Origin of the sequence: Pigmentiphaga sp. GD03639 (genome assembly GCF_029845405.1) — a bacterium.
GTDB lineage: Bacteria > Pseudomonadota > Gammaproteobacteria > Burkholderiales > Burkholderiaceae_B > Pigmentiphaga > Pigmentiphaga daeguensis.
This window is the reverse complement of sequence record NZ_JAOCLR010000038.1, coordinates 1-46,699: the sequence shown is the minus strand read 5'-3', so window position 1 is coordinate 46,699 and position 46,699 is coordinate 1. Positions and strand designations below refer to the sequence as shown.

The 46,699-nt window shown below is 62.8% G+C and carries 41 protein-coding genes and 1 pseudogene; 10 read left to right on the top strand and 32 right to left on the bottom strand.

Annotated elements, in window-relative coordinates:
• The 12 genes from N5K27_RS25845 to N5K27_RS25790 form a co-directional block, all read right to left on the bottom strand.
• The coding region (locus N5K27_RS25845) for a MerR family transcriptional regulator (protein WP_279820239.1) at positions 1 to 296 on the bottom strand (296 nt) is incomplete at its 3' end.
• 217 nt (positions 297 to 513) lie between these two features.
• Positions 514 to 1,008, bottom strand: coding sequence for a DNA repair protein RadC (gene radC, locus N5K27_RS25840; RefSeq protein ID WP_023657710.1), 495 nt, complete (start codon positions 1,006 to 1,008; stop codon positions 514 to 516).
• 195 nt (positions 1,009 to 1,203) lie between these two features.
• Complete coding sequence (locus tag N5K27_RS25835; protein ID WP_023657711.1) at positions 1,204 to 1,947, bottom strand: thioredoxin domain-containing protein; 744 nt, start codon at positions 1,945 to 1,947, stop codon at positions 1,204 to 1,206.
• A gap of 13 nt (positions 1,948 to 1,960) precedes the next feature.
• Positions 1,961 to 4,849 carry a conjugative transfer ATPase gene (locus N5K27_RS25830; protein WP_134280911.1) on the bottom strand — a complete coding sequence of 963 codons (2,889 nt, stop codon included), beginning with the start codon at positions 4,847 to 4,849 and terminating at the stop codon, positions 1,961 to 1,963.
• Positions 4,849 to 5,283: a TIGR03751 family conjugal transfer lipoprotein gene (locus N5K27_RS25825; RefSeq protein WP_023083166.1), complete on the bottom strand. Its 435-nt coding sequence runs from the start codon at positions 5,281 to 5,283 to the stop codon at positions 4,849 to 4,851. The genes N5K27_RS25830 and N5K27_RS25825 overlap by 1 nt, the downstream gene beginning before the upstream one ends.
• On the bottom strand, positions 5,264 to 6,697 hold the full coding sequence (locus N5K27_RS25820) for a TIGR03752 family integrating conjugative element protein (protein ID WP_011805408.1): 1,434 nt from the start codon (positions 6,695 to 6,697) through the stop codon (positions 5,264 to 5,266). Before N5K27_RS25820 ends, N5K27_RS25825 begins: the two co-directional genes overlap by 20 nt.
• Positions 6,687 to 7,601 (bottom strand): TIGR03749 family integrating conjugative element protein, encoded by a 915-nt coding sequence (locus N5K27_RS25815; protein WP_011805409.1) that lies wholly within the window; start codon positions 7,599 to 7,601, stop codon positions 6,687 to 6,689. The genes N5K27_RS25820 and N5K27_RS25815 overlap by 11 nt, the downstream gene beginning before the upstream one ends.
• A complete protein-coding gene (locus N5K27_RS25810) occupies positions 7,598 to 8,290 on the bottom strand; it encodes a PFL_4703 family integrating conjugative element protein (RefSeq protein ID WP_130523308.1) in 693 nt (230 codons plus the stop codon). Before N5K27_RS25810 ends, N5K27_RS25815 begins: the two co-directional genes overlap by 4 nt.
• Positions 8,287 to 8,697: a TIGR03750 family conjugal transfer protein gene (locus N5K27_RS25805; RefSeq protein ID WP_003140993.1), complete on the bottom strand. Its 411-nt coding sequence runs from the start codon at positions 8,695 to 8,697 to the stop codon at positions 8,287 to 8,289. Before N5K27_RS25805 ends, N5K27_RS25810 begins: the two co-directional genes overlap by 4 nt.
• A gap of 12 nt (positions 8,698 to 8,709) precedes the next feature.
• The gene (locus tag N5K27_RS25800; protein ID WP_003140995.1) at positions 8,710 to 9,078 is read right to left on the bottom strand and encodes a TIGR03745 family integrating conjugative element membrane protein; all 369 of its coding nucleotides are present in this window, start codon (positions 9,076 to 9,078) and stop codon (positions 8,710 to 8,712) included.
• Between the two features lie 22 nt (positions 9,079 to 9,100).
• Positions 9,101 to 9,340, bottom strand: a complete 240-nt coding sequence (locus N5K27_RS25795) for a TIGR03758 family integrating conjugative element protein (RefSeq protein ID WP_003140997.1) — start codon at positions 9,338 to 9,340, stop codon at positions 9,101 to 9,103.
• Positions 9,337 to 9,708: an RAQPRD family integrative conjugative element protein gene (locus N5K27_RS25790; RefSeq protein WP_013982136.1), complete on the bottom strand. Its 372-nt coding sequence runs from the start codon at positions 9,706 to 9,708 to the stop codon at positions 9,337 to 9,339. Before N5K27_RS25790 ends, N5K27_RS25795 begins: the two co-directional genes overlap by 4 nt.
• Before the next feature lie 223 nt (positions 9,709 to 9,931).
• Here N5K27_RS25790 and N5K27_RS25785 point away from each other — a divergent pair, with 223 nt between their 5' ends.
• From N5K27_RS25785 to N5K27_RS25745, 9 genes are all read left to right on the top strand, one after another.
• Positions 9,932 to 10,132 carry a helix-turn-helix domain-containing protein gene (locus tag N5K27_RS25785; RefSeq protein WP_003141001.1) on the top strand — a complete coding sequence of 67 codons (201 nt, stop codon included), beginning with the start codon at positions 9,932 to 9,934 and terminating at the stop codon, positions 10,130 to 10,132.
• Between the two features lie 58 nt (positions 10,133 to 10,190).
• Entirely contained in the window at positions 10,191 to 13,070 is a 2,880-nt protein-coding gene (locus N5K27_RS25780; RefSeq protein ID WP_053461234.1) for an SNF2-related protein, read from the top strand.
• Positions 13,071 to 13,150: 80 nt separating this feature from the next.
• Positions 13,151 to 14,137 carry an ATP-binding protein gene (locus N5K27_RS25775; RefSeq protein WP_032958257.1) on the top strand — a complete coding sequence of 329 codons (987 nt, stop codon included), beginning with the start codon at positions 13,151 to 13,153 and terminating at the stop codon, positions 14,135 to 14,137.
• A gap of 17 nt (positions 14,138 to 14,154) precedes the next feature.
• Positions 14,155 to 16,512, top strand: coding sequence for a S8 family peptidase (locus N5K27_RS25770; RefSeq protein WP_279820225.1), 2,358 nt, complete (start codon positions 14,155 to 14,157; stop codon positions 16,510 to 16,512).
• A 129-nt stretch (positions 16,513 to 16,641) separates the two neighbouring features.
• Positions 16,642 to 17,241: a hypothetical protein gene (locus tag N5K27_RS25765; RefSeq protein ID WP_023124337.1), complete on the top strand. Its 600-nt coding sequence runs from the start codon at positions 16,642 to 16,644 to the stop codon at positions 17,239 to 17,241.
• Entirely contained in the window at positions 17,238 to 18,176 is a 939-nt protein-coding gene (locus N5K27_RS25760) for a DUF4868 domain-containing protein (protein WP_032958255.1), read from the top strand. The genes N5K27_RS25765 and N5K27_RS25760 overlap by 4 nt, the downstream gene beginning before the upstream one ends.
• A 17-nt stretch (positions 18,177 to 18,193) precedes the next feature.
• Positions 18,194 to 19,894: a site-specific DNA-methyltransferase gene (locus N5K27_RS25755; protein ID WP_279820221.1), complete on the top strand. Its 1,701-nt coding sequence runs from the start codon at positions 18,194 to 18,196 to the stop codon at positions 19,892 to 19,894.
• Complete coding sequence (locus tag N5K27_RS25750; RefSeq protein ID WP_053461233.1) at positions 19,894 to 22,629, top strand: DEAD/DEAH box helicase family protein; 2,736 nt, start codon at positions 19,894 to 19,896, stop codon at positions 22,627 to 22,629. The genes N5K27_RS25755 and N5K27_RS25750 overlap by 1 nt, the downstream gene beginning before the upstream one ends.
• A gap of 114 nt (positions 22,630 to 22,743) precedes the next feature.
• Entirely contained in the window at positions 22,744 to 25,371 is a 2,628-nt protein-coding gene (locus N5K27_RS25745; protein ID WP_279820219.1) for an AAA family ATPase, read from the top strand.
• Between the two features lie 45 nt (positions 25,372 to 25,416).
• Here N5K27_RS25745 and N5K27_RS25740 read toward each other — a convergent pair whose 3' ends face one another.
• The 7 genes from N5K27_RS25740 to N5K27_RS25710 form a co-directional block, all read right to left on the bottom strand.
• On the bottom strand, positions 25,417 to 26,166 hold the full coding sequence (locus tag N5K27_RS25740) for a TIGR03747 family integrating conjugative element membrane protein (RefSeq protein ID WP_003141008.1): 750 nt from the start codon (positions 26,164 to 26,166) through the stop codon (positions 25,417 to 25,419).
• Positions 26,163 to 28,319: a type IV conjugative transfer system coupling protein TraD gene (gene traD, locus N5K27_RS25735; protein ID WP_279820216.1), complete on the bottom strand. Its 2,157-nt coding sequence runs from the start codon at positions 28,317 to 28,319 to the stop codon at positions 26,163 to 26,165. The genes N5K27_RS25740 and traD overlap by 4 nt, the downstream gene beginning before the upstream one ends.
• An 8-nt stretch (positions 28,320 to 28,327) precedes the next feature.
• On the bottom strand, positions 28,328 to 28,861 hold the full coding sequence (locus N5K27_RS25730) for an integrating conjugative element protein (protein WP_279820185.1): 534 nt from the start codon (positions 28,859 to 28,861) through the stop codon (positions 28,328 to 28,330).
• Entirely contained in the window at positions 28,858 to 29,478 is a 621-nt protein-coding gene (locus N5K27_RS25725; protein ID WP_011805428.1) for a lytic transglycosylase, read from the bottom strand. Before N5K27_RS25725 ends, N5K27_RS25730 begins: the two co-directional genes overlap by 4 nt.
• Complete coding sequence (locus N5K27_RS25720) at positions 29,463 to 30,182, bottom strand: TIGR03759 family integrating conjugative element protein (protein ID WP_014819590.1); 720 nt, start codon at positions 30,180 to 30,182, stop codon at positions 29,463 to 29,465. The genes N5K27_RS25725 and N5K27_RS25720 overlap by 16 nt, the downstream gene beginning before the upstream one ends.
• Before the next feature lie 86 nt (positions 30,183 to 30,268).
• On the bottom strand, positions 30,269 to 30,916 hold the full coding sequence (locus tag N5K27_RS25715; RefSeq protein ID WP_279820182.1) for a hypothetical protein: 648 nt from the start codon (positions 30,914 to 30,916) through the stop codon (positions 30,269 to 30,271).
• The gene (locus N5K27_RS25710; RefSeq protein ID WP_279820179.1) at positions 30,913 to 31,467 is read right to left on the bottom strand and encodes a PilL N-terminal domain-containing protein; all 555 of its coding nucleotides are present in this window, start codon (positions 31,465 to 31,467) and stop codon (positions 30,913 to 30,915) included. Before N5K27_RS25710 ends, N5K27_RS25715 begins: the two co-directional genes overlap by 4 nt.
• Positions 31,468 to 31,578: 111 nt before the next feature.
• On the opposite strand from N5K27_RS25710, the pseudogene N5K27_RS25705 reads away from it, so the two are divergent.
• Positions 31,579 to 31,761, top strand: a pseudogene (locus N5K27_RS25705) (hypothetical protein); the annotation flags it as partial.
• Here N5K27_RS25705 and N5K27_RS25700 read toward each other — a convergent pair.
• The 13 genes from N5K27_RS25700 to N5K27_RS25640 all read right to left on the bottom strand — a co-directional run.
• Positions 31,715 to 31,993, bottom strand: a complete 279-nt coding sequence (locus N5K27_RS25700; RefSeq protein ID WP_033980423.1) for a hypothetical protein — start codon at positions 31,991 to 31,993, stop codon at positions 31,715 to 31,717. The pseudogene N5K27_RS25705 and the gene N5K27_RS25700 sit on opposite strands and share 47 nt — an antisense overlap.
• A gap of 21 nt (positions 31,994 to 32,014) precedes the next feature.
• On the bottom strand, positions 32,015 to 32,641 hold the full coding sequence (locus N5K27_RS25695) for an RDD family protein (RefSeq protein ID WP_279820174.1): 627 nt from the start codon (positions 32,639 to 32,641) through the stop codon (positions 32,015 to 32,017).
• An 18-nt stretch (positions 32,642 to 32,659) separates the two neighbouring features.
• Positions 32,660 to 33,313, bottom strand: coding sequence for a hypothetical protein (locus N5K27_RS25690; protein ID WP_279820172.1), 654 nt, complete (start codon positions 33,311 to 33,313; stop codon positions 32,660 to 32,662).
• Positions 33,313 to 34,362, bottom strand: coding sequence for a hypothetical protein (locus N5K27_RS25685; RefSeq protein WP_279820169.1), 1,050 nt, complete (start codon positions 34,360 to 34,362; stop codon positions 33,313 to 33,315). Before N5K27_RS25685 ends, N5K27_RS25690 begins: the two co-directional genes overlap by 1 nt.
• Before the next feature lie 17 nt (positions 34,363 to 34,379).
• Positions 34,380 to 34,868, bottom strand: a complete 489-nt coding sequence (locus N5K27_RS25680) for a hypothetical protein (RefSeq protein WP_019751259.1) — start codon at positions 34,866 to 34,868, stop codon at positions 34,380 to 34,382.
• Between the two features lie 9 nt (positions 34,869 to 34,877).
• A complete protein-coding gene (locus N5K27_RS25675) occupies positions 34,878 to 35,522 on the bottom strand; it encodes a hypothetical protein (RefSeq protein ID WP_175224022.1) in 645 nt (214 codons plus the stop codon).
• Positions 35,523 to 35,553: 31 nt separating this feature from the next.
• Positions 35,554 to 37,584 (bottom strand): hypothetical protein, encoded by a 2,031-nt coding sequence (locus N5K27_RS25670; protein ID WP_279820163.1) that lies wholly within the window; start codon positions 37,582 to 37,584, stop codon positions 35,554 to 35,556.
• Positions 37,585 to 39,239: 1,655 nt separating this feature from the next.
• Positions 39,240 to 40,220, bottom strand: a complete 981-nt coding sequence (locus tag N5K27_RS25665) for an IS5-like element ISPa16 family transposase (protein ID WP_279820160.1) — start codon at positions 40,218 to 40,220, stop codon at positions 39,240 to 39,242.
• Positions 40,221 to 40,285: 65 nt separating this feature from the next.
• Positions 40,286 to 41,722 (bottom strand): ATP-binding protein, encoded by a 1,437-nt coding sequence (locus N5K27_RS25660; RefSeq protein WP_279820158.1) that lies wholly within the window; start codon positions 41,720 to 41,722, stop codon positions 40,286 to 40,288.
• Between the two features lie 3 nt (positions 41,723 to 41,725).
• Entirely contained in the window at positions 41,726 to 44,218 is a 2,493-nt protein-coding gene (locus tag N5K27_RS25655) for an Hsp70 family protein (RefSeq protein WP_279820155.1), read from the bottom strand.
• Positions 44,215 to 44,586, bottom strand: coding sequence for a hypothetical protein (locus N5K27_RS25650; protein WP_138411749.1), 372 nt, complete (start codon positions 44,584 to 44,586; stop codon positions 44,215 to 44,217). Before N5K27_RS25650 ends, N5K27_RS25655 begins: the two co-directional genes overlap by 4 nt.
• Positions 44,587 to 44,601: 15 nt before the next feature.
• Complete coding sequence (locus N5K27_RS25645; RefSeq protein WP_343928355.1) at positions 44,602 to 44,889, bottom strand: helix-turn-helix domain-containing protein; 288 nt, start codon at positions 44,887 to 44,889, stop codon at positions 44,602 to 44,604.
• Between the two features lie 75 nt (positions 44,890 to 44,964).
• Positions 44,965 to 46,699, bottom strand: a 1,735-nt coding sequence (locus tag N5K27_RS25640) for a DEAD/DEAH box helicase (RefSeq protein ID WP_279820151.1), incomplete at its 5' end; no start/stop codon positions are given.

Sequence of the window (46,699 nt, the reverse complement as noted above, 5' to 3'; positions counted from 1 at the left end):
GTGGGCGTCACGAACGCCACAGACCCGTTCAGCGCCAACGCGCCACTGGTGCTCAGCAACCGAAAAAGCGCGTCCACGCCGACGCTGACGGTGGCGATGTGCACGCCCAATGAGCTGACCAGCTCATTGGTAACGGCCAAGCCAAGGAGATCGGCGAAGGTGAATCGGGCAGCCTTCCCGGTCTTGGACGCCAAGTAGGGCACGGTCTTGCGCCAATGCCGCACCGTTTCGGCGGACACGCCAGTTAGCGTGCGCATCTGATCCTGAGTGTACTGGATGGCGGTGACGGCAGACATTCGCGTTGCTGGCAACTAGAAAATACGCACATTCTGCCATGTAAAGGTGTGCCTCTCAACAAATAAAGGCCGGTTCAGCCGCGTATCCCGCAAGCTTGCAAGCTTCCGAAATCGTGACCATCAGAACGCATCGCCAAGGTGGCAACCGGAACCGTTCATGGCAGTTCTTGTGGAGAGGGGCAAGAGGAACAGGCGCCCCCGGAGGGACGCCTGCGGACTACAGTAAGCCGGCTTCGGCGAACGAGTACGGGCTGCCCTTGCCGACGATGAAGTGATCCAGCACCCGGACATCGACGGTGGCCAGGGCGCTCTTCAACCGCTCGGTGATCGCACGATCAGCGGCCGAGGGCTCGGTGTTCCCCGAGGGGTGCTGATGCGCCAGGATCAGCGCCGAAGCGTTGAGCGCCAGCGCACGCTGGACAACCACCCTCGGATACACCGAAGTCTGGTCGACCGTGCCCTGGAACAGCGGCTCGAAGGAGAGCACCTGGTGCTGGTTGTCGAGAAACACGACGGCGAAGATTTCGTTCGGCTCCGCGACCAGTTTCAGGCGCAGGTAGTCGCGCACGGCGGCGGGACTGCCCAGCGCCGGACCGGCCTTGAACACGCGGTTCTCCAGCAGGGTGATGGCCTGCTGGATGATCCAGTCTTCGTGCTGGGCGGCGATCAGGGTGAGCGACTCCGGGCGGGAGTCGGCGATGACGAGAGACATGGCGAACCTCCAATGGATGAGATCGGAGGGCGCTTGCCCCTGGAGGGCAAACCCTCCTGGGGACGATGGGGATGGAACGGGTGACGAGCGGGCATCCACCACCGCGGATGCGGTGGCTGTTCGCGTCAAGGGATGCGATGCGAACGGGTTTCGATCAACGCGGACAAGCCGCGCCGCAGCCTTGAAGATCGATGGCTACCTGGGCATGTCACCGGCAACGCCGGCGGGCATGTCTGGGGAATGGGCGGGTTCGGCTGCGGTCGTGCTGCCGGCGGCAAGCAGGTCGATGGCCGACAGCAAGGCGTCGCCTTCGACGGGGCCGTGCAGCAGGAGGGTCTTGCCGGACTCGCGGTCGCGCAGTTGCAGGGCCGGCGTGGCCGCGATGCCCTGCTGTGCCGCTTCCGCCGCCTGGGCACGGATGACGGCATCGGGGCGATCGCTGTCGAGACAACCCTGCATGGCTGGTGTGAGGTCGGGATAGCGCAGGCCTTCCGGCAGGCCCTGGCCGTCGCCACGGGTGTTCGCGTAGAGCCAGGCCACGGCCTGCCAAAACGCGGCGTGTCCGCCCGTCTCGCCCGCGCACTCGGCCAAGCGCGCCCCGGCAGTCGCGGCCGGCTCGTGCATGGACAGCGGCAGGTGGTGCCACTGCCAGTTCACCTCGGGATGGGCGTCGATCCAGCGCTTGAGCGCGGGGAAGTAGGCCCGGCAGTACGGACACTCCAGGTCGGCGTACCCGACCACCGTGAAGCGCGCATCGGCACGGCCATACAGCCAGGGCGGGCCGGCCGGTTTCGGCACTTCGGACCCGGCGGCGACCAGGGACATGGACTCGGTTGCCGGATGCGGCGCGCGCAGCAACATCCACGAGGCCACCGCAATCGTCGCCACGATCAGCAGACCGATCCGGGGATGACGGCGGGCGAAGGAAGGCATGCGCATCGTGTCGCTCCCGTCAGGCCAACGTGTCCAGCGCCAGAGGTTCGATTCCCCGCGCACGGTCGATCTTCTCGGCCACGCGGAAGGCGGCATCCAGCTCGCTGATGCCGTGCTGCTGCATCAACTGGAAGCGTTCGGCCTTCTCCTCGGGCTCGGTCATCGCCATCGCCAGGTAGAGGCTGGGCGGCACAGCGCGGAACAGCACTTCCATCGACTTGGACAGGATGACGCCCTCGCTGAACTTGCCGGCCTCCTTGCGGGCCGAGAGCATCAGCGCCTTCTGCGAAGCGTTGAGTTCGCGGAAGCGCGCGATCTTTTCGACTTCATCGGGCGGCATCGACAGGCAGATCCACCACTCGATCATGTTGAGCATGGGCTCGGCCGCTTTCGGCAAGTCGTCCAGGTTCTGCGTGGCGAGCCAGAACCAGGCGCCGAGCTTGCGCCACATCTTGGTGATCTTGACCACGTAGGGCGCGAGCAGTGGGTTCCTCGTGATGATGTGGCCTTCGTCCGTCACGTTGATGATCGGGCGGCCCAGAAACTGGTCGCGCTCGGCGATGTTGTTGACGGTGTTGATGAGCGAGATGTAGGCGATCGAGAGCTGGGCGTTGTAGCCCTCGCGCGCGAAGGTGGCCAGGTCCACGATGGTGATGTCCGCCTCGGGCCACGGCGTGCCGGACCGGTCGAACATCTCGCCGTCCACGCCCTGGCAGAACATGTCCATGGCGTCGGCCATCTCCAGCAGCCGTGCGCGCCGCATCTCCGGCAGCGTGGCATCGCGGGCGCGCTCGCGCAGCGCGTCGCGCACATCGCGGGTCAGCACCGTGCGCTTCTCCGCTACGCAGTGCTGTGCCGCATCGAGAATGCACTGGCGGATCAGGCTGCGGTCGGCGCGGGTCATGCGCGCTTCTTCCTTGTCCTCGCCGCCGGTGATCATCAGTCGTGCGGTGATCTCCAGTTCGCCGAGCACGTCACGCTGCTCATCGCCTTCCACGGCCATGCCGGCATCGGTCTGGTCCTGGTCGAGCGCATCGGCGTCCAGCGTCTGTACCTGGCTCGGCGTATCGACCAGGCGCCAGGCATCGGCGAACGGGGCCAGACTGACGCCCGCACCCGGCGCGAGCTTCACCCGATGCACGGTGAGGCCCAACCGTGCCGCGAAGTCGCCGAACAGGCCGAAGCTGTTGCCCGCCTCGACGATGAACAGGCGCGGCCGATAGATCGCCGTCACCTGATTCAGGATATTGTTGAGCGTCGCGCTCTTGCCCGACCCCGTGGGGCCGAACAGGAACAGATGCGCGTTCATCTGCCGGTCGAGACGGTTCAACGGATCGAAGGTGATCGGGCCGCCGCCGCGGTTGAAGAACGTGATGCCCGGATGCCCCGTGCCCTGGCTGCGGCCCCAGACCGGCGCCAGGTTCGCCGCATGTTGCGCGAACATGAGCTGGGTGTACCACTGGCGCTTGTCGGCAGCCGGATCGAACACGCACGGCAGCCAGCGCAGATAGCTGTTCAGCGGCGCCACCTCGTCCTCTTCGCGTACCGGTTGCAGGCCGGCGTTGAGCATCACGTTGACGAGCTGCAGACCGCGCGCATCGAGCTGGGCCAGGTCGCGGCCGCGCAGGTAGAACGCCAGCGCGCCGCGGTAGAGCTTGTGCGCGCTGCCGATCAGGCCGCGCGCCTGCTGCACGTCCTGCCGGGTCTGCTCCGAGGCCAGGGTTTCGCCGACGGCCTTCCTGGCGAGGTGGTTGAGGTGCGCCTCCAATACGTCCTGGGGTGTGGCGACCAGCGTCAGGCACATCACCGTATCCTCGGGCATCTGGTCGAACAGCGCGTTCATGGCATCGCCGCCTTTGCGCGTCTCGCCCGTCAGATGGCCGGTCACGGGTGGCGTGCGCAGGCGATCCATCACGATCACCCGATGCGGCATGCTGTCGAAGAACCACAGGCCGTTGGGCACGTCCGAGCGCGGTTGGCCGAAGAACAGGCGCTGCGCGAAGTCGGTGCCGCTGGCGAGTTCGATCTCGCCCTCCTCCTGCTCTTCCGGGTAGCGGGTCAGCGCGTAGAAGCGTTCCCGATCTTCGGCAGTGGTGCCGAGCAAGGTCGGATTCGGGTTGAACCAGCGCAGCAGCCAGGCGTGGATGTCCGCCGCGCCGAGACGCCGAGCCTTCACGCCGGCATTCGCCAGCCCGCCGGCGAGGCGGTCGCAGATCGTGGTCAGCGCCTGCTCGGGCGACTGGCCACGCCGCGGGGTCGTGGCCGCGGACGTGCGGCGGTAGACCACCATGCGCACGCGCCGCACCTGGCCGCGCCACGGCAGGCGCGTCACCGTGGTGTCCTCAAACAGGCCACCCGGCTTGGCGATGGCCCGCAGGTGATGGGCGAAGAAGCGCAGGTAGAAGTCGCTGAACGCGCTGCCCTGCGCACGCGGCTGCAGATAGTTCGCCAGGGAGCGCAGATAGTTGTCCCAGTCGGCCTCGTCCTGGGCGTAGAGCTGCACTACCCAGGGGTTGTCGTCCAACTCGTCGAAGGAGTCCTGCAGGGCGTTCTCCAGCGCATCGCGCGCCTGCCACAGCCAGGCCATCTCGCGGCCCTCGGTGCCGACCGGCGCCAGTTCGAAGAAGGCCGCCACCGACTGGCCGTCTTCCAGCAACATGCACTTGCTGCCGGGCAGGTACTCGACCCAGGGCAGCAAGTCCGCGAACGACGGCGCGACGCCATAGAGCGCATCGTGGTCGGCCTGGGTGGCCGGTCTGCGCCGGCCCCGGCCGAGCGCGCTGCCCGGCTCGGCGACACCCTGTGCCGCCAAGGCCGTTACGTGCCGTGCCCAGGCATCATCGGTCGCATCCGCGGCGTCAACAGGCGATGCGTCGGACTTGCGTGACCACGGCAGCGACCAGGCCATCAATAGTCCTCCACGCGCTCGCCCGGCATCGCGTACTGCACGCGCTGGTAGAGCGGGAACACCGTGCTGTAGCCGGGCACCGGCACCGGGTCGGTGCCCGCCAGGTGCGGGAACACGTACATCACCAGGTCGGGGTTCGGCAGGCGGTGGAACTGGCGGTAAATCTCGTTCTGCGCGGTGCGGGTGTAGCGCGCCTGCACGCCGGGCGCCGCCTGCACATCGGCATCGGCCAGCGGCCGGCGCAGGCCCTGGCGCGCGTCGAGCAGTTGCCGCGCAGCTTGGCCCCCGCCTGCGCTGCCGCCGGTCTCCTGATGCCAGATGTCGAGCATGGTGCTGTCGCCGTGCGGCAGCAGCTTCTCCTTGCTGGTGGCGCAGCCGCCGAGCAGGGTGGCCGCCAGCAGCACGGCGGCCGCGTCAATCCAGATCCGAGGCATGGGCTTCTCCGGTGCGGTGGTGGACCCGACGCCCCTTGGCGTCGTAGTCGATGTCGAGCGGCTGCTCCAGGTGCACGGCCACTTTGGCGCCCGGCTGCACGTAGACCGCCGCGAAGGCCTGGCCGTAGAGCTTGTTGACCCAATCGGCCATGTCGCGCACGCCGCCCGCGAGGATGCGGCCCATCGCTTCGTTGCCGCTGATGCCGACGGTGCCCAGCGAGCCGTTGCTGTTGGCGACCACGGCCACGCTGCCGTTGTCGGACTTGATGAGCGAGGCCGCGCCGGCGCCGGCCGCGGTGATGAGCGCCTGGCTGCCCAGGTACTGCTGGGCGTTGCTGCGCCGCTCGCCGCTGACGCAGGGAATGCCGTAGGGGTCGCTGATCCAGCCCAGACCGCCTTGGATGCTGGCGCCGTTGTGCCCCGAGTTGCCGCCGCTGCTGCCGCCCTTGCTGCTGTCCTCCGGCACCGTGCGGATGGTGCCGTCCTGGAACACGAACGTGACCGAGCGGATTTGCCCGCGCACGCACGAGAGCGTCCAGTCGCCCGAGGCCGTGCCGCTGACCACGGCGCCGGCCACGTCGGGGATGTCGATGCCGTTGGCCGTGAGGTTGTCCGGGCCGATCAGCACCTTGAACGGATAGGGATCGTTGACGGTTCCATCGATTGGCACGCGCCCGATCAGCGCCGTCATGGCAATCGACCCCATGAGCGTCGAGTTCGACGGCACGGTGTAGACAGCCTTCGTGGATGCGCCCACCGCGCGGCTGCCGACGTCGGCGACGGATTCCACTGCGGCCGACAGGCTTTTCTGGGCCGGCCCGAAGCTCAGGGGAAAGCTCGGCTCCTTGCTGCTGTTCTTGGCGTCGACCTTGGCATCGTCGGGCTCGACCCACTGCGTGCTAGCGACGCCGCGGTTGAAGCGCTGGCCGTCACCCTCTTCGAGCCCCAGCCCGACGGGCAGATCGGACGGGCCACCCTTGCCGGAAAGGCCGTCCAGTTGCCGCTGCAGATCCTGCAGCAGCCCCTGGGTCTGCTGCCTGTCGCTGGCCACCTGATTGCGCTCCTGCTCCAGGCGGCTGCGCTCGCCTTCCAGCGCGCTCTGGATGCGTTGGTCGATCGCGCTTTCCCGCGCGCGCAGGCGCTCGTTCTCGGCCTTGTGCTGCTTGTTGTCGCCCAGCGCGCTCTGCAGCTCGGTGCGCAACTGCTTCACCTGGGCCACCAGCGTGGCGACGGTATCGCGCGGCGTGTCGCCAGCGATGCCCAGGGCTTTCATCTCCTCGGGCGTGAGCGTACTGGCCGCGCCCTTGGGAGCGGGCTGGCCGCCGGGCGCGCCGGAGAACAGCTTGATGCCGACGAACACCAGCAGCAGCGCCATCGGGATCAGCAGCCACTTGAGCAACGGATTACTTTTCATCGCGCGCTCCTCCGGTCGAGCCGGCCGCGGCGGCCGGCGGCAGGTTCACGCTGGCGTCGATCGGGCTCAGCGCCGGCAGCAGCGACTCGGCCAGGCCGTGGCCGCGCGTGACCAGGTAGAGCACCGTGGTGTCGGACGCGGTGCCGGCCGGCCCCAGGTTCGGATGCTGGAAGGTCGCCGCCACGAAGTTCCCCTGCAGGGCGCGCGGGTCGAGGTCGAGCCAGCGCGCCGAGGTATTGGTGAGTCGCACGGCCGTCACCCACTGGTCTTCCAGGCGCCACGCGGCCAGTGCCCGCGCGTGCACCGGCAACGTCGGCAGCAAGGTGTCCAGCGCGAGGCCGCGGCGCAGGTTTACGCGCCCGATGCCGGCGACCGGCTCGACGGTGCGCAGCGGCGCGTACAGGTTCTGTGCGGCATGGCGCGTCAGCACGACCGGTACCGGCGTTTCGCGCCGGGGAACGGATTTGCCCGCGGGCGCATCGGCCTGCTCGTCCGCGCCGCTTGCTGCACCGCCGCCGTAGCGCTTGGCGGGGGCTTCCGCATCCACGATGCGCACCGGCTCCAGCGGCGCCTGGCCGTCCTTCGCCGGCTCGGCGGCGATGTCGAGCAGGATCAGCGCGCCGGATTCCACGTCCTGCAGTTGCAGCCGCGTGGGCGGAATCGGCTCGCTCGCCCGCAGGTAGATCGCGCCGCCCGCACTCTGCACGCGCAGGTGATCGCCAACGCTGGCCGGCACGCCGACGCGCACATTGCGGTCGATGAAGACCACGCGCTCCTGGCCGACCACCAGCGGCACCGGCAGGGGCAGCCGCTCCCAGCGCAGGATTTCCACGGCTTGGCTGGCCGGCACGAAACCGAGGATCAGCAGGACGCCGGCCAGGGCCGACAAGGCAACGGACTTCATGGAGAGTCTCCCTGCAGGTGGCCGGAGGCGTTGGCGGGCGCGCCGGCCTGGGTCGGCGTCGGCGGCGTTTCGATGCGCTGGGGTGCGCTGGCGTAGCAGTCCAGCGCCAGGCCGAAGGGGTTGCGCTCGGGGTCGATGTCCAGCCGGACGACCTTGATGGGGTAGCGCACCAGGGCGCGCTTGACCTGCTCGGAGCCGTAGTATTCGTCCGCGCTCACGTCGAGCGTGACGATCCAATCGCGGTCGGAGACCACCTTGACGCGCGTGGCCGGATCGTCGCCGTAGCCGCGGCCGGGAATCTCGTAGATGCCGCGCACGCGCTGACGCAGCTCGCCACTGGCACGCCGGTACTCGTAGTCCTGTTGCAGGAAGGCCCGGCAGCTCGGCGTGAGGTAGGCCGACAGCGCGCGCAGGTTGCGCGGATAGTCTTCTTCGCCGTTCGTGGGCCAGCGCTGTACCTGCTGCCAGATATAGAACGAGAAGGCATACACGCTCTCGGGCGGCACGTCCCACCACTTGCGCGTGCTGCCCGAGCGCAAGTCCGGCGGCACATGGATGGTCAGACTCTTCGGCGCACTCCACCAGCCGAAGCCGAGCAGCAGCGCCACCGCGAACAACGCGCCGGCCCCCAGACGCAGCGTCTTCACGTGCGCCTGCAGGTGCGCAACCTCGTTCCTGAAACGGCTCATGGCGCACCTCGATTGGCGTTGCGCCGGGTCGTCCAGTAGCCCGAGCGGGTGATGAGGCGCTGCCCGCCCAGGAGCGCTGCCAGCGCCGGGTGCCGCAATGCCAGCCGCCACTGGAGCTGTCGGTAGAGCCAGGTGTCGGGCCGGCCGCGCTTCTGTGCGCGCAGAAAACCACCGCCGACGAAGACGCCCAGCGCGATGCCGGCGACGATCAGCGTCGGCACCATGGCGATGCTGTGCGTGAGCCAGGCCAGCGGCAGGCCGAGTGCGAATCCGGCTGCGGCCGACAGGCCGGCGCAGATCCACAACTCGTCGGCGGTCAGCCCGCGCACGACCACCGGCTGGCGATTCAGCCGGTGCGGCAGGAAGCTCACCAGCGTGTCTTGCGGGGTCTCCGAGGGGACGGCCATCGCTTGCCGCCCTCACAGCACGCCGGTGGCCTTGGTGAGCAGCCAGATGCCGACCACCAGCAGGATCGCGCCCACGGCGACCGTCAGGCCGAACTGGCCCCAGGTGGCGCGGCCGGTGTGGATCTCCGAGTAGCGCGTGTAGGCGTGATAGCAGACACCGACGAACATCGAGGCGACCACCAGCAGCGCGATCAGCAGCACGATGTCGTAGCCGTAGTTCTGCAAGGTCTGCAGGATGCCGCTGCCCTGGCCGCGCGAAGGGTCCTCCATGGTCGGCAGGCCCTGCGCGAAGGCCGACAGCGGCAGGCCCGCGAGCGCCAGCGGCAGCAGCGGTGCGGCGATGCGGGACGGAATGCGATGGGATGTCGATGACGTGTTCATGGCGTTTGGCCTTTCGTGACGGTCAGGAGAGGAGGAAGAAGGTCAGTACCAGGTACATCGCCACGAAGCGCACGACGACGGCGAGAAACTGACGCTCGGTGATGCGGTGCTCGGCCCAGCCGACGTAGGCGGTGCGCATGGCCCACACGCCCCACAGCAGCAACACGGCGAACACGAAAGCGAGCACCACGGCAGAGACGGCCGAAGGCGCGAAGCCGCCGTTGGCCTGGAAGGCGGCGACCTGATCGGCAGAGGGCGTCATGGCGATGGCTCCTCGTCGTCGTCGTCGGCGCGGTCACGGCGGACGTAATCGCCGGCCAGCGGGACGGGATCGCGCGGCTGGGCGCGCTGGGGCACGAGGTAGTCCTCCAGGCCGGCGCGAACGCGCTTCAGGTCGGCACGCAGTTGGGCGTAGTCGAAGTGGTAGCGGGCGCGCTCCTGCGGAGCGGTATTGGCGGCGTGCTCGGCGAGGCGGTCGATCAGGTCGAGTTGGCGGGCAAGCGCGGCGAGCTGCTCACGCTCCGAGGCGAGGCTGTCGGCAGCGGCGGCAGGCTGCAGCGCCGAGAACGACACAGCCAACACCACGGCAAGCGCAGGCCATGCGGATGTGCGGCGGTTGGTCTGTCCCATCGTGCCATTCCCCGTTGAAGCGGATGGCCAGATGCTGTGGCGCGCCCTCGCTTCGCGCCGCAGGGAATGGGAACTACGGCATGACCGGATTTGTTGGTCGCGCTGGCCGACATTCGCGCAATGCCTGGTGGATTTCTTGTTGGCTAGCGCCTACCACCCTTTGGTAGAATTGAGCAAACTTGGCAATCCAAAGTCACGAAAGACCAAACCAGATGGTTTTCAGATGAGTGAAGTCGAGAGCGAGATCCTCACGCTGGAGGAAGTCGCGGCCTACCTCAAAGCCGGCAAACGGACGGTCTATCGCCTTGCCCAGAAAGGAGAGATTCCAGCGTTCAAGCTTGGGGGAACCTGGCGCTTTCGCCGCTCGGAGCTGGATCGGTGGATCGCCGAAAGCATCAACAAGAAGAAGCCGGAGGCCGAGTGAGCGCGGACCATGCCAGCCGCCGAATCACGCTCGGGGAAGAACAAGGGGAGGATCGCCGTTGACGACACAGCAGCTTCTGACGCCGCACCAGAGCCAGTACTTTGCTTGGCTGCTGACCAGGCGTGCAGCAGGCGACTCCGTGGAGTCGCTGGCTTCGACTTTGGTCGATTCGCAGGTCGATCTGAATCCCCATCAGGTCGAGGCCGCGCTCTTCGCTTGCCGCAACCCCCTCTCACGCGGCGTGATCCTCGCCGACGAGGTTGGTCTAGGCAAGACCATCGAAGCCGGCTTGGTCATCTCCCAACGCTGGGCGGAACGGCGGCGGAAGGTGCTCATCATCGTTCCAGCGAACCTGCGCAAGCAATGGCACCAAGAGCTGCAGGACAAGTTCGGCCTGCAAGGGCTGATCCTCGAAGCCAAAAGCTACAACGCGATCCGCAAACAGGAGCAGCGGAACCCGTTCCTGTTCGCCTCCGGTCCGATCATCTGTTCCTACCAGTTCGCGAAGGCCAAGGCTGACGATGTCAAGGGCATCGATTGGGACTTGGTCGTCCTCGACGAAGCGCATCGCCTGCGCAACGTCTACAAAACCAGCAACGTCATCGCCAAGACCCTCAAGGAGGCGTTGTCGCGCGTTCACTCCAAGGTGCTTCTGACCGCGACGCCGTTGCAGAACTCGCTGCTCGAACTCTATGGGCTGGTCAGCTTCATCGATGACCGCGTGTTCGGAGACCTTGATAGCTTCCGCTCGCAATTCACTGGCAGAGAGCAATCCTTCAGCAGCCTGCGTGACCGGCTGGCCCCCATCTGCAAGCGCACCCTGCGCAAACAGGTTCAGCCCTACGTGTCGTACACAGCGCGCAAGGCCATCGTCGAGGAGTTCACGCCGTCGAGCGAAGAGCAGGAACTTTCCAGGCTCGTCGCCGATTACCTGCGCCGCCCCAACCTCAAGGCCCTGCCCGAGGGGCAGCGCCAACTGATTTCACTCGTGCTGTGGAAGCTGCTTGCCTCCAGCACGCACGCGATTGCGGGTGCGCTGGAGACAATGGCCAAGCGCCTCCAGGGTGTGCTCGACAAAACCACCGAGGTTCCCGATCTGGCCGAGGAACTCGATGAGGACTACGAGTCGCTCGACGAAACCGCCGATGAGTGGAACGACCAAGGCTCAGACGTCGCAGCACCGAGCCGCTTGGAACGCGATGCCATCGCGGAGGAGATCGACGAGCTTCGCCACTTCAAAACGCTGGCAACCAACATCCGGGACAACGCGAAGGGCAAGGCACTGTTCACCGCGCTGGATCGAGCCTTCGCCGAACTGGATCGGCTAGGCGCGCCCAGGAAGGCCATCATCTTCACCGAGTCCAAGCGCACGCAGGAATACCTCCTCAACTTGCTGGCCGACACGCCATACGGCGACGGCATCGTGCTCTTCAACGGCACCAATAGCGACCAGCGTGCGCAGGCGATCTACAAGGACTGGCTGAAGCGTCACGAAGGCACCGACCGCATCACCGGCTCCAAGACCGCCGACACCCGTGCGGCACTGGTCGAGCACTTCAAGGAGCGTGGCAAGGTCATGATTGCCACCGAGGCCGGAGCCGAAGGCATCAACCTCCAGTTCTGCTCGCTCGTCATCAACTACGACCTGCCGTGGAACCCGCAGCGCATCGAGCAGCGCATCGGGCGCTGCCACCGCTACGGTCAGAAGCACGACGTGGTGGTGGTCAACTTCGTCGACCGCAGCAATGAGGCCGATGCACGGGTGTACGAGCTGCTGTCGCAGAAGTTCCAGCTCTTCGAGGGCGTGTTTGGGGCTAGCGACGAAGTGCTGGGTGCCATCGGCTCCGGTGTCGATTTCGAGCGGCGTATCGCCGAGATCTACCAGAACTGCCGAGAGCCCGAGGAAATCAAGTCCAGCTTCGAGCAACTCCAGCTCGACCTCTCCGGCGAAATCAACGAGGCGATGGTCAAGACGCGCCAGGTACTGCTTGAGAACTTCGATGAGGAGGTGCAGGAGAAGCTGCGCATGCGGGCCGACGACAGCCGCAACGCGCGCAACCGCTTCGAGCGCATGCTGATGGACTTGACCCGCGCCGAACTGGTCCATTGCGCCGCGTTCGATGACGACGGCTTCGATCTCCGCCACATACCGACTGGAGTCGAGCACGGCGGCCTCGCGGGCATCGAGCTGGGGCGCTACGAATTGCCCCGCCGCTCCGGCGACGCGCATCTATACCGCATCAATCATCCGCTGGCGCGATGGGGCATCGAGCAGGCCAAGGCTCGCGCACTCAACGGGGCTCGTCTTGTGTTCGACTACAACGCCCACGGTGCAAAGATCAGCACGCTTGAAGCCTGGCGCGGCAAGGCCGGATGGCTCACCGTGAAGCTAATCTCGGTCGAGACACTCGGCAACCAGGAGCAACATCTGCTGGTTGCGGCGGGCACGACCGACGGCGTCGTGCTCGCGGAAGAAGACCCGGAAAAGCTGCTGCGCCTGCCCGCGACCACGCAGGCGGCCAGTCTGTTCAACGCCCCTGATGCCACCCTGCTGGCCGACGTGGAAGCCCGCAAGACCGCACTCCTGCGCGACGTCAACGAGCGCAACCTCGGCTACTTCGAGCAGGAAGTCCAGAAGCTGGATGCCTGGGCGGACGACCTGAAGCTCGGTCTGGAGCAGGAGATCAAGGAGATCGACCGCGAGATCAAGGAGGTGCGCCGAACCGCCGCGACCTCGCCGACGCTGGAAGAAAAGTTGTCATGGCAGAAGAAGCAGCGCGAACTGGAGAGTAAGCGCAGCAAGCTGCGCCGCGAGTTGTTTGCCCGGCAGGACGAAGTCGAAGCGCAGCGCAATGACTTGATCAGCCAGCTTGAAGTGCAACTCCAACAGCAGGTCGAGGAGCGCACGCTGTTCACTGTCGAGTGGGAGCTGGTGTAATGACTAATCAAGTAGCACCGTTAGACCTGCGCATGACCAGGCCGCGGTTGAAGCGTGCCAAGAATTGAGGAGAGCGAGATATGGCTAGCGGAAAATTACTGCGGCAACTCATCAAATCGGGAACGCAAGGCGATGCTTCGGGCTTTCGCGCGGCGTCCGAGGCAGTGATCAAAGAGGAGCGCGAGAAGAACCATCATCTGCTCGCAAATGACCTTGAGCGCTTGCTTTACGGCGATCAGGCAAACTTCGGGAAGAATGCGCGGAAGCTGCAAAGTTTGCCCAGCGTGCCGACAAATAAAGACAACGGGCTTGCGCTACTAGAAGAGCGTGCCGTGATTCGAGAGGAGAAAGACATCATTCTCTCGGATGCTTCGCAGTCGGCACTCGATGAAATCCTGATGGAGCACAACCGGGCGGACGTGCTCCGATCCTATGGCCTGCAACCCGCGCAGAAGCTGTTGTTTTGCGGGCCTCCCGGCTGCGGCAAGACGCTGGCCGCCGAAGTCATCGCGCATTCCCTGTCCATGCCACTCGTCCTCGTTCGGCTGGACTCGATCATATCGTCGTTTCTGGGGGAGACGGCTGCCAATTTGCGAAAAGTGTTCGATTACGTCGCAACGCATCCCGTGGTCGCATTGTTCGATGAATTCGACGCCCTGACCAAGGATCGTGGCGACAGCGCCGATCATGGTGAGCTCAAACGCTCCGTAAATGCCGTCTTGCAGATGATGGACGGTTATCGAGGCGAGAGCATCCTGATCGCCACCACCAACTACGAAACCCTATTGGACAAGGCGGTTTGGCGACGCTTCGATGAGGTTGTGCGCTTCGAGATGCCGAATCTGGAGCAGATCAAACGCTTGTTAGCTCTGAAACTCTCCGGTGTCCGCCGCAATTTCGAGCCCGACGATGGCCAGGTGGCATCCGTGTTCAAGGGGATGTCGCACGCCGATATCGAGCGTGTACTGCGGCGGGCCGTTAAGGAAATGATCCTGTCTGGGCGGGAGTTTTTGGAGAAGAGTCATATCGATAACGCACTTGCCAGAGAGTATCGCTACAAGAGTTAAGGCATGGAGGGGAGAAGATGGCCTATGAGCACCTGCGTCTAGATCGTGAAGAACCGATCAATCTTCGCCACCCGCGGAGGGGCGGGGGCGGTTTTACACCACAAGACCCACGTGCTTACGGCGCGGCGCTTGGCACAAAATTCCAGGCTGCAAGGGGGCGTATCACTGACCCGGATCAGGCCGACATTGGCGGCTACGATGATCGCAAGCTGATAAAGATTCAGCTGCGTCATGGAGAAAGCCTACCTCCGGACTCTTTCCAGGCTATTCCCGGTGTGGAAATCGTCAGCCAGGAAGAAAAAACTGTTGTTTTGGCCTTCGCCACTGATGAAGGTTTGGACGAATTCGAACGGCGTTTGGCAACGTTGGCGCGTGACGGTAACGTTACACGTAAGGATCTGCTGTATGCCATCGAGGACTTCGATCACTGGACACCGGAAGATCGCACTGGCAACGCTCTCCGTGAACAGGGCTTCCCCGAAGAAACGCCATTCACGCTCGATGTCGAACTATGGCCCCAGGAGCGACAGGACAAGCGCCAGGCCATGGTCCGTGCCTTCGTAGACCTGTTGCAGGAACTCGGCATCAAGAAGTTGGACGAGCTCAAGCTGCCATCCTTGGTAAAGCTGCGCGTGCGCTGCGATCAGAATCAAGCAGATCAGCTTTTGCGCCATCGGGACGTCCGCACGGTGGATCTTCCACCTCGGCTGGGCGTTTCCGTTCAGCTGTTGATGACAGACATCAACCAGTTTCCGGTAGTTGATCCACCGCCTGCCGATGCGCCTGCGATTGCTGTTCTCGACTCCGGCTTGACCTCGGGCCACCCTCTGCTTGCCGCAGCGGCCGGCGATGCTCAAGGTTATCTGAAGCCTCATCGCAGCGCCAATGATGCCGAGCCGTGGCATGGCACCTTCGTCGGTGGGCTTGCGTTGTACGGCGATGTCCATAACGCCATCCAGCAGCGCCAATTCGTCCCGCAGCTCCGCTTGTTCTCCGGCAAAGTATTCGAACACGACGGACAGGATCAGACCGAGTTTGTCGAGAAGGCGGTCGAGGAAGCCGTGCGCGACCTGCACGGGCAGTACGGTTGCAAGGTGTTCAATCTCAGCTATGGCGACCTGAATAAGGTGTACGACGGTCGGCATGTCCGCGGGCTGGCCTATACCCTGGATCGTCTTACGCGCGAGCTGGGCGTGTTGTTCGTGGTGCCGGCGGGCAACTTGCAGCTCAACCAGCTCCCCCAAGATGCCCGTGGGCAATACCCCCACTATTTGTTCGAGGAGCACGCCCGGCTGCTGGACCCGGCCACGGCGCTCAACGCCCTCACGGTCGGCGGTATCAGCCTGTTCGAGGCCACGCGCGACGCGCAAAACCATCCCAACACCATTGAAGATCACATCCTGGCGCGGGCGAACCAGCCCTTCCCGTTGACGCGACGCGGGCCATCCATCAACGGCGCCATCAAGCCGGATGTGGTGGAACATGCGGGGAACATCGCCCTGATGCTTACAGGCGGCCGCCCTCGCCATACGGGGCTGGGTGTCGTGTCGCTCAACGGCGGATTTGCCACCCACGGATTCGCGTTCAAGGAGGACATCGGCACCAGCTATGCCGCGCCGCTGGTGGCCCACAAAGCCGCGCGGCTACTGGCCGAAGTGCCCGACGCTTCGCCCAGCCTGCTGCGCGCACTGATCGGCGCCCATGCCCGCTGGCCGCAAGCCTGCGAAGCGCTGTTGAACCCCGGCAACAATGCTGAAGGCCGCGACAAACTCCTGCACCTCGTCGGGTATGGGCGCGTGGACGATGCGGCGCTGTTCCGCTCGCTTGATCACACCGTCACCCTGCTGGCCGAAGAGCGCGTCGGAAACGACCAGCACCACTTCTTCGAACTGCCTGTGCCGGACAGCTTCTGGGCCAACGGGCGCCGTACGCGCGAAATTACGGTGGCGTTGGCCTACAGCCCCGAGGTACGCACGACCCGCCTGGACTATCGCCGCACGAAACTCTGGTTCAACCTCGTGGTAGCCGACAGCCTGGATGACGTGACTCGTGCCTTCCAGCGCAACCGGGAAGAAGGTATGGGGGAGCACAGCAATGGCCGCTGGCTGCCCAACGACACCCGCAAGAACGGCACGTTGCAGGTCTCTCGATGGCGCTTCAAACAGGCGCTGGCCAACGGTCACAAGGTGTTCGTCGTAGTGACCCGACAAGATAGTCCTTGGTCCGATGGGCGCGATGGGGACGAGCCCTATGCCGTCGCCGTGGTACTGGCGGATCGGGAGCAGGCCAACGCTCAGCTCTATGCCCAAGTGCGGGCGGCGCTGCAAGCCCGTGCCCAGGCACGTGCGCGTGCTCGGATTGGCGGGAGGGGCTGATGGCTGCGCTCGAACCTCAGTACATGACCATTCTGGAGACGGTGCAGGCCAAGCGATTTGTGCCTTTGCGCTCGCACCAAAATTTCAGATCCCAATCATTGGGCTATCCGGGGAAGCAGGTGCGTCATCATGGATAACACCCGCGACCCGTCACTTCGGCTTCGTCCATGGGCATCGCTGGTGCTCTTTCTGAGCGCCTATTCGCCCCTTATGCTGATTCTGATCATCAAGGATTACGATGCAACCAGCCCCGGTCTGCTTCCCCAGAATCCGGTATTCAGCGGCATCCTGTTGCTGATCGCAGTGTTCAGCAGTTTGGCTGTGCTTCGTTCCGTCAGAGAAATCGATGGCGGGCTGACGGTGACGGTCACCAAGGCGTCCAACAAATCGGGCGACATGTTCGGCTACACCATCCCCTACATGCTTTCGTTCATGAAGGTGGACCTGGGAGACTGGCAGGTCATTGTGAGCCTCGCCCTTTTTCTAGCCATTCTTTTCATCATGGCCTACCGCACCCAGACGGTTTTCGTGAACCCGATTCTCGCTCTTGCGGGTTACATGCTGATCGATTGCACCTTCAAACGCGGTGACAAGGAAATTCAGGCGATGGTCGTGACACGGCAACCGCTGGCCGTGGGTGACACTTGCCGCATGGAGCGGATGTCGCACTATCTGTATGTGGCCGTCAAAGACAACGCCAATCTGGATAAAAAGGGCACAGAAAAATGAGCAACAAGGCGCACAAGGCCACCTTGAAGGCGATCAAAGCGATCGATCTAAAAAAATGGGTGGTCACTTTCTGGCTTGTCAAGCGCTACATGGCAAATCACGCGGCACATTACTCAGTACTGCGCGTCAACACCGATGCCAAGCTCCAGAAGCGGTTGAAGGGCTATGTAGTCAATCAGTTGCAGGGCAAGGACTTTCACTTGGCCGAATACGATTTCAATAATGCCGATGGTGATGACACGCTGTTCACGATTACGGCAGACGCCACCGATTTCCCTAAAGTCGAAGTGGCGATAAACGCTGGCTTTGACAATGCCATCGCCAAGGAATACCAAGACCTGCTCAATTCGTGGGCGTATGTCGTCCAGCTTGAACACGGCAATGATCGACTCTACGCCTGGCGCAAGATCAGCACACTCACCCAGCCAAAGAAAGTTCAATCGCGCCAGGCGACGTTCTTTGTCGAACACAAATTGGTGGACGTAGAAGACAAGGAAGTCTTTCTGATCGATCCGCGCTTCGACTTCTTCGTGCATGGCGGCATGATCTTCATTGCCAACAAGAAGGAGTTCGAAATTTCCATGAACTTCCGCGAGGGCATGAAGGCCAAGGCTGCCGAGGTCATCCAGAACTTCAATGAGAGTGGCCGTTTCAAGAATGTCGACCTCATTCAGAAGCACGTGGGCGACAACCTGCACCACTTGCGCAAGATGGCATCGATCCTCAAGGCCGGTTACTACCAACAGCCCGACTATATCCAGCGCATGATTGAAGTCAGCAAGGAAGAAGGCTGGGAGCTGAAAGTCGAGGATGGGCAAGTCGTGGTCGAGGCGGAAACGATCGACGTGTTGTTGAAGCTGCTCAACAACGACCGCCTGCGCTCGCCGATCAACAACGAAATTTTCGACGCGGCCGCCAAGGCACCTGTGAAATAGGCTGGAATATCATTGAAATGAGCAAGCAAAAACTTGAACTGACTTGGATCGGCAAGGAGAAGCGGCCCAAGCTGGAGCCGCGCATCCTGCTGGAAGATCCGGAAAAGTCATATCACGCGAAGCATCGCGTGACGGACAACGACATCTTTGACAACCGGCTGATCTTCGGTGACAACCTGCTTGCGCTGAAAGCATTGGAGCAAGAGTTCTCCGGCAAGGTGAAGTGCGTGTTCATCGACCCACCATATAACACCGGCAGCGCCTTCACGCACTACGATGACGGGCTAGAGCACTCGATCTGGCTTGGCTTGATGCGCGACCGACTGGAGCTTATTAAGCGGTTGCTGGCGGAAGATGGGTCGCTGTGGATAACCATCGATGACAACGAGGCACACTATTTGAAGGTGCTGTGCGATGAGGTGTTTGGGCGGGCGAATTTTGTTGCGAACATTGTTTGGCAGTCGAAGGATACGCCAGGCAACAACGCATCCACGATTGCGCAGACACACAACATGCTTCTGGTGTTCAAGAAGTCGGACTTGTGGAAGCCAAACCTAGTCCCTCGAAGTGAAAAGCAGATAGCAAATTACAAAAATCCTGATAACGATCCGCGCGGCCCTTGGCTCGGCACTCCGCTGACGCGTGCAGAGTTCCGTGAGCGCGACTACTACGCACTCACCAACGATGCCGGACGACAAGTATTACCTCCAAAAGGCAGTTCTTGGCGGCGTCCTCCGGACGAAATCAAGAAGCTCCAAAAGGAGAAGCGCATCTATTGGGGAAAAGATGGCAACGCCGAATTCCCTGTCGAGAAGAAGTTTCTGTCGGAAGTGAAAGGCGGCGTGGTGCCTCAAACTTGGTGGCCATACGACTTTGCAGGCAGCACTCGAAATGCCAGTGCAGAGATGAAGGGCATATTTGCTGGTGAAAAGGCTTTTGATACGCCCAAGCCCGAGAAAATCATCCAACGTGTGCTTGAGATTGCGACGATTGAAAGTGATCTGGTACTCGATTCCTTCGCCGGATCCGGCACTACCGGTGCGGTTGCGCACAAAATGGGTCGCCGCTGGATCATGGTGGAGCTGGGCGATCACTGCCACACCCACATCATTCCGCGCATTAAGAAGGTAATTGATGGCGAGGACCAGGGCGGTATCAGCAAAGCGGTGAACTGGAAAGGTGGCGGTGGCTTCCGCTATTACCGTCTTGCCCCCAGCCTGATCGTCAATGACCGCTGGGGCAATCCGGTCATCAATCCAGAATACAACGCTGCGCAGCTGGCCGAGGCGCTGGCCAAGCTGGAAGGCTTTGCCTACGCTCCGTCGGAAACGCACTGGTGGCAGCACGGCCATTCCAGCGAGCGCGATTTCATCTATGTCACCACGCAGAACCTTTCCGCAGAGCAACTGCAAGCCCTGTCCGGTGAAGTCGGCCCTGAGCGGAGCCTGCTGGTGTGCTGCGCCGCTTTCCACGGAGTCACGGCGGCCAAAGCGGCGGAGCGCTGGCCGAACCTGACGTTGAAGAAGATTCCGAAGATGGTGCTGGCCCGCTGCCATTGGGGCCGTGACGACTACAGCCTGAATGTGACCAACCTGCCGATGGCGGAGATTGAGAAGGCTGAGCCTGCGGCCACGTTCGATAACAGCAAGAAGATCAAGAACAAGAACGCGGCCCTCGCCAACGCGGGACAGGGCGGCCTGTTTGGGGAGAACGAATAATGAACGCCCGCGTCCTGCACGCCGTCACCGGCCGTCTGTCTCTTCGTCCGCCCCAGGCGGAATCGCTCATCAAGCTGGTTCGCGCGCTCGATGCCGCGCCCGAACTCTTGGGCCACGAGCGCGATGTCTCGGCGATTCTTTCCACGCTGAAGGCTGAGTTCAGCACGCTGGAGGACTTCGAGCGCGAGTTTCCGTCACTGTGCTTTGCGCTGGCAACAGGCGTGGGCAAGACGCGCCTGATGGGCGCGTTCATTGCCTACCTGCATCTGGCGCACGGCATCAACAACTTCTTTGTGCTGGCGCCCAACCTGACGATCTACAACAAGCTGATCACGGATTTCACGCGCAATACGCCTAAGTACGTGTTCAAGGGGATCGCCGAATTCGCGCAGCAACCGCCGCTGATCATCACGGGCGACAACTACGACCAGACCGGCGCGGCAGTGGACGATCAGTCCATGGGCTTTGCCCACGACGTGCGCATCAACATCTTCAATATCTCCAAGATCAACTCCGAGGTGCGCGGCGGCAAGGAGCCTCGCATCAAGCGAATGCGCGAGGTGCTGGGCGACAGCTACTTCAACCACCTGGCGAACCTGCCCGATCTTGTGCTGCTGATGGACGAATCGCACCGCTACCGCGCCAGCGCGGGCGTGCGCGCCATCAATGACCTGAAACCGCTGTTCGGACTGGAAGTGACGGCGACGCCCTTCGTGGAGTCGAGCCGAGGGCCGGTGCCGTTCAAAAACGTGGTGATGGACTACCCGCTGGCGCGGGCGATGGAGGACGGCTTCGTCAAAGAGCCTGCCGTGGTCACCCAGCGCAACTTCGATGCCAAGGCGCATACGCCCGAGGAGATCGAGAAGACAAAGCTGGAAGACGGTGTGCGCCTGCACGAGACGACCAAAGTCGAGTTGCTCACCTATGCCCGCGAGAACGGCGTCAAGCCGGTCAAGCCCTTCATGCTCGTCATCGCTCGCGATACCACGCACGCGGGGCAACTCTTGGCGCTTCTGGAGTCGGAAGCCTTCTATGAGGGCCGCTACCATGGCAAGGTGATTCAGGTCGATTCCAGCCGTACCGGCGCGGAAGAAGAAGAGATGATCACCCGCCTGTTGGCCGTGGAGAGCGTGGACGAGCCGACCGAGATCGTGATTCACGTCAACATGCTCAAAGAAGGTTGGGACGTGACCAACCTCTACACCATCGTGCCGCTGCGCGCCGCCAATGCCCGCACGCTGATCGAACAGTCCATCGGGCGTGGCCTGAGATTGCCCTACGGCAAGCGCACGGGCGTCGCGGCGGTGGATCGCTTGAACATCGTCGCGCACGACAAGTTCCAGGAGATCATCGACGAGGCCAACCGCGGCGACTCGCCGATTCGCCTGAAGCAGGTCATCCTCGATGCGCCGAGCGCCGACGACAAGAAGGTCAGCGTGCAGGTCGAGTCCGGGGCGGCGGCGCGTCTCGGTTTGACGGACGCACCGGTCGTGATCACAGGGGCTTCAGCCACTGAAAGTGGAGCGGAAGTCCCCGCGCCCAAGCCGGTGTTCACCACGGAGGCGGAGAAGCAGGCCGCGCGTGTGGTCATGGACGTCATCGGCAAGTACGAGGTCAAGCGCGATCTAGTGCCCACCAGCAGCGCGCTGCTGAGACCCGAAGTGCAGAAGGAAATCCTCGCGGAGGTGGCGGAGCGGTTGAAGCCGCTGCAAGGCGAATTGCTCGCGGGCGTGGATGAATCAGTCCCTGCACTTGACTTGTCCGCCGTGGTGGCGAAGACCACCGAAATCGTGGTGCAGCAGACCATCGACATCCCGCGCATCGCAGTGGTGCCGACTGGCGAGGTCACGACCGGCTTCCACGCCTTCAAGCTGGATGTGAGCCAGCTCCATCTCCAGCCGGGTGAGCGCGAGATCGTCATCCATAACCTGCGCACCAACGAGCAGGATACCCTGGCCGCCGAAGTTGGGCTCAAGGAGCTGCGCCCGGAGGACTACATCGTCCACGCGCTGGTGGACTTCGACGACATCGACTACTTCACCCACGCCGATCTGCTCTACGACCTCGCGGGCCAGATGGTGCAACACCTGCGCGGCTACCTGTCCGAGGACGAAGCCATCAGCGTCCTCGATCGTGACCGCCGCCTGATCGCGCGCGAAATCCACGCGCAGATGATGGCCCACTTCTGGGAAGAGGCGACCGAGTACGAGGTGCAGGTCAGTCGCGGCTTCACCGAACTCAAGCCTTGCAACTACACCGCCACGGCAGGCCAGACGGCCCACCACTTCCGGGAGACCGTGACCGAGACGAGCCGCATCAAGCAGATGCTGTTCGGCGGATTCGCGCGCTGCTTGTATCCGCTGCAGAAGTTCGACTCGGATACCGAGCGGCGCTTCGCCATCATTCTGGAGCGCGATGCCCTGAAGTGGTTCAAGCCTGCGAAGGGGCAGTTTCAGATCTACTACAAGCTCGGCACCGAGCAGCCGGAATACATCCCCGACTTCGTGGCCGAGACGGACGCGACCATCTTCATGGTGGAGACCAAGGCACGCGCCGACATCAACACGCAGGAGGTGCAGGCCAAGGCCGCAGCCGCCATGCGCTGGTGCAAGCACGCTTCCGATCATGCGGCGAGCGTAGGCACCAAGCCCTGGAAGTACCTGCTGGTGCCCCATGACGAAGTCAGCGAGTCGAAACGGCTCGCGGATTACCTGCGCTTTGAGGTCAAGGCGTAATTGAGTTGCCCTCGATCAAGTTCGGTAAGCAAAAGCGATTCCGGCGCGGCACCCAGGAGGCGGAGATTCGCCGCTTCGCGGGCATGATGAACCGGCAGGGAAGAGGAACAAGAAATGCAGAAACCCGCCGCACAGCAGAAGACCGTCCTGGAGACGATTCTGGACTGGTCAAAGGATCGTCCACTCTGGCAGCGTGACGCCCTGCGCCGCATCATCGCAAACGGCCGTCTGACGGACGCCGATATCGGCGAACTCGTGGACCTTTGCAAACAGGGCAAAGGTGCACCCGTAGGCGCGCTGAAAGCGGTACCGCTGGAGAAGGCCCACCTCCCGGCCAACCCCGGTCAGACCGCTGCGGTATCGCTTCTGTCGATCGCCGACGTGACCGGCGTGAACAACCTTGCCGCCGGTCAGACCCTCGGCTTGGAGCCGAATGGAATCACGATCATCTACGGCGACAACGGTGCGGGCAAGTCCGGCTACGCACGCATCCTGAAGCGCGCATGTCGTGCAAGGCATGCCGGAAAGATCGAACCCAATGTGTATGCCGATCAGCCCCCGAAGCGCGTCGGCGCGAACATCGAGTACGGGGTCGGCGGTGTGCCGCAGCCGGTCGAACAGTGGCAGAACGGCGCAAATCCGCATGCAACGCTGTCTGCAGTGAGCGTGTTCGATAGCGACTGCGCCTCAGTGCATATCCGCGAGAAGAACGAGGTTGCATTCCGGCCCTTCGGTCTGGACGTACCGGATGAGCTTGCTGCAGCCTGTCAGGCGGTGAAGGATGCCCTCGCAGCTGAGCAGAAGCAGCTTGAGAAGGCCCGCAATCCGATCTTTGCGGCGCCGACCTGGAAGGCCACCACGGCCGTGGGGAAGGCGCTTGCCGCGCTGAATGCCAACACAGACGCAAAGAAGATCGAAGCGCTGGCGGCGCTTTCGGCAGACGAAAGCGCCCGTCTTGAGCGTCTGCGGGAAGACCTGTCGAAGAATCCGGCCAAGGCAGCGGCGGAACAGACCGTCAAAGCCGACAACGTCATGCGGCTGATTACCGCGGTAAACAGCGTTGCAGCCAGAACCACCGATGAGGAACTGCTGGCGGCCGCTGCCCTCGCCAGGGACGCACGGTCGAAACGGGACGCTGCACGTCTTGCCGCAGAGAAGGCCTTCACGGGCGAACCCCTTGCCGGCGTCGGCGGCGAGACGTGGCGGGCACTTTGGGATTCCGCCCGACGCTACTCGACGGAGATCGCATACCCTGGACAGCCGTTTCCGCCGTCGGCAGAAGACGCGCATTGCATGCTTTGCCAGCAGCCATTGGAAGCTGAGGCACGTGCACGGATGGCACGCTTCGAGGATTTCATCCAGAAGGACACGGAACAGCTGGCACGCGAGGCAGAGAAGGCAGCTCAGGCCGCACGTCAGACCATAGCTGGCGGGGCAATCGGCACGCGGGCGGTGAAGGCCAGTCTTGACGAGCTGGGCCTCCAGAATGAAGTGCTGCAGCAGCAGACGCGCCGCTTCATCGCCGCAGCCCGGCTGCGGCGCCACGTGCTGCTCAAAGCCCTGGGCGGAAACGGCGAGGTACAGCTTCCGTCCGTTCCACCGTCGCCGCTGCCTGATCTCAGCCTGCTTCAGACCACGATCCGCAACTACGCCGCCGAGCTGCGCAAGTCCGCTGACGCGGATGAACGTAAGAAGCTCGAAGCCGATTTCGCCGAGCTGAGCGACCGGGCGCTGCTCGCCGGCATGCTGCCGGTCGTCACTGACGAAATCCAGCGGCTGAAGACCATCCGGTTTCTGACCGAGTGTGCGGGCGACACAGCGACGAACACCATCACCAAGATGGGCAATGACATTGCCGACACCGTGATTACGCCTCGGCTGCGCGACAGATTTCAGGAAGAGATTGTCCGGCTTGCGGCGTCGAAGGTTCGCGTCGAAATCGTGCGCTCCGGCGGCAAGTACGGCTCCCCGCAGTATCAGGTGCGCCTCTTCGCCAAGCCGGATGCCAAGGTCCACGAAATACTGAGCGAAGGGGAAAAGACCTGCGTGGCGCTAGCCGCCTTCATGACCGAGCTTGCCACCGCGATGCACCGCTCTGCTCTGGTCTTCGATGACCCGGTGTCCTCGTTGGACCATCGCTGGCGTGGGCAGGTGGCCAAGCGTCTCGTGGAAGAAGCGGAGAACCGTCAGGTCATTGTCTTCACGCATGATCTGGTGTTCGTGAACGATCTGAATGACCACGCGATGAAGACCGGGCGGGCAGTGCGACTCACGACGCTCAGTCGTGGCGCCGCGGGAGCCGGTATGGTGGCCGACGGCCTACCCTGGAAGGCCCAGAGCGTCGAAGATCGCATCGACAAGCTGGAGAAGGCGGCACGTGCGGCAAAGCTGCTGCATGACAACAACCAGGAAGACGAGTACGCCGTTGAGGTGGCAAAGCTCTACAACGCGCTGCGCGCCACATGGGAGCGCGGCCTGGAGGACATCGCTTTCGTCCGCGTTATTCAACGCCACAGGGACTACATCAACGCCAAGGACCTGAAGAAGGTCAGTGCGCTCACCGAGGCTGACTGCGATGCTTTCGCCGCCGGATTCAAGAAGTGCTGCGACATTGTTGACGCACACGATCCATCCAGCGGTAGGAATGCCGCGCCGCCACCACCTACTGATCTCTTTCAGGACATTCAGGCTTTGAAGGACTGGGCCGCGTCTCTGCGAGACAGGCAAAAGAAGATTGCTTGAAACGTATTTGCTATGGCTTCGTTCACCTGACCTGGCGCAGGGCAGCTACAGATACTTCTTGAACGTCGCCGCCGCAATGCACACCGCCACGCCGAGCAATGCGGCACTGGGCAGCAGGATCAGCAGCGGGTTCACGCTGACCGGCAGTGCCAGGTAAGTCACCCACGGCAGCACGGCCAGCGGGATCAGGCTGGCCCTGGCGCGGTGATAGATGAACCCCGACTCGCGTCCCGCGCCGAAGCGGCGGATGTCCCGGCGCACCAGGCCGTCGACCAGCCCGACGAAGGCGGCCATCAGGAACAGCGGCAGGGTCAGGCACAGCACCAGCAGCCGCACGAGGAAGACCAGCGTCGTATAGGCCGCCGCGATCAGGTAGCTCTCCACGTTCACATAGACCAAGCCGATGTAGTAGCGGAAATCCTTGGTCGGACGATGGCTGCCGGCGCTGGCCTGCGCCGAGGCGTCGCGTATCCAGTCCAGCAGACCGCTTTTCACGAACAGCCAGTCGTAGCCCTGCTCGACCAGCCGGTGCGCGGTGCGCCCCGGCTCCTGCACCAGCGCGCTGCGGGTGAAATGCGTGGAAAGCTGATCCAGCTCGTAGTGCAGCATGCCCTGCGCGTGGCGCCAGCCCTGCTCGGGCCAGAAGAAGTGCATGCCGACGCATTCGATCAGGATGCACAGCAGCAGCGCGCCGCACAGCACGCCGAAGAAGCGGAACGGCAGCGTGACCAGGCCGGCGATCAGCCCCTGCTGTCGTTGCTGCTGGCGCTGGGCAGCGACGGCCGGATCGCTCATGCTTCGGCCTCTTCAGCGGCGGCCATCCGCTTGAAGTCGTCCAGCAGGTCGTCGGGCAGCGCCTTGTCCTGCAGGCCGGGGATGCCTTGGTTCTCCCACCAGTCTCCTGCCTCGACATAGTGCTGCCGCATGTAGCCGGCCAGCTCCTGCAGATCCTTCGGCATGGCTTCGTCGGGGTCGGGCGCAGGCAGCGGCATGCGGACTTTCCAGAGGTTGCCGCCCTCGGTCAGCGCGAAGCACTGCCCCTTGGGCAGCGCCACCACATGCGCCGGCTCGATCAACGGCACGCTGTTGCTGCTGATGCGGTCCTGGGTGTTGGACGTGAACGCGGTATTGCCGTGCGGATCGGAGCTGTCGGTGGCGCCGCTCATCAGCGCCGTGGCGTACACCTCGACCTGGGGCAGTTGTCGCGTCAGCAGCTCGGCAGTGGCGGTCTCGCGCACGCGCAGCATGAACAGGTTGTTGAAGTTGCCGACCACCTGGCCGGCCTTGGCACGGTTGCCGATGCGCGCCTCGATGTCGCTCAAGGTCTGCGTGTAGGCCGTCACCTGCACGCCGGCACCGCCGCCCTTGTTGACCATCGGAATGAACTCGTCGCCCATGAGTTCATTGAATTCGTCGGCGTGGACGTTGATCGGAATCTTGACGCCCGCCGCTGCGCCGGGTAGCCCGTCGTCGATGCCGAACTTGTAGATGTGGCCGGCGACCGAGACCAGATCGCTGAACATCGAGTTGCCCACCGCCGCCGCGACTTCGGCGTCGGACAGCGCATCCAACCCCACGTAGACCACCGCGCGTTTGCGGATGACCTGCATCCAGTCGAAGATCGGCCGCGGGTCGGACAGGTCGGAATAGTTCGGTGCGAGCAGTTGCGCGATCTTGCCGGTGGTGAGCTTCTCCAGCAGCGGCAGCAGCGAAGCGACGATCTTGTCGAAGTACGTCCGGTCGTAGCGCACGGCGCTGCGCAGGCCGTCGAGCACCGGGTCATAGATGCGCACTTGGGACAGGTACTGTTCGAGGGCCACCACGCGCTTCTCGCGCCCGATCATGTTGCGCGGGATGTTCTTGTCGTTCAGCTTGGCTTCGAGCTGGACGATGACCTCCCAGGCCTTCGGCTCGTTCTTGGCGAAGTAGTGCTGGGCGTACTCGATGAACAGCGCGTCGATGTTGATGACGTGGCGCTGGATCAGCAGGTAGTCCGGCCGCTGCCCCAGCTCGACCAGGGCGCGCGCGATGATGTTGACGAAGCGCCAGGCGAATTCGCGGAACGCGGCGCTGTTGCCTTCGCCGGAGAGCTGCCCGGCGATCCGCGTGGCCACCTCGGAGATCCGCCCGAACCGGCCCACCGCGTTGTAGCGCGCCGAGATGTCCGGCCAGCCCAGATGGAAGACGTAGAACTCGCCTTCGCGCCCGGCGCGCTTGGCCTCGACGTACATGCGCTTCAACAGGTCCGCATCGCCCTTGGGGTCGAAGACGATCACCACCTCGTGCTCGCCGCGGACCTTGCGGCGGATGTCCTGGGTGATGAACAGCTCGGCCAGCCGCGTCTTGCCCACGCGCGTGGTGCCCAGCACCAGGGTGTGGCCGACGCGCTCGCCCAGCGGCAGGGTGACGTCGACCTCGTGCGGCTCGATGCCATGCAGGCGTGGCAGTCCGCCGACCGGCGGCAGTGGTCGCGCCGGGTTGAGCGGGCTGTCCCAGGCCAACGCGCGCGCCAGCGTCGAGACGGGAAACGGCGCGAACTCAAGCCGCTCCTCCAGCCGCCGGGCGGCCCGGTAGATCGCCGTCGGCTCGACGTAGCGGCGGAACTCCGGCCGGTAGGTCTGCATCAGCCGGTGCGTGTGCCGCTGCTCCCAGCGAAAGCCTCGGCCGACGAACAGCCTAAGCTGACTCACCGGCACGTCGCGGCTGGTCATCACGTAGCGCGGCAGGCGGCGGATGTGGCGGCGATAGCTCAGGATGGCCCAGGCATCGCGCAGACGAATCGCGCCGAAGGTCAGGAAAGCCAGCGCCGCGCCCAGGCCGAACAGCGGGTTCAGCGCGAGCGACCACGGTGCCACCAGGCACAGAATCGCGGCGCCGGTGCAAACCGCCACGGTATAAAGCTCCACCGCTGGCCGCAGCAGCACCTCGACCGCATGCGGTTGGGCCATTTGCGCACCTACTGCTCGACGCCGGTGGACGTGATGAGCACCGGGTAGTGGCGCAAGCCCAGGCGCTGGGCCAGGTCGTCGCCGGAGACCGGCGAGAGAGTCAGGCCGGGCGCCAGGCGGCGCAGCTCTGCGAGTGCCGCCGCCGACTCCACGTTGACCACCAGGCCCACGGCCTGCAGCTCTCGCAGCGCCGCCTGCCGCTGCCGCAGCCAGGCGCGCGAACGCTCGTCGTCGCCGATCAGGAACAGCGCCGTCAGGCCCGGCGCCCGGATGACGCGGCGCTGCACCTCGCCCGGCGACAGCTGCGTCGAGCGCACCGGCAGCATGGCGGCTTCGGCATCGGCCGCGTTGCCCACGTGAGGGGCTGGCATCGGGGCCGGCGGCGTGGCCTGGTCCGGCTGAGGATTCAGCGACTGGTAGTACGGCAGCGCGGAGTCGCCGCCGCAGTCTTCGACGACGATCAGCGGCCCGGAGACGGTCTGGGCGAAGATGGTGGTCGTGGGCAGCAGCCCGATGGTGGCGATGAGGACGATGTGGTTCATGGCGTGGTGGCCTGGAGGGTTGGAACGGGAACGTCGGGGTCGAGCACGCGGGTCAGGTGCCGATGCACACTGCGCCGGTAGCGCGCCGCGGGTGCCCCGCCGGCGGGCCGGTGGTAGCGGCCGATGGCAAGCAGCCAGTCCTCGCCCGGCGTGTGCTGTTCGCGCAGGATTTCCGCAGCGATGGCGAGGTTGCGGTACGGGTCCAGCAGCTCGCAGGGCTGCGTGTAGCGATGCGCGTGGTAGCCGAGATTGACCTGGCCGAGGCCGGCGTCGATGCGATTGGCCGGCGTGTGAGCGAGGGCACGGTGCAGCCCCGCGCAGGCCTCGGCGCGGGTGGCATAGCGCTGTGGCGAACCGGCGACGTTGAGCGTCCACGGCCAGGGGATCAGGCGCCCGCGCAGCATGGCGCCGCTCTCCTGCAAGGCCACCGCGTACAGCACCGCCGCCGGCACGTCTGCACGGTGCGCCGCCAGTTGATAGGCCGGCGGCGGCACTTCCCGCGCCAGGGCGGCCAATGCCCAGCCGCCGGTGGTGAGCAGCAGCATGGCGCTGGCGCAGCGGATGGCGATGCGGGACGGCCGACGCTCCCGGCCCGGAGCACCTATTGCCGCTGCCATTGGCCGTTCACCTCGCGCACCACGGCTGGCAGCTCGCCGGGCAGGCCCAGCGACAGCCAGCGCCCGGCATCGTGGTTGAGCGTGATGGTGCGGGCGCGCACCCTGGCCGGATCGATGCCCGCCTGGGTGGCCCACTGCCGGATGCGCGCGTCGTCCTGACGGCTGCCGACCATGTAGAGGTCGAAGGCCGTGCCAGCCGCCTGCAACTGCTGCACGCGCTGCGCGCACGGTGCGCAGTCGGCCTTGACGAAGACGGCCAGGCGCCCGGAGCCGGTGTTGCCGGCACCCTGCGCCTTGGCGCCGGGCAGGCTCACGCGCGGCTGGCCGGGAAACAGGCGCTGCCACGCCGCGTCGTAGGCCCGCTGGTAGGCCAGCGTCTTGCCGACGCGCCGAGCCTCGGCCTGCACCTGCAACTCCGCGTAGCGCCTGCGCTCCTCCTCGCTGCGGGCCTCGATGCCCAGCGCCGTGAGCGGATCGAGCTGGGGCGAATAGACCCCGAGCGGCCCCTGCATCAGTTGCCGGTAACGTGCCCACTCCTCGGAGCGAAGCCCCCACTCCCGCGCCTGTCTCTCGTCGAGCGCGGCATCGGCGCCCGGCTGCACCTGGGCGGGCACCATGCGCGAGTTCGTCACCGGGGCCGGCTGGGCGGATGCGCCGAAGGCGGCGAACAGGACGACGGCAGCGAGCAACGACCGCAGGATCATGGTCAGCCTCCGCCGAGCCGCCTCAAGGAGGCTGAAGCCCCCTCGGGGGGCAGCGAACGAAGTGAGCGTGGGGGTCATGACACCTCCTACGGCACCGCGATGCGCTGCGTCTGGCCGTTCACCTGGAACACGCCCGCCTGCGCCTCGATGGACTGCAGTTGCCAGCCGCCCTCGGCATCGCCCTCACGCAGCAGCCGGGCGCCCGCGAGCGAGGCCGCGGCGGTGGAGGTGATCGACAGAAAGCGCTCGCCTCCCCGCAGCTCCACGCCGAGCACCCGGAACGGCGGCTCCGGCACCTTGGGCTTCGTCGCAACCGGAGCGCGCGGGCGAGCGGCGGACGCCACCTGCCGGGCCTTCTCCAGGCGGGTCTCGATTCCGCTCACGCGCGCCTGCAGCGTCTGCAGGACGACGGCCAAGGCCCTCGTCTCGTCGGCCTCTTCGAGGCGCGTCATCCGCTCGTCCAGCGCCTGCCGCGCGGTGGCGAATTCGGCCTGGCTGATCGGCGCCGGCCGGCGCTTGTCCGCATCGGCCTGTTGTTCGAGATCGGCCACGCGCAGGACCAGCGCATTGACCTGCGCATCCTGTGCGCTGCTCTGGGTCTGTTCGGCGAGCCGCGACAAGCCGACGCTGTTGATGAGTGCCACGGCACTGATGAGCAGCAGCCAGAAGGCCGCGGAGATCTTGAGCCAGCGCGTGCGGGAATCGCGCTCGGATGACGCTTGGGGAAAGGTCATGGCTGCAGCTCCTCGGGCCGGTCGGCGTCCGGCACGGGCGTGGCGGTGTCGGGCGGGTTGGCGGAAAGGAAGGCGGGAGCACCGCGCCGGCTGAAGCAGACCTGGCGAGTCAAGTCATCGACCGACAGCTCCCAGGCGGGGCCGGCAAGGGTCAGCAAGGCATCGCGCAGCATCAGCGGACCCTGGCGCAGGTGTGCGGCAGGCAGCGGCAGCGCGTAAAGCGTGGCGGCCTCGGCCGCATCGCAGAGCCGGTAGCCCGAGCGCAGGAGCACATGGCGCATGGCGTCGCCCACGCTGGCATCGAGCATGGGCGGAATCGAGACCTCCACCGCCTGCTGCAAGAGATCACGCTGCGCGGGCTCCGGCACCAGCTCGACCAGGGTGTAGCGGCCGTAGCGGGCCACCGGAACCAGCCCCTGGTCCACCACCGAAGCTATCTCGTCGGGTGGCGCTTCTAACTGATCAGGGGTGGCCGGTGTCGTCGTGCAACCGGGCAGTAGGCCGCTGAGCACGGCGAAGATGCAGAGGAAACGAGGCAGAGACGGCAGCATGTGGCACCCCACGGTGACGGGATGCCTTCACCTTTGCAGAAACGTGCTGCGCGGGATGCCGAAAATCCGAAACGCGCGGCGCCCCATTTCCCAAGGGAGGGGCACATATCAATCAGCCAGCGTGACTGGCTCGCTGCTGGGCAGGAACTGCGACGATGGATCTATAGAGGCTGGAAAGTGCTGCCGGGGCTGGCAGCTCGGTGGGAGGCAGGGCAACGCTCTTTCTCACATAGACGGAAGACAGGGGTCATCGAATCATCGCCAGGAGGCCAATGGCGACAACGACGCCAATGACACCTGAAACAGCGACAGCTCCCCATGTTCCCAGCTTCGGCTTGAGCCAGTAGTAGCAGCCAAAGGTGACCAGTCCACCGACGAGACCGAACAGCTTGACGATGATCACCGCCACGATGGACGGCCACAGCCAGTCCCACGAGCCGGACTTCTTTTCAGGTGCAGCGACTGGTGTCGTTGCGGGTGCGGGCGTCTGCGGCTGCGACGGCGCGTTCGGGTCTTCGTAAGCCATGGGTTCCTCCCCTGTTGGTTATCACTTTCCTGCCGCGTTCAATGCGCTGATCAGGATCAGCACGGCGAAGACGGCGGCGGTACACACAAGCGCGCGAAACACTCCCCACTTTTTATGGAGCACCACTGCGTTGGCGGATGTATCCCACAGGGTCGTGCCGGTCTTCGTGAGCCGCCGATACGCAAACAGTTGCGTGAACAATGCGACGAACGGAATGCCCAGACCGACACCCTGAATAAAGACAAGAAATGAGCGGTTCAGCGCCTCTGAAAAGGTCAGCAGATCGCCGCCAGGATGTGCGACCCGGATGCCGAACAGCCACTTTGCAGGAGTCGTCCCGAACAAAGAGAGAAGCAAGGCCTCGGCGGGTAGCCAGATCAGATACAACACGACACTGGCGATGATTGGATTTTCAATTGCCCTGGCGAAGCCCGCCGCCTGCTCTGGCATCGTCGCGCTGAAAGCAAATATCAAGAGAAGGAACAGCACGAATCCCGCTGTGCAGATGTCAACCGTGCGCGCAAACAACCGCCTCCACGGGTGATGCTGCCCTCCAAGAAAGGTCTTGCTTTGATCGACGGGCGAATTTGAGCTTTTGGCGTAGTCGCCGGAGGTTGGCGACGGCGCGTTGGGATCTACGTAGGCCATTGGCTGTTCCTCTTCTTCTTATCGAATCACGATGCTGCTCTTCAGTCGGTTGTGGGCCGCGATTGCCTGCTGATCACCTTCAATGTACGAAAGAGTGATCAATGCCTTTTCGGCGCCCAGCGGCACGTGGTACTGGGCTACTCTCATCGTCTCTGCCGAGTTGACGGATGATGTGCGTCCATAGCGAATGATCAGGGCGGTCTGGCCTCCAATGGGTTCAACGGCAAAGCTGGGGCGTCCGACCTCCTTCATTCCATACTTCGCCATCCCCGCCCACATCGTTGGAGACTCTTCGCGCCAGACTTCCGCCAAATCTCTCAACACCTGCTGCTTATTGGCCTGAACCTCCTGCCTAACGTCTGCTTGAGTAAGTGGCGGTTCCATTGGAATGAACGACACCCGGACAAACACCCGGGAGGGTGCTGGATAGGACTGCACCGATAGCGAGGCCACATGATCAATAGCCACGCCAGTCATCTTTTCGCTGAATTCCTTGACACGCCTGCGCTGTTCGGCATCACTGATCGTCCAGTCGCCCGGCACTTCAAGCTGGACCCGCCCTTTGACGTTGAGCTTGGTGTAACCGGCTGACTGCGCGGCCACCGGCATGGCGACCGCAGCCAACAAGCAGAAGCACAGGGCGAAGAATATTGTTCTGGAATTGTTCATCATCAGTTCTCGGTGAGGAGGCTGTTCAGCAACTCCTGCTGGACAGCTTGCAGTTGGCCACGGCTCTGTGGTGAACCGGTTCCCTCATAAACGTTGATCGAGAGCGGCAGGGAGTTCAGGAGCGTTATTACGCTGATTCCCGAAATTGGTCGGCTGCTTTCCCCAACGCTCATGTTCATCCGCATGGAAAAATAGACCGCGTTCCCGTCCCGCCCAATCGGTTCAAACTTCATGTCTGTTAGGGCGACGTCGCTATTCTCGAACGACGCTTTCAGCCGTCGATTGAGCTCGGCGGAATTCACCCGGGGAGTCGACTTGGAAAGGCCGGAAAGGAACGCCTCTCGCGGCATCTCGATTCGCTGGAAATTCCCCTTCGGGCCGATAAGTTGGATTTGCAGCCAGTGATCCAGCATGTCCCTGCGGCCCGCTCGGTAGTCCTCCAGTTCGGAGCAACGGACTGCTGCGTGCACGAGGCGCGAACCTTCTGCGAGGGAACGCTTAGCCAAGTCCATGAGCTCGACTTCGCGCGCCGACTTACCCGGCGTGCAATAGCCACTTGGATTGGAGAACAGGACCTGCTGACCAAGCACGTTCACCGACTCCGCAGCCGCGCGTTGCTGGATAACTGTCTCCAGGGCAGCCTGCCGATTCTGCGTGACTGGCGCGACAGTTGGCGGTGGATAGGAGGGGGCCGCGGTGACGGGGGCTTGAGCAACTGGTGCCGTCGCCGAGCGGGTGGGCTCGTTCTTGGTCGAGTTGACGAAGACAATGAGCAGAAGCCCGATGCCCAAGCCGATACCGACCATCCATTTACCGGTGGCCGCGTCTGATGAGCCGTCGCTCTTTGATTTGGATGGCGGTGGAACAATTGAGGCAGACGGCGCTTCCTCGGCCTGTCTGGGTGGCGCTTCGGGAATCGGAGCGGGGTTGGGCGGCGGAGTTACTTGTGGCGTGGACTCGCCGGCTGGGCTGCCTTCGTCGACATCCGAAACAAGTGTCGAAAGGCCTGAGAAGCCTTTGGCGTTTCCATTTTGTTTGTCGTCAGCAGCCACGGCTCTTCATCTCCTCTTCAAAGCCGCAGCTTCGTATAGACGCCTTCGACCATACAGTCGTCTCCGTCTTCGAAGCGAAGTTGTCCGAACCCAGAAGCCGAAATTGTCAGGTAGGCTTCTTCGCCGAGCGCAAGGGAGAGACAGGTCGATGTCTTGATGTACGAATCTGTTCCGAGGACCTCGTACCAATCATCATCTTCACGACTGACCGTCACCACGTACTTACCAGCCTTCTGCTTCGACAGACCAAAAACCGCCTTCACATCGCACTTGTCCTTGCTGTCGAAGAAGATTAGCTCTCCGCCGTAGCCGGACGCCTTGAAAATGGCCTCTTCAGAGTAGGCATACACGTAGCAGTAGCGCGTCTGGATGATGATGTCTTTGCCGTCGATCTTGTAAACGTTGCTGCCCTTGCGGGTCAGGCTCACCTCATAGTTTTCAGCCAGAACTGGCCCGGCCTGAAGGGTCATCAATGCGGCAAGCGTGGCCAGCAGGGTCTTCTTCATGACCATCGCCTATTGGGTCTGGAAGCTCGACAAGCGGCTTTTCACGAGGTCGAGCTTGGCCTTATGGGCCAGTGGCCTGTTGAAAACACGATTCTGGATTTGGTCGGACACCTTGCTGATGGCGATGTACGCCATGCTCAAGCCAGACTCCCGCTCTGAGGCCTTCTTCTCGACGAAATCGTATGGGAAGTTCTCGCAGAACTTGTGGAAGCCGGAGAACTGCGCGACATCCTTCGTGAATCGGAAGCCGTCTGGGGTCAGGCGCGAGCGCCGTGGATGGTAGAGGTCAACGAAAAAGATGAACCATCCGCTTCCGTCGAATGTCACGGCCTCGAACACGTCCACTTTATCGATGGCCCCGAGGCGATGAAAAAGGATGCGCTGCCCCGACTGCGTTTCGAGTCTGGACAGATATGCCAGTTGACCGATAGGCCCGTTAACCGGGATCGGGTTCGTCTCAGTAAAGCCAAATGGCCCAGAACCGTTCGGGTCCTTGTCGTAGGCAGGCGCAGATTCCAGCATCGCCTTCATCATTGGATGAACGAGCTCCAACTGGAACTTTTCGTCATCCAGGATGCGATGGATGTGCGCAAGCGCCTCTCGTAACGCCTTGTCTTCTTTGTTGCCCCCGAAGAGGTTTGATAAAAATCCCATATAAGCTGCCCCCAAAGTCGAATGGATTACGTCATTGCAGCAGTTCGCTCAGTCGGCGCAGTCCGGGCTTCTTGAAAGCCATGCGAATGAGCTGCTCCAGGATGTGCGTGTTTGCGACGTGAATGTAGGAAATGCCGACATTGGTTTTCTTGTCGTCCTTGGACCCGATGCAGAACGATCCATCAGCATTCCATATCTGCACCTGCCCCCACGTGCACCGCACCCTTTCATTGGCACCCAGGAATTTGTGCTTCACCAAGGTGATGCCATCGTCGTGAAGGAGTGCGTCGCCGAAGTACAGGTCCCGCCCATCCTTCAGCGCTTCCAGCATCTCACCCAGCAGGCGGACGCACACGGCTCGCCAAAGCTTGTCGATGAACTTGCTGTAGATGTCCTCTTTCTTTAGCTCGACAACCGCCTCAGAGCGTTTGTCTCCGAAGGCAATGGTGTAGGTCGTCCCCGTCGGCACGCCGTTGACGGAGTGGCGCACGCCACCCCAGCGAACTCGAGTGATCGAGTCCAGAGAAAAACTCTGTCCTTTCCACGAGATGCCATCGGGTGAAATGCTCAGGGTGTCCTTGAACATCACACCAATTTCAGCGCGGTAGGTTATCTCGTGCGCCCACTCGTCTCTTCGTGCTACCGCCTGCTTCCGCTCTTGGATGATATCGGCAAGCGCATCTGCATCCTGCTCAACGCGCTCAGACACTTCAGGTAGCTCGGCAAACAACTCTTGAAGCAGGCCAGTCAGCCGTTGGGACTGCGTCAACATGTCATGCGTGTTGAACAGGTCGATGGCGAGGCTACGTATTTCGTAGGCCAGGTCACGGCTTGCTTCATGATCGATGCCGCGCGCTTTGGCACTCAGCTGGATAGGCTGTGCGACCTTGTCCCAATTACGTGCCACGGCATCAAGCTTGTCCACATACGGCTTGACGGCAGCTTCACCCGAGTTCGCCGAGTCACGGGCGGCTTTGATCAGCTTGTGGACGTTCTCAGCTTCCTTCTGAAGAAAGCCCTGGGTTTCCACTTCGTAGCTATCGACGAGGTCATCGATCAGTTCGGGCGCGTGATCCTCGCCGCCCAACGTAACCTCCTCCACCGTGTCCGTCATGACCTGCACAAGCGTCGTCGGTGGCAGCCTGTCGAGGGCGTCCTTGATGGCGCTGCGATAGTACCGTTTACGTTCCGCCAGTTCGGCTTCGATTTGGTCGAGTGCCCGGACCTCCGGGAAGCCGGAGACGGCACGGTCTTCATTGATGTCGCGCAAGACATCTTCGGGATCGATCTCATCCACGAGGTAAGCAACCTCCTGAATGAAACTCGCCAGATCTTCCGCATCGTGTTCGCTATCCACCGCCTCGAAGGCGGCGGCAAGCAAATTCAAGTGTGCAAGCGTGGGCAAGCCAGACTCCTCCCTGACCGCCATAGGATCATGGAGCAGGTTTTCAACGAGCTGGGATGCCTTTCGCGGAGAAACGCCGGGAAGCCATGCGATCTCCGCGCTCAACCTGGTGCGTGGATTCGTTAGATCAGAGCGTGCCTTCTGGCAGACATCGTGGTCCAGCTCCAAAGACTTCTCTTCAGCCAATTCAACGATTCGCCTGCGGTCGTCGCGGGTGGTCACACCGAGAATCGCGAAGGGCGTCTGATGGAGTGCGGTTGTTTTCAGTGTGCGTTGAACTCGGGCTCGCGGAGATGGGGAATTCCTGGCCAGTTGCGCAGGAGGTGCAGCAACTGGGCGGGAAGATGCCGTTGTTGGCACGGGCTTCGCAGATGCGTCTGATGCCGGTTGAGCACCAAGCATCGCCATAAGCTGCGGGTCCTTCAAAGCTTCTTGCGCCTGAGCCAAAGCATCAGCTGGCACGGAAAGCTTCAAATGATTGCGAAGCTCGTGGCTGTAATGTGCCAGCTGCGTTTTCGACGAGAGGTGATCAGTAAGCACGAGTGACAAAGCCAGCTCGCTGTTTAATCGAGGAGTGGTTCCGCAAGCACCGCAGGCGAGCAATGCACCTGACTTCTCTGAACCACATTTAAAACAAATTGCCATTCCAGAACTCACTCATCGCTCGTAGACGGAAACGCACTTTTCGCCAACCTTTCGATACCCATCATTGCAGTACCAGTTGGAGCCAGACACCCAAGCGTTAGCAGGAACGTTGAGCGCTACGCATTGGTCTCCAACTTTTCGGAATCCATCGTTGCAATACCAGTTAGACCCCGAAACCCAAGCGTTTTGAGGAACATTCAGCCTCTCGCAGCGCTCGCCGACCTTTCGATAGCCATCATTGCAATACCAGTTTGAGCCCGACACCCAAGCATTAGCAGGAACGTTGAGAGCTTCACATTGGTCTCCAACTTTCTTGAATCCATCATTGCAGTACCAATTGGAGCCGGACACCCAAGCATTACGAGGCACATTCAATTTCTCGCAACTGTTGCCGACCTTTTTGTAACCATCGTTGCAATACCAGTTCGAGCCTGACACCCAGGAATTGGCTGGAGGGCCTGATCTCTGCACGCTTGGCGTTGGAGGAACGAACAGTGGTGCAGTCGCGGATGGCGAAGATCGTGATGGGGGGTCCTGGACGACCGGGGCGTTGACACCCGAACCGCGAGCGGAACCTGAAGGAACCTGCCGAAGCTGAAACAGCAACGTCTGGTCTGCTACGCCAGTTGTAGCCAGGCCTCTGTCTTGCTGAAAAGCGATGATGGCGGCGCGAGTGCCCCTTCCCATCAGCCCATCGGCGGGGCCGGCGCTGTAGCCAAGCTCATTGAGCTTCTGCTGAACGGCACGTACCGTCTCATCCGCAACAGGACGCGCCGTTGCTGGTGCCGACAGGGAGCCAGTGGATGGATCGCGAGCGAATCGGCTCCTTCCTTCTGCCTGAAGTTGACCCCGATACGGCTCAACGTCTCGGCGTGCGCTCTCCAAAGCACCGCTTCTATAGCGGAAACGGCCACAGCGACTGTTGTAGTCAGCCACCATGGCATTGAAACGATCGACATCGGAGTCGCTGTAGTTGTTGAGAGCGGCCTTCGCGCCCTCCATGCGGATGTCTTCGGCCAGGCAATACCGAATCTGAGCCGTTGAAAACACCAAGTCCTGACCAACTGGCGGCTTTGATTCTTGTGGCCCGGAGGGGGCTTGCGGTGGAGCAGGCGGCGAATAGCTCGGCGCTGCACTCTGCGCGGGCGGTGAGTAGGCGGGAGCGGGAGCCGGAGACGGAGACGGAGACGGAGACGGAGACGGAGTGTTCTTGTTGGACTGGCCAATGAGCAAAAGCAGGCCAACGACGGCAGCTATGCCCAGTATCCATTTGCCCCCAGACGAGCCAGAAGACGGTTGCGGAGGCTCTTGATACGCCTGACGCTGAGTCGGCTGCTGCGGTCGAGGAGCTTCCGAGTCTGGGCGTTCGGTGGATTTCGTCGAGCCGGCCGATTCTGTCTTGGGTGCAGGAGGGGGCGGTGTCGTGTCCACGTCGGACACGAGCGATGAAAGGCCGGCGAAACCCTTGCCTTCATTTTTCTTGTTGTTTTCTTCCTCCGCTGCCACCACTGTCTCCCTTAGGGAAGGTCTGAAGTAGCCCTGTATTTCCGGTCGACTTCAGCCCTCGCTGCTTTTGAAAGCGGGCCGTCGATCAAAATCGACCAGGTAACCCGCTCAGTTCTCCGTTTTTGGCCGCCGCGAGCACCTCGCAGCAGCCATTTCCCGCATTACAGGCGTACCTCTCCTGCGGTAGTCAGCAAATGTCGGCGCGCCATCCATAGGTTCGACAGCGCGAACAGCGTCACCAGCTGAGCGGTGTTCTTGGCCAGGCCACGGAAGCGCACCTTCACGTAACCGAACTGGCGCTTGATCACTCGAAACGGGTGCTCGACCTTCGCTCGCACTTGTGCCTTGGCCTTCTCGATCTTGCGCTTGGCTTTGTACAGGGCGCTGCGTTTATCGAGCTTCTTGTAGGTGCTGCGGCGTGCTGCGACCTGCCAGATCACTTCGCGGCCAGCATGTTCGGGGCGCTTTTCGACGCCGGTGTAGCCGGCATCGGCGCAGACGACGTTCTCTTCACCATGCAGCAGTTTGTCGACCTGGGTGACATCCGCCACGTTTGCCGCCGTGCCGACCACGCTGTGCACCAGCCCCGACTCGTCATCCACACCGACGTGCGCCTTCATGCCAAAGTAATACTGGTTCCCTTTCTTGCTCTGGTGCATTTCCGGGTCACGCTTGCCGTCCTGGTTCTTGGTCGAGCTGGGCGCGTGGATCAGTGTGGCATCGACAATAGTGCCCTGGCGCAGCGACAGGCCGCGATCGCCCAGGTAGCCATTGATTACGCCGAGGATGCCGGCTGCCAGCTCATGTTTCTCCAGCAAGCGACGGAAGTTGAGGATGGTGGTTTCGTCGGGAATGCGCTCCAGGCTCAGCCCGGCGAACTGACGCAGGATGGTCGTCTCGTAGAGCGCTTCTTCCATGGCCGGGTCGCTGTAGCCGAACCAGTTCTGCATCAGATGGATACGTAACATGGCCATCAGCGGATAGGCTGGACGACCACCTTCACCCTTTGGGTAGTGTGGCTCGATCAGGGCAATCAATCCCTTCCACGGCACCACCTGATCCATCTCGATCAGGAACAATTCCTTACGGGTCTGCTTGCGTTTGCCGGCGTACTCGGCGTCGGCGAAGGTCATCTGCTTCATGGAAAAACTCGGCTGGCGGGATAGGCGTATTTCACCAGATTCGGGAAGTCTTTTTCAGACCTTCCTTAGATAAATCCTATGCGCCGCTTTTCGCCGCCTTCACGTTCCCGTGCAGGTGTCGTGCGCAAAGCCGCCAGCAGACTGGCCTGGTCCAGCCTTTCCTTGCCAGAGCGTGCTGCGAGCCTTGCACCTTCCCGCACAACGAAAGCAACGTCGGACAACGGTCGTCCAGCGAGTTCTTGCGCCAGCGGTTTGGAGTCCACGTCTGACTCCTTCGGCAAAGCTGACAGCAGCTTGTCCAGCAGCGACAGCACCTCGAGCTCGCTTGCAAAGTCCACCTTGATGACATGATCGAAGCGTCCCCGGCGCTGGATGGCGGGGTCGATCATGTCGATTCGGTTCGTCATCGCGATGATCAATACCTCGTTCTTCACGGCCTCCGGGATGCGCCGCAGGAACTCAGCCACCTCTTCGACGCGGTGATGGCCCGATCCCATTTCGCGGTCAGCAAGAAACGCCTCCATCTCGTCGATCACGAGAACTGATGGCGCGTTTTCCATCGCCTTGTCGAACACCTGTGCGACCTTCTTGCTGGTCTCGTGGATGTACGGGCTGGCCACGCTGGATGCGTCGATCTGGAAGCTTGGCCACCCGAGGAAATCAACCAGTCGCTCGACTGCGAAGGTCTTGCCGGTGCCTGGAGGGCCGTACAGGATCACGGCTGATGGGAATTCGATACCGAGCGCCTTGTAGCGGTCGCGGTGCAGAATGATGTCGACGATGTGCTCGTTGAAGAAGGTCGCAAGTTCGGGACGCCCGGCGAGTTCGAAGACCTTGTTGGGCTCCGGCTCGGCGCGTTCGACTTTCTCCACCTTCTCGACGGGAGCAACTTCCGTCTTTTCGGCAGGAGCCGCTGGCTTGCGCTCCAGCGGCATGATTTCCGCGACTTCGAAGCCTGCCGCCTGCACGACATCCTTCAGGTGGCTCGCGCCCAGCCAGCTCATGGTCTGGCGGAGACGGCGGAAGGAAGTGGCCGGAATGCTGGTGCCGCCCGTCAGCCAGTAGCCGAGCACGACGTCATCGCCAGCTCTGGAGCTGATGCTGTAGGTTGGCAGCAGCCGCGTGATCTTCTCAACGTAGAGCGCATCCTGGAGCGCCGAATCCGTATCGATATCGCGTGTTGCCTTCAACGCAAGAGCAAAGGCGAGCGCCTCGGCCTTGGTGTCGGGTGATTTCGCCTCGCTGACCGGGCACAGCGTCTGGCTCGGACCGCAGGAGATGGACCTAAGCTGCTGATCGCCGAACTGGAAGGCGTTGAAGGTCCCGTCATCGATCAGCCCGGCATCTAGCCAATGATCCGCCAGTGCGTCGCGTACGACGAGCGCCCGCCCACCGCCTTGGGTCTCAAGGATCTGCCAGTCTGCCCCTTCAAACAGGGCGACGCGCGCCTTCGCACCGTCGGGCAACTTGAAACCGATGGGAAGCCACGCATCGAGTGCCATGGGTCAGCTCCGCACGATGTTCGCGCCAGCAAGCATGTCGTCTTCACCCGCAGAACCGATGCGGATGGAGTCGAGATGAGCTACTACGGCACGAAGCTTGTCGATGTCATTGGCCTTCAACGCCTCCGCTCCCGCAGCCACCAGCTGGGCATGCTCGCGGGCATCTGGGAAGAGGTAGGTATCCTCGGCCAGCCACTTGAAGCGCTCGATGACGAACCAGTCCTGACGCCACAGGATCATGAAGTTGCGACTGCGCAGATCATCCAGGTGCGACTCGAAGTCGCCACTGTTGTTGTCAATCGCGCGCTGCGCCGTCTTGACCAAGTTGTCGAAAGACGAGGCTTCGGTGGGTCTGGCGTGCTGGCGCACCACCTTGTCGAAGAAATCGACTGCCTTGTCCAGTTCCAGCTGGCGAATGTCCTTCAGATGCTCCTTGCGGGTCAGCGCCAGCAGCCGTTTGGCCTCCTGAACGTGATCCATCGCCTGCTTGGCCGTCTCGGGGTCGGCCTCGTCAGTTTTGATAGTGCTCGCCTGCTCGAGCTTCTCGCGAGCCTGCTCAAGACGTGGGTCATCGACCTTGGACGCCATCTCGTCGAGCCGCTGCAAGGTGTGGTCCGACTGTTCCTGGATGTTCTTCGCCTGGTTGGTGTAGTCGACCTTGCCTTCCTGGCTCGAGTAGAAGTTACGCCCGCTCTGGAACGAACCGCTGATTGAAGGGACTGAAACCTCCAGAACGATGTTGCCAGAGTCGAGCACTTCGTACTCGCAAATCAGCTCGGCACCGGCGGCAATGACGCCGTCGTCGAAATCCGTTCCCTTGATCTCGAACATGCCGATGAAGCGGTTGTCGTTGATGGGGTCGGAGATATCGCCCTCCCACAACTTGAACTTGATCGACCCGGCACTTCCAGCCTTGAGAGACTCGCCTGCCTTGAAGGTCTTCTTGCCTTTCTTGGGCAGCTGATCGCCCTCACGAACGAGATAATCCAAGCTCAAGCGACCGCCCACCTTGTCGCGCGCTTCCACGCCGACGGAATGCGATGCCGGGATTGCATCGATGCTAGCCGCGGTGCGTGCAATGACAATCTTGTCTTCGCGCAGTGACACGGGCCCACCGTTGGAATCGAACACGAACACCTTGAAGGTGTTATCGCCAGGCTTGGTCAGGTTGAGTTCGATACCTGCGCCATCCTTCAGTGCGATGCGTCCGGAGGACCACCCGGTGTCCAGACTGTCGATCTGAAACTCGACTCCGGCCGGAGCAGCACTTCCCAGTTTGGCGACGATCTTTGCCTTCGAGTCCGGCGTGCGCGCGATGTAGTTGAACGACAGATCAAGCGCGCCACCGGCGCTGATGGCTCCTCGGGCGCTCTTGCGTCCACGGCTTTGCGACGCCCAATCGATGGACTCGGCGAAGACCGCTGCGCCTTCCGCAACGGCGGTCATCGGGTTCACATCGGTGGACGGCGCGATACCGAGCTCGAAGGCCACCTTGTCACGCAAAGGCTTGTAGTGGGTTGGGCCACCCACAAAGACAACACGCTCGACGTCGTGTGGGCTCAATCCAGCCTTTTCGAGGGTTTCGCGGGCGGACACTATGGTCTCTTCCACCTTCGGCCCGATCAGACCGTCGTATCGTTTGCGATCAATGGTGATATCGATGTAAATCTCCTCACCCGCCTGATCGCGGACACCGAGTTCGGTCTCGGGCAGACTGACGACGGCCTCTTCCTTCTGCGACAACTCGATCTTTGCCTTCTCTGTCGCCCATGTGGCCATACGCAGCAGGGACTTGAACTGTGGATTGGTCGTCAAGTCTTCCGGAAGATCAAAGTTTTCCAGCAGCCACGGCTTCACGATGTTGTCGAACAGAATCCGGTCGAAGTCGCGACCGCCACACATGGCGATGCCACCGTGCGCGAGAAGTGTCACGCGACCGGAAATACTCTCTGCAATTGCGATGTCGAGCGTTCCACCGCCGAGGTCATAAACGACAAACACGCCGTCATTCTTTCGCTGCCGCATGACGCTCATCACGGCGGCCACCGGTTCTTGCATCAAGGCCACTCGCCCGAGCCCAGCCGCATCAGCGGCAGCCATCGTCGAGTCCTTCTGCATCTGGTTGAACGCGGCTGGAACCGTAATGACGGTACCGGTGTCGCCATCGCCCCGGATCTCTTCCGGCAGGTAGCCGTACAGCGCACGCAGCACCTCGGCAGAGCATTCCTCTGGTGTCATGGTGAGGTTCACCGCCGGCAGCTTGACCGGCGTGCTCGTACCCATGAGCCGCTTGAACAGCACCGCCGCGTTGTCGGGGTTGCGGGCAGCATTGTTGTAGGCGCGCGAGCCGACGTACTTGTTGCCACGCCGGTCAATGAAGATGGCCGACGGCGTGACGTCGTGCTGTTCTGGACTCTTGTAGAGCCGGATCGACTCGCCGTCGAAAGAGCAGATGGCACTGTTGGTCGTGCCCAGGTCGATACCGACGTACTTCATGCTTCCACCTTCCTGAGCATTACCGTGCCTTGTTTGCGCAGGCCGTTCGGCCCCATGATGATTGGCTCCACCATCTGATCGACGAGCAACACGTCGTCAGGGCCGAAGTCCCCGAGGTTCAAAGCAGATGCCGCCATACCCGCGTCGTAGTGCTGCCCCTCGACGTTGACCAGCTTGAGGCCACTCGAGTCGAGGCTCTCCTCGACCTTCTTCTGGAAGTAGCGGAGCTGATTGACATAACGGCCCGACTCACCCGCATCGAGTTTGCTGACGACCTTTCCGAACAGACGCGAGAAACGCCAACTCTCGACAGCGATGTCGATCAGGGATTGCTCCATCTGCTCACTGCTTTCGGCCTGCTGGGTCATCAAATCCTCCTGTGGTTACGTCTTATCGGCTTTTCCGCCCTGCGTTTGCTGCTGAATCCATTCAGTGATCTCCGCCTTGGAGAACCGCCATGTCCCACCAACCTTGAACGCGGGGATCTTCTTGGCTGCGGCCAGCCTGTAGATCGTCCGGTCCGTGACCTTCAGGAACTCTGCGACCTGCTTGAGGGTGAGGATCTCGCCCTCGCTGGTACTTGTAGGCATGGTGATGGCCAGTCTAGGTAAAACTATGACAGAATAGTGCAGAATTTTCAGGGCAGCAATGACATACGTCACGGCGGTCACCCCGCTGTGTGCTGCCCGAGGGCTTTGCTGTAAAAAGGAAGCGGCCCCCGAAGGGGCCGCCAAGTTCAGCAACGCTCAATGCACCAACTGCCGGGCCAGTGCCACCTCCACCGAGTCGCCGTCCTGGTTCAGGACATCGAGTCCGGATTCGGGCACGTCGCCCGATGTGCTCTGCGACACCATGATCTTCTTGGCCATCAACCCCAGGCAGGTCATCTGCGAGGAATTGGCGTAGCCGAGGTAGACCACGCGCACCGGCTGCTTCTGGCCGATGCGCCATGAGCGCCGGGCGGCCTGCTGCAGCGAATACACGTTGTAGCCGGACTGGAGGAACACGATGGTCGGGAACTCCAGCAGGTCCAGGCCGGTTTTCACCAGCTCGGGATTGGTTATGAGCACGTCGATGCCACGGTCCAACTGCTCGGCGATCCAGTCTTCGCGGCGGGAGGCATCCACGCTCGCGCGCAGTACCGCCACCTTGAAGCCTTCCTGCTCCAGCAGCACCTTCAAACGCGACGTGGTGTCGCGGGTGCCGGTGTAGACCGAATAGACCAGGGTCTTGCGACCTTCTGCTTTCTCCTGCTTGCAGATCTCGATCAGCTCGCGTTCCTTGGGCATCACCTCCAGCTCGTTGAACTGAGCCGGGACGAAGGCCAAGGTGTTGCGCGTGCGCGGATGCACCACCGTTTCCGACCGGAAGCAGCAGTCCGGCCAAGCCAGCAGCACGTTGAGGACCACACCGAGCAGCGTCGTGTCGCGCTTCGCCAGGGCCTGCTTCAGCTCCTGGGTCAGGCGACCCGCCAGATCGCGATAGGCCGCAGCTTGCGCCGTGTCCATCGCGACTTCGCGGAACTCCTCGTCGTAGGGCGGCAGCACATTTCCGCCGATGTCCTTCAGCTTGAGGAAGACCGTGAACGGCAGGACGCAACGCAGCACGCCCTTGGGACCGAAACCCGGCGCCTTGACCGTGCGCACCGATACCTTGGTGCCCTTGGCTGTCTTGTGCGCCGTGCCGGTGCTCTCGGAATAGATGTCCTTGAGCACCCCGTGATCGCGCATGAACGCCATCGCGGCCGACGTCATGCTGCCGTTCTTCGTCGGCCGGTAGCCATCTTCGATCATCCGCCCCGGCAGGGCTCGGAACAGCAGGTGGAACAGGTCGTCGCCGTAGCCGCCCATCAGTGTGCCGGTGAGCAGCAGCGTCTTGCGCGCCTTGGCCGCCAACACCCCCATGGCCTGGCCCTGAGCGGAGCCGCCGTTCTTGTACTCGTGCGCCTCGTCGGCGATGAGCAGGTCGAACGTGCCTTGGGGAAGCTGCCTCTTGATGAACTCGGACGGCTGGTAGCCGCCCTCGCCGAAGCCGAACTCCATGTTGGCCATCGCACGTTCCATGCGATGGGCTTGCCGGTCCGAGAAGACCAGCTCGCCGTTGCCATCCATCAGGTTGATGAACTCGTGGATATTGTCCCCGAGCATCGACGCGAGGAAGGCGTCGCCGAACTTCTGCATCAGCTTCTGCGCGGTGACTTCCCCGATGGTTGGAATACGCTTCAGCGCCTTGAGCACGGTCGAGGACTGGTCGCTGGCGGACAGACCTCTGGGACGGATCAACGACCACAGCGGTGCACGGCAGTGGCTGCATTTGCGGCGGGACTCCTCGGCTTCCAGCTCGACCGGGTTGATCGGCTCGCCGTCGAGGTCGGTGATGACGTGCCCGCAAGCCGGGCAGGCCCCCACGTCGCCGTGAGGCGTGCGCCGGCGAACGAAGACAGGTTTCCAGTGGAACCCCATCCGCATCCGCACGCGGCCG

What these genes read in the sequence shown, in the direction of transcription:
- radC (WP_023657710.1), bottom strand. Translation starts at nt 1,008, where the DNA reads ATGTCTCTCGTCATCGCCGACTCCCGCCCGGAGTCGCTCACCCTGATC.
- N5K27_RS25835 (WP_023657711.1), bottom strand. Translation starts at nt 1,947, where the DNA reads ATGCGCATGCCTTCCTTCGCCCGCCGTCATCCCCGGATCGGTCTGCTG.
- N5K27_RS25830 (WP_134280911.1), bottom strand. Translation starts at nt 4,849, where the DNA reads ATGGCCTGGTCGCTGCCGTGGTCACGCAAGTCCGACGCATCGCCTGTT.
- N5K27_RS25825 (WP_023083166.1), bottom strand. Translation starts at nt 5,283, where the DNA reads ATGCCTCGGATCTGGATTGACGCGGCCGCCGTGCTGCTGGCGGCCACC.
- N5K27_RS25820 (WP_011805408.1), bottom strand. Translation starts at nt 6,697, where the DNA reads ATGAAAAGTAATCCGTTGCTCAAGTGGCTGCTGATCCCGATGGCGCTG.
- N5K27_RS25815 (WP_011805409.1), bottom strand. Translation starts at nt 7,601, where the DNA reads ATGAAGTCCGTTGCCTTGTCGGCCCTGGCCGGCGTCCTGCTGATCCTC.
- N5K27_RS25810 (WP_130523308.1), bottom strand. Translation starts at nt 8,290, where the DNA reads ATGAGCCGTTTCAGGAACGAGGTTGCGCACCTGCAGGCGCACGTGAAG.
- N5K27_RS25805 (WP_003140993.1), bottom strand. Translation starts at nt 8,697, where the DNA reads ATGGCCGTCCCCTCGGAGACCCCGCAAGACACGCTGGTGAGCTTCCTG.
- N5K27_RS25800 (WP_003140995.1), bottom strand. Translation starts at nt 9,078, where the DNA reads ATGAACACGTCATCGACATCCCATCGCATTCCGTCCCGCATCGCCGCA.
- N5K27_RS25795 (WP_003140997.1), bottom strand. Translation starts at nt 9,340, where the DNA reads ATGACGCCCTCTGCCGATCAGGTCGCCGCCTTCCAGGCCAACGGCGGC.
- N5K27_RS25790 (WP_013982136.1), bottom strand. Translation starts at nt 9,708, where the DNA reads ATGGGACAGACCAACCGCCGCACATCCGCATGGCCTGCGCTTGCCGTG.
- N5K27_RS25785 (WP_003141001.1), top strand. Translation starts at nt 9,932, where the DNA reads ATGAGTGAAGTCGAGAGCGAGATCCTCACGCTGGAGGAAGTCGCGGCC.
- N5K27_RS25775 (WP_032958257.1), top strand. Translation starts at nt 13,151, where the DNA reads ATGGCTAGCGGAAAATTACTGCGGCAACTCATCAAATCGGGAACGCAA.
- N5K27_RS25770 (WP_279820225.1), top strand. Translation starts at nt 14,155, where the DNA reads ATGGCCTATGAGCACCTGCGTCTAGATCGTGAAGAACCGATCAATCTT.
- N5K27_RS25765 (WP_023124337.1), top strand. Translation starts at nt 16,642, where the DNA reads ATGGATAACACCCGCGACCCGTCACTTCGGCTTCGTCCATGGGCATCG.
- N5K27_RS25760 (WP_032958255.1), top strand. Translation starts at nt 17,238, where the DNA reads ATGAGCAACAAGGCGCACAAGGCCACCTTGAAGGCGATCAAAGCGATC.
- N5K27_RS25755 (WP_279820221.1), top strand. Translation starts at nt 18,194, where the DNA reads ATGAGCAAGCAAAAACTTGAACTGACTTGGATCGGCAAGGAGAAGCGG.
- N5K27_RS25750 (WP_053461233.1), top strand. Translation starts at nt 19,894, where the DNA reads ATGAACGCCCGCGTCCTGCACGCCGTCACCGGCCGTCTGTCTCTTCGT.
- N5K27_RS25745 (WP_279820219.1), top strand. Translation starts at nt 22,744, where the DNA reads ATGCAGAAACCCGCCGCACAGCAGAAGACCGTCCTGGAGACGATTCTG.
- N5K27_RS25740 (WP_003141008.1), bottom strand. Translation starts at nt 26,166, where the DNA reads ATGAGCGATCCGGCCGTCGCTGCCCAGCGCCAGCAGCAACGACAGCAG.
- traD (WP_279820216.1), bottom strand. Translation starts at nt 28,319, where the DNA reads ATGGCCCAACCGCATGCGGTCGAGGTGCTGCTGCGGCCAGCGGTGGAG.
- N5K27_RS25730 (WP_279820185.1), bottom strand. Translation starts at nt 28,861, where the DNA reads ATGAACCACATCGTCCTCATCGCCACCATCGGGCTGCTGCCCACGACC.
- N5K27_RS25725 (WP_011805428.1), bottom strand. Translation starts at nt 29,478, where the DNA reads ATGGCAGCGGCAATAGGTGCTCCGGGCCGGGAGCGTCGGCCGTCCCGC.
- N5K27_RS25720 (WP_014819590.1), bottom strand. Translation starts at nt 30,182, where the DNA reads ATGATCCTGCGGTCGTTGCTCGCTGCCGTCGTCCTGTTCGCCGCCTTC.
- N5K27_RS25715 (WP_279820182.1), bottom strand. Translation starts at nt 30,916, where the DNA reads ATGACCTTTCCCCAAGCGTCATCCGAGCGCGATTCCCGCACGCGCTGG.
- N5K27_RS25710 (WP_279820179.1), bottom strand. Translation starts at nt 31,467, where the DNA reads ATGCTGCCGTCTCTGCCTCGTTTCCTCTGCATCTTCGCCGTGCTCAGC.
- N5K27_RS25700 (WP_033980423.1), bottom strand. Translation starts at nt 31,993, where the DNA reads ATGGCTTACGAAGACCCGAACGCGCCGTCGCAGCCGCAGACGCCCGCA.
- N5K27_RS25695 (WP_279820174.1), bottom strand. Translation starts at nt 32,641, where the DNA reads ATGGCCTACGTAGATCCCAACGCGCCGTCGCCAACCTCCGGCGACTAC.
- N5K27_RS25690 (WP_279820172.1), bottom strand. Translation starts at nt 33,313, where the DNA reads ATGATGAACAATTCCAGAACAATATTCTTCGCCCTGTGCTTCTGCTTG.
- N5K27_RS25680 (WP_019751259.1), bottom strand. Translation starts at nt 34,868, where the DNA reads ATGAAGAAGACCCTGCTGGCCACGCTTGCCGCATTGATGACCCTTCAG.
- N5K27_RS25675 (WP_175224022.1), bottom strand. Translation starts at nt 35,522, where the DNA reads ATGGGATTTTTATCAAACCTCTTCGGGGGCAACAAAGAAGACAAGGCG.
- N5K27_RS25665 (WP_279820160.1), bottom strand. Translation starts at nt 40,220, where the DNA reads ATGAAGCAGATGACCTTCGCCGACGCCGAGTACGCCGGCAAACGCAAG.
- N5K27_RS25660 (WP_279820158.1), bottom strand. Translation starts at nt 41,722, where the DNA reads ATGGCACTCGATGCGTGGCTTCCCATCGGTTTCAAGTTGCCCGACGGT.
- N5K27_RS25655 (WP_279820155.1), bottom strand. Translation starts at nt 44,218, where the DNA reads ATGAAGTACGTCGGTATCGACCTGGGCACGACCAACAGTGCCATCTGC.
- N5K27_RS25650 (WP_138411749.1), bottom strand. Translation starts at nt 44,586, where the DNA reads ATGACCCAGCAGGCCGAAAGCAGTGAGCAGATGGAGCAATCCCTGATC.